Source organism: Mesorhizobium sp. 131-3-5, from assembly GCF_016756575.1.
GTDB classification, from domain to species: domain Bacteria; phylum Pseudomonadota; class Alphaproteobacteria; order Rhizobiales; family Rhizobiaceae; genus Mesorhizobium; species Mesorhizobium jarvisii.
The window spans coordinates 6,555,192-6,612,249 of the sequence record NZ_AP023254.1; the positions used below are offsets into that span (position 1 = coordinate 6,555,192).

The 57,058-nt window shown below is 63.5% G+C and carries 52 protein-coding genes, 1 tRNA gene and 1 riboswitch (2 of these 54 only partly in view); of the genes, 28 read left to right on the forward strand and 25 right to left on the reverse strand.

Translation table 11 applies throughout. The features are described from left to right. A protein-coding gene (locus JG747_RS32100; RefSeq protein ID WP_069090978.1) for an FGGY-family carbohydrate kinase crosses the window boundary here: on the forward strand, nt 1-470 show its final stretch. Its footprint begins 907 nt before the window's first position; the window shows 470 of its 1,377 coding nt (coding positions 908-1,377); its start codon lies beyond the left edge, outside the window; its stop codon occupies nt 468-470. On the opposite strand, the gene JG747_RS32105 is transcribed toward JG747_RS32100, so the two are convergent. The 3 genes from JG747_RS32105 to galE form a co-directional block, all read right to left on the reverse strand. Beyond that, a complete protein-coding gene (locus tag JG747_RS32105) occupies nt 471-2,297 on the reverse strand; it encodes an alanine racemase (protein WP_202360879.1) in 1,827 nt (608 codons plus the stop codon). A gap of 1 nt (nt 2,298) precedes the next feature. Continuing rightward, nucleotides 2,299-3,549 carry a D-amino acid dehydrogenase gene (locus JG747_RS32110; RefSeq protein ID WP_202360880.1) on the reverse strand — a complete coding sequence of 417 codons (1,251 nt, stop codon included), beginning with the start codon at nt 3,547-3,549 and terminating at the stop codon, nt 2,299-2,301. A 101-nt stretch (nt 3,550-3,650) separates the two neighbouring features. Beyond that, nucleotides 3,651-4,646 carry a UDP-glucose 4-epimerase GalE gene (galE, locus tag JG747_RS32115; protein WP_038644497.1) on the reverse strand — a complete coding sequence of 332 codons (996 nt, stop codon included), beginning with the start codon at nt 4,644-4,646 and terminating at the stop codon, nt 3,651-3,653. Between the two features lie 278 nt (nt 4,647-4,924). On the opposite strand from galE, the gene hemA reads away from it, so the two are divergent. Then, nucleotides 4,925-6,202: a 5-aminolevulinate synthase gene (hemA, locus tag JG747_RS32120; protein ID WP_019863175.1), complete on the forward strand. Its 1,278-nt coding sequence runs from the start codon at nt 4,925-4,927 to the stop codon at nt 6,200-6,202. A gap of 44 nt (nt 6,203-6,246) precedes the next feature. Here the strand turns inward: hemA and JG747_RS32125 are convergent, their stop codons facing one another. Beyond that, nucleotides 6,247-7,413 (reverse strand): pyridoxal phosphate-dependent aminotransferase, encoded by a 1,167-nt coding sequence (locus JG747_RS32125; RefSeq protein ID WP_202360881.1) that lies wholly within the window; start codon nt 7,411-7,413, stop codon nt 6,247-6,249. Between the two features lie 231 nt (nt 7,414-7,644). After that, nucleotides 7,645-8,064, reverse strand: coding sequence for a large conductance mechanosensitive channel protein MscL (mscL, locus tag JG747_RS32130; protein ID WP_027047745.1), 420 nt, complete (start codon nt 8,062-8,064; stop codon nt 7,645-7,647). 250 nt (nt 8,065-8,314) lie between these two features. Here mscL and JG747_RS32135 point away from each other — a divergent pair, with 250 nt between their 5' ends. Then, entirely contained in the window at nt 8,315-11,824 is a 3,510-nt protein-coding gene (locus JG747_RS32135; protein ID WP_202360882.1) for a PAS domain-containing hybrid sensor histidine kinase/response regulator, read from the forward strand. A gap of 33 nt (nt 11,825-11,857) precedes the next feature. On the opposite strand, the gene JG747_RS32140 is transcribed toward JG747_RS32135, so the two are convergent. Continuing rightward, nucleotides 11,858-12,493, reverse strand: coding sequence for a TetR family transcriptional regulator (locus JG747_RS32140; RefSeq protein ID WP_202360883.1), 636 nt, complete (start codon nt 12,491-12,493; stop codon nt 11,858-11,860). A gap of 92 nt (nt 12,494-12,585) precedes the next feature. On the opposite strand from JG747_RS32140, the gene JG747_RS32145 reads away from it, so the two are divergent. Together JG747_RS32145 and JG747_RS32150 are read left to right on the forward strand one after the other, a co-directional pair. Continuing rightward, nucleotides 12,586-13,242, forward strand: coding sequence for an O-methyltransferase (locus tag JG747_RS32145; protein ID WP_202360884.1), 657 nt, complete (start codon nt 12,586-12,588; stop codon nt 13,240-13,242). A gap of 143 nt (nt 13,243-13,385) precedes the next feature. Beyond that, nucleotides 13,386-14,663, forward strand: a complete 1,278-nt coding sequence (locus JG747_RS32150; RefSeq protein ID WP_244748309.1) for an MDR family MFS transporter — start codon at nt 13,386-13,388, stop codon at nt 14,661-14,663. A 42-nt stretch (nt 14,664-14,705) separates the two neighbouring features. Here the strand turns inward: JG747_RS32150 and JG747_RS32155 are convergent, their stop codons facing one another. Then, nucleotides 14,706-15,614: a LysR family transcriptional regulator gene (locus JG747_RS32155; protein WP_064984680.1), complete on the reverse strand. Its 909-nt coding sequence runs from the start codon at nt 15,612-15,614 to the stop codon at nt 14,706-14,708. A gap of 134 nt (nt 15,615-15,748) precedes the next feature. Here JG747_RS32155 and JG747_RS32160 point away from each other — a divergent pair, with 134 nt between their 5' ends. Further along, a complete protein-coding gene (locus JG747_RS32160) occupies nt 15,749-17,257 on the forward strand; it encodes an MFS transporter (protein ID WP_202360885.1) in 1,509 nt (502 codons plus the stop codon). Nucleotides 17,258-17,274: 17 nt separating this feature from the next. Here JG747_RS32160 and JG747_RS32165 read toward each other — a convergent pair whose 3' ends face one another. Continuing rightward, nucleotides 17,275-17,934, reverse strand: a complete 660-nt coding sequence (locus JG747_RS32165; RefSeq protein ID WP_019863166.1) for a response regulator transcription factor — start codon at nt 17,932-17,934, stop codon at nt 17,275-17,277. A 182-nt stretch (nt 17,935-18,116) separates the two neighbouring features. Continuing rightward, the gene (locus tag JG747_RS32170; protein ID WP_027047742.1) at nt 18,117-18,551 is read right to left on the reverse strand and encodes a hypothetical protein; all 435 of its coding nucleotides are present in this window, start codon (nt 18,549-18,551) and stop codon (nt 18,117-18,119) included. A 107-nt stretch (nt 18,552-18,658) separates the two neighbouring features. On the opposite strand from JG747_RS32170, the gene JG747_RS32175 reads away from it, so the two are divergent. Together JG747_RS32175 and JG747_RS32180 are read left to right on the forward strand one after the other, a co-directional pair. Next, entirely contained in the window at nt 18,659-19,009 is a 351-nt protein-coding gene (locus tag JG747_RS32175) for a DUF952 domain-containing protein (protein ID WP_202360886.1), read from the forward strand. Then, entirely contained in the window at nt 19,006-20,085 is a 1,080-nt protein-coding gene (locus tag JG747_RS32180) for a quinone-dependent dihydroorotate dehydrogenase (RefSeq protein ID WP_038644482.1), read from the forward strand. Before JG747_RS32175 ends, JG747_RS32180 begins: the two co-directional genes overlap by 4 nt. Here JG747_RS32180 and JG747_RS32185 read toward each other — a convergent pair. Next, on the reverse strand, nt 20,078-21,418 hold the full coding sequence (locus JG747_RS32185; protein ID WP_202360887.1) for an MATE family efflux transporter: 1,341 nt from the start codon (nt 21,416-21,418) through the stop codon (nt 20,078-20,080). The genes JG747_RS32180 and JG747_RS32185 overlap by 8 nt on opposite strands. 133 nt (nt 21,419-21,551) lie before the next feature. Between JG747_RS32185 and JG747_RS32190 the strand changes: the two genes are divergently transcribed. Beyond that, nucleotides 21,552-22,454: a histone deacetylase family protein gene (locus JG747_RS32190; RefSeq protein ID WP_202360888.1), complete on the forward strand. Its 903-nt coding sequence runs from the start codon at nt 21,552-21,554 to the stop codon at nt 22,452-22,454. A gap of 13 nt (nt 22,455-22,467) precedes the next feature. Here JG747_RS32190 and JG747_RS32195 read toward each other — a convergent pair whose 3' ends face one another. Then, nucleotides 22,468-22,731 (reverse strand): DUF6460 domain-containing protein, encoded by a 264-nt coding sequence (locus tag JG747_RS32195; RefSeq protein ID WP_027047739.1) that lies wholly within the window; start codon nt 22,729-22,731, stop codon nt 22,468-22,470. Between the two features lie 436 nt (nt 22,732-23,167). Here JG747_RS32195 and JG747_RS32200 point away from each other — a divergent pair, with 436 nt between their 5' ends. The 9 genes from JG747_RS32200 (at nt 23,168) to JG747_RS32240 (ending at nt 32,141) form a co-directional block, all read left to right on the forward strand. Next, nucleotides 23,168-23,785 carry an outer membrane protein gene (locus JG747_RS32200; RefSeq protein WP_202360889.1) on the forward strand — a complete coding sequence of 206 codons (618 nt, stop codon included), beginning with the start codon at nt 23,168-23,170 and terminating at the stop codon, nt 23,783-23,785. Nucleotides 23,786-23,961: 176 nt separating this feature from the next. Continuing rightward, on the forward strand, nt 23,962-24,348 hold the full coding sequence (locus JG747_RS32205) for a hypothetical protein (protein ID WP_202360890.1): 387 nt from the start codon (nt 23,962-23,964) through the stop codon (nt 24,346-24,348). Between the two features lie 49 nt (nt 24,349-24,397). Continuing rightward, nucleotides 24,398-25,072: a response regulator transcription factor gene (locus JG747_RS32210; RefSeq protein WP_202360891.1), complete on the forward strand. Its 675-nt coding sequence runs from the start codon at nt 24,398-24,400 to the stop codon at nt 25,070-25,072. Further along, nucleotides 25,069-26,499: a sensor histidine kinase gene (locus JG747_RS32215; protein ID WP_202360892.1), complete on the forward strand. Its 1,431-nt coding sequence runs from the start codon at nt 25,069-25,071 to the stop codon at nt 26,497-26,499. Before JG747_RS32210 ends, JG747_RS32215 begins: the two co-directional genes overlap by 4 nt. A gap of 110 nt (nt 26,500-26,609) precedes the next feature. Further along, nucleotides 26,610-27,635, forward strand: coding sequence for a glycosyltransferase family 2 protein (locus JG747_RS32220; RefSeq protein WP_019863154.1), 1,026 nt, complete (start codon nt 26,610-26,612; stop codon nt 27,633-27,635). 151 nt (nt 27,636-27,786) lie between these two features. Beyond that, nucleotides 27,787-29,280 (forward strand): hypothetical protein, encoded by a 1,494-nt coding sequence (locus JG747_RS32225; RefSeq protein ID WP_064984671.1) that lies wholly within the window; start codon nt 27,787-27,789, stop codon nt 29,278-29,280. A 214-nt stretch (nt 29,281-29,494) separates the two neighbouring features. After that, complete coding sequence (locus JG747_RS32230) at nt 29,495-31,381, forward strand: acyltransferase family protein (RefSeq protein ID WP_202360893.1); 1,887 nt, start codon at nt 29,495-29,497, stop codon at nt 31,379-31,381. A gap of 97 nt (nt 31,382-31,478) precedes the next feature. Beyond that, nucleotides 31,479-31,552, forward strand: a tRNA-Gly gene (locus JG747_RS32235). A 139-nt stretch (nt 31,553-31,691) separates the two neighbouring features. Continuing rightward, nucleotides 31,692-32,141: a hypothetical protein gene (locus JG747_RS32240; protein ID WP_202360894.1), complete on the forward strand. Its 450-nt coding sequence runs from the start codon at nt 31,692-31,694 to the stop codon at nt 32,139-32,141. An 84-nt stretch (nt 32,142-32,225) separates the two neighbouring features. Here JG747_RS32240 and JG747_RS32245 read toward each other — a convergent pair whose 3' ends face one another. Next, nucleotides 32,226-33,215 carry a LysR family transcriptional regulator gene (locus JG747_RS32245; RefSeq protein ID WP_038652073.1) on the reverse strand — a complete coding sequence of 330 codons (990 nt, stop codon included), beginning with the start codon at nt 33,213-33,215 and terminating at the stop codon, nt 32,226-32,228. 312 nt (nt 33,216-33,527) lie between these two features. On the opposite strand from JG747_RS32245, the gene chvE reads away from it, so the two are divergent. From chvE to araD1, 4 genes are all read left to right on the forward strand, one after another. Continuing rightward, on the forward strand, nt 33,528-34,598 hold the full coding sequence (gene chvE / locus JG747_RS32250; protein WP_010913404.1) for a multiple monosaccharide ABC transporter substrate-binding protein: 1,071 nt from the start codon (nt 33,528-33,530) through the stop codon (nt 34,596-34,598). Between the two features lie 161 nt (nt 34,599-34,759). Then, nucleotides 34,760-36,292 carry a multiple monosaccharide ABC transporter ATP-binding protein gene (gene mmsA / locus JG747_RS32255; RefSeq protein WP_202360895.1) on the forward strand — a complete coding sequence of 511 codons (1,533 nt, stop codon included), beginning with the start codon at nt 34,760-34,762 and terminating at the stop codon, nt 36,290-36,292. Then, nucleotides 36,289-37,575 (forward strand): multiple monosaccharide ABC transporter permease, encoded by a 1,287-nt coding sequence (mmsB, locus tag JG747_RS32260; protein ID WP_019863148.1) that lies wholly within the window; start codon nt 36,289-36,291, stop codon nt 37,573-37,575. Before mmsA ends, mmsB begins: the two co-directional genes overlap by 4 nt. A gap of 290 nt (nt 37,576-37,865) precedes the next feature. After that, a complete protein-coding gene (gene araD1 / locus JG747_RS32265) occupies nt 37,866-38,861 on the forward strand; it encodes an AraD1 family protein (RefSeq protein WP_202360896.1) in 996 nt (331 codons plus the stop codon). Nucleotides 38,862-39,039: 178 nt separating this feature from the next. Here araD1 and JG747_RS32270 read toward each other — a convergent pair whose 3' ends face one another. Both JG747_RS32270 and JG747_RS32275 read right to left on the reverse strand, forming a co-directional pair. Further along, the gene (locus tag JG747_RS32270) at nt 39,040-39,813 is read right to left on the reverse strand and encodes an ABC transporter substrate-binding protein (RefSeq protein ID WP_069090963.1); all 774 of its coding nucleotides are present in this window, start codon (nt 39,811-39,813) and stop codon (nt 39,040-39,042) included. 101 nt (nt 39,814-39,914) lie between these two features. After that, nucleotides 39,915-41,009 (reverse strand): 2'-deoxycytidine 5'-triphosphate deaminase, encoded by a 1,095-nt coding sequence (locus tag JG747_RS32275; RefSeq protein WP_064984665.1) that lies wholly within the window; start codon nt 41,007-41,009, stop codon nt 39,915-39,917. Nucleotides 41,010-41,147: 138 nt separating this feature from the next. Further along, nucleotides 41,148-41,225: riboswitch (SAM riboswitch) on the forward strand. Nucleotides 41,226-41,280: 55 nt separating this feature from the next. Here JG747_RS32275 and JG747_RS32280 point away from each other — a divergent pair. After that, nucleotides 41,281-42,471 carry an O-succinylhomoserine sulfhydrylase gene (locus tag JG747_RS32280; protein ID WP_019863144.1) on the forward strand — a complete coding sequence of 397 codons (1,191 nt, stop codon included), beginning with the start codon at nt 41,281-41,283 and terminating at the stop codon, nt 42,469-42,471. A gap of 32 nt (nt 42,472-42,503) precedes the next feature. Here JG747_RS32280 and JG747_RS32285 read toward each other — a convergent pair whose 3' ends face one another. Further along, nucleotides 42,504-43,655, reverse strand: a complete 1,152-nt coding sequence (locus JG747_RS32285; protein ID WP_202360897.1) for a ceramide glucosyltransferase — start codon at nt 43,653-43,655, stop codon at nt 42,504-42,506. A gap of 279 nt (nt 43,656-43,934) precedes the next feature. On the opposite strand from JG747_RS32285, the gene apaG reads away from it, so the two are divergent. Then, nucleotides 43,935-44,327 (forward strand): Co2+/Mg2+ efflux protein ApaG, encoded by a 393-nt coding sequence (gene apaG / locus JG747_RS32290; protein WP_019863142.1) that lies wholly within the window; start codon nt 43,935-43,937, stop codon nt 44,325-44,327. A gap of 37 nt (nt 44,328-44,364) precedes the next feature. Here apaG and JG747_RS32295 read toward each other — a convergent pair whose 3' ends face one another. The 3 genes from JG747_RS32295 to JG747_RS32305 all read right to left on the reverse strand — a co-directional run bounded on the left by JG747_RS32295 (nt 44,365) and on the right by JG747_RS32305 (nt 47,653). Continuing rightward, nucleotides 44,365-45,396 (reverse strand): Hsp33 family molecular chaperone, encoded by a 1,032-nt coding sequence (locus JG747_RS32295; protein ID WP_081296126.1) that lies wholly within the window; start codon nt 45,394-45,396, stop codon nt 44,365-44,367. A 129-nt stretch (nt 45,397-45,525) separates the two neighbouring features. Then, on the reverse strand, nt 45,526-46,437 hold the full coding sequence (gene argF / locus JG747_RS32300; protein WP_064984661.1) for an ornithine carbamoyltransferase: 912 nt from the start codon (nt 46,435-46,437) through the stop codon (nt 45,526-45,528). Between the two features lie 16 nt (nt 46,438-46,453). After that, on the reverse strand, nt 46,454-47,653 hold the full coding sequence (locus JG747_RS32305) for an aspartate aminotransferase family protein (RefSeq protein ID WP_019863139.1): 1,200 nt from the start codon (nt 47,651-47,653) through the stop codon (nt 46,454-46,456). Nucleotides 47,654-48,011: 358 nt separating this feature from the next. Here JG747_RS32305 and JG747_RS32310 point away from each other — a divergent pair, with 358 nt between their 5' ends. Beyond that, nucleotides 48,012-48,530, forward strand: a complete 519-nt coding sequence (locus JG747_RS32310; protein WP_019863137.1) for a GcrA family cell cycle regulator — start codon at nt 48,012-48,014, stop codon at nt 48,528-48,530. A gap of 102 nt (nt 48,531-48,632) precedes the next feature. Here JG747_RS32310 and JG747_RS32315 read toward each other — a convergent pair whose 3' ends face one another. The 3 genes from JG747_RS32315 to JG747_RS32325 all read right to left on the reverse strand — a co-directional run bounded on the left by JG747_RS32315 (nt 48,633) and on the right by JG747_RS32325 (nt 51,836). After that, nucleotides 48,633-49,640, reverse strand: a complete 1,008-nt coding sequence (locus JG747_RS32315) for a magnesium and cobalt transport protein CorA (protein WP_010913391.1) — start codon at nt 49,638-49,640, stop codon at nt 48,633-48,635. Between the two features lie 96 nt (nt 49,641-49,736). Next, complete coding sequence (gene phoU, locus JG747_RS32320; RefSeq protein WP_019863136.1) at nt 49,737-50,462, reverse strand: phosphate signaling complex protein PhoU; 726 nt, start codon at nt 50,460-50,462, stop codon at nt 49,737-49,739. Between the two features lie 105 nt (nt 50,463-50,567). Next, complete coding sequence (locus JG747_RS32325; RefSeq protein WP_019863135.1) at nt 50,568-51,836, reverse strand: ATP-binding protein; 1,269 nt, start codon at nt 51,834-51,836, stop codon at nt 50,568-50,570. Between the two features lie 113 nt (nt 51,837-51,949). Here JG747_RS32325 and ppk2 point away from each other — a divergent pair, with 113 nt between their 5' ends. Next, nucleotides 51,950-52,858, forward strand: a complete 909-nt coding sequence (gene ppk2, locus JG747_RS32330) for a polyphosphate kinase 2 (RefSeq protein WP_019863134.1) — start codon at nt 51,950-51,952, stop codon at nt 52,856-52,858. Nucleotides 52,859-52,916: 58 nt separating this feature from the next. Here the strand turns inward: ppk2 and JG747_RS32335 are convergent, their stop codons facing one another. From JG747_RS32335 to JG747_RS32345, 3 genes are all read right to left on the reverse strand, one after another. After that, complete coding sequence (locus JG747_RS32335) at nt 52,917-53,681, reverse strand: enoyl-CoA hydratase-related protein (RefSeq protein ID WP_019863133.1); 765 nt, start codon at nt 53,679-53,681, stop codon at nt 52,917-52,919. Continuing rightward, complete coding sequence (locus tag JG747_RS32340; RefSeq protein WP_019863132.1) at nt 53,678-54,316, reverse strand: acyl-homoserine-lactone synthase; 639 nt, start codon at nt 54,314-54,316, stop codon at nt 53,678-53,680. The genes JG747_RS32335 and JG747_RS32340 overlap by 4 nt, the downstream gene beginning before the upstream one ends. Nucleotides 54,317-54,414: 98 nt before the next feature. After that, entirely contained in the window at nt 54,415-55,146 is a 732-nt protein-coding gene (locus JG747_RS32345) for a helix-turn-helix transcriptional regulator (protein WP_019863131.1), read from the reverse strand. 299 nt (nt 55,147-55,445) lie between these two features. Between JG747_RS32345 and JG747_RS32350 the strand changes: the two genes are divergently transcribed. Continuing rightward, nucleotides 55,446-56,258 carry a transporter substrate-binding domain-containing protein gene (locus JG747_RS32350; RefSeq protein WP_276315163.1) on the forward strand — a complete coding sequence of 271 codons (813 nt, stop codon included), beginning with the start codon at nt 55,446-55,448 and terminating at the stop codon, nt 56,256-56,258. A 31-nt stretch (nt 56,259-56,289) separates the two neighbouring features. Here JG747_RS32350 and JG747_RS32355 read toward each other — a convergent pair whose 3' ends face one another. After that, on the reverse strand, nt 56,290-56,703 hold the full coding sequence (locus tag JG747_RS32355; RefSeq protein WP_202360898.1) for a tellurite resistance TerB family protein: 414 nt from the start codon (nt 56,701-56,703) through the stop codon (nt 56,290-56,292). 157 nt (nt 56,704-56,860) lie between these two features. Between JG747_RS32355 and JG747_RS32360 the strand changes: the two genes are divergently transcribed. Next, nucleotides 56,861-57,058, forward strand: partial view of a lysine--tRNA ligase gene (locus tag JG747_RS32360; RefSeq protein WP_202360899.1) — the 5' portion only. 1,449 nt of this gene lie beyond the right edge of the window; 198 of the gene's 1,647 nt are visible here — the first part of the coding sequence; its start codon is at nt 56,861-56,863; its stop codon lies beyond the right edge, outside the window.

A 57,058-nucleotide genomic window follows, 5' to 3' on the forward strand; every position in this document is an offset into this window, starting at 1 on the left:
TGCTGACTGAGGGCCGGCCGGAGACTTGGAGCGACAATGATGTCCGGGCCGTGCTCGCGCGAAGGACATTGCTGCTGCCGTCGACGCAACAGGGATCAGGGCCGTTCCCGCATCAGGCCGCGACATGGCTCAATGCCGACGGCATGAACAATGGCCAGCGCTTTGCCTCCATCTCGTTCTACCTGGCACTGATGACGGCGACCTGCCTCGACCTGATCGGCGCCGATGGCCCGACCACCATCGAAGGACCGTTTGCCCGCAATCGCCTGTTTGTCGGCATGCTGGCCGCAAGCACAGGCCGCGCCGTCGTCGCCTCTGAAGCGGCCACGGGAACCAGCATCGGCGCGGCACTGCTGGCGTCCGATCAGGTCACGGCGCATGGCAAGGGCGCGCGACTGGAACCGCCGACCGACCCGGCCTGGGCAGCCTATGTCAGGGCGTGGCGCGCGGCGGTCGAAGCACGGGGCTGATCACAGGATCCGCTTGCCGAAGGCCGACATGACGAAGTTCACGGTGTCGGCGCCGATCCTGGGCTCCATATGCTTGGTCAGGCCCGAAATATCCATCGACAGCAGGCCGCCGGAGAGCGCGATCGCCTCCATCGCCTGATGCGTCTCTCGCACCGTTAGCCCGCCGGAGCCAGCCGCCCAGCCGGCGAATTCAGTCGCTGTCGGCGAATAGCTGAGATGAAAGCCTTGCGTGCCCGACGTGGCGATGCGGATCGCCTCATGCATCAGGTCGCGCATGCCCATGGCGTCGATATCGGTCATGGTGAAGGCCGACACTCGCGAATCCTTCAGCACCCGCGCCTCGGCCGGGTCGGCATGGCGCAGGCCGACGATGACGACATTTTCCGGCGACAGCTGCGGCTGCAGCGCGCCGGCCTTGTGATCGAGGCCGAGGGTCCGGGCCAGCACAGAACCTTCCGGCAGGTCGATGCCCTCTTCGTCTTCCGGCATCAGCGCGGCGATGGAATCGATCCAGATCAGGCCGAAGGAGTGCGTCGCGCGCGCCGTCGCCGTCAGCGCCTTGTGGGCGATGCGGCGATCGGCGCCGGCACTCAGCCGGATCAACCCGGAGGGCGGCCGCTCGACATCGGTGAGTTCCACGACGTCGAAATTCATCGCCTCCAGCCGCGCGCCGGTCCCCTCGCGGGCAAGAACGCCGGCGGCTTCCTGTTCGGCCGAGATCGACACCATCTTGCGGCCGGAAAAGTCGGCGACGTCATGCATCTGGGCCTTTTCGACATATTCCGACGTCATCGCCAGCAGCATGGCGCCGTAGCTCATGCGGAAGGCGACGCGGTCGCCGACGGCGGGCGGCGGGTCGGCGTCCTGCACGTCGAGCAGCAGATGGTCGCTGGAGGCGCCGAGAACGCGAATCCCCTTGGCGATCGGCGTCAGCCCTTCGACCAGCACATCCTCGCGGCCGATATTGGCGATGGCGCGCAGCCTGTCGCCCTCGTCGGGAAAGACCGGCTGGTTGCCGAAAGCGTCGTAGCCGGACTCGCCGATCGGCCGCGACGGCTTCAGCTTGACCTCGATGATGTCGCTGGTCAGGCGGCAGGCGTCGGTCTCGAGTTCGGCCCATGGCACATCGCGGAAGGTTTCGACGCCGCCTTGCAGGATCGCCTCGCCGACCCGGAGATTGTTGATGCCGGCGGGCAGTTTGCCTTCGAGCAGCAGTGTCAGCGACGACGAGGCGCCGCCGGAGATCCAGTCGAGGCTTTTGCCGGACAGGCGTTCGGTCTTGTAGGCATGGGCGACGAGTTGGCCGAGATTCTCCGGCGTCGGCATGATGGCGCCGAAACAGCCGAGATTGGTGCCGATGCCGGCGACGCGCACGCCCTTGAACTCGAGGATCCGCTCGACCGTGGGGATCAGGTCGCTCGGCCAGATGCCTTCGCGGAGGTCGCCGAGATCGATCATCAGCATGATGTCGTGGACGCGGCCCATGCGCTCGGCGATGCGCGAGATCTCGCGGATGGTGGCGAGTTCCGACTGCAGGCTGATGTCGACGGTGCGCACCACCTCCTCGATGCGCGCCATGGGTGGACTGCGCAGCAGCATGATCGGCGCGTTGATGCCGCTGTCGCGCAGCCGGCGGATGTTTTCGAAACGCGATTCGGCAATGCCGGCGACGCCGCCGCGCAGCATGGCACGCGCCACTTGCGGCATGCCGCACATGCCCTTGGTGACACCGAACACCTTGATGCCGGACAGGGCGCAGCGGTCGACAATGGTGCGGGCGTTGCGCTCGATACGGCCAAGGTCGATGGCGACTTGCGGTCCCGACATCTTATCCCCCGTACACAAGCCCCTGCGGGTCGATCTCGGGCTTACGGCCGGCAACGAGGTCGGCCAGGAATTTTCCGGAGCCGCAGGCCATGGTCCAGCCGACATGGCCGTGGCCGGTGTCGAGATAGAGGTTTTGATAGCGTGCCTGGCCAATGACCGGCACGGAGCCCGGCATCATCGGCCTGAGGCCCGCCCAGAGCTCCGCCTTCTTCTCGTCGAAAGCGCCGGGAAAGAGGTCCTTTGCGGTCCTGAACATGGTGGCAAAGTCGCTGGGTTTGTGGGAGCGGTCGAAGCCGGTGAATTCAGCGGTCGAAGCCAGCCGCAACCGGTTGCCGAGCCTCGAATAGGCCATCAGCTGGTCCTCGTCGGCGCCGCCCATGGTCGGCCCCTTGCTCTCGTCTTCCAGCGGAATGGTCGCGGTATAGCCCTTCACCGGATAGACCGGCAGGTCGATGCCGTAGCGGCGGCCAAGCAGACCGCTTTCCGGCCCCATCGAGATGACGACGGCGTCACCGGTCACCGGTCCGGCCGAGGTCATCACCGCCCGCACCCGGTCGCCCTCCATGTCGAGACCCTCGACCGTCGTGCCGTAGAGGAATTTCACGCCGAGCTTTTCGGCGGCATGAGCGGCGAGCTTTTCCACGAACTTCCGGGAATCGCCGGTCTGGTCGATCGGCGAATAGACGCCGCCGGCGATCTTTTCCTTCACGCCGGCAAGGCCCGGCTCGAGCTCGACCAGCCGGTCGCGGCCGACGATCTCGATCGGCAGGCCGTGCTCGGCCAGATAGCGGTAATTGTCGGTGCCGGTGTCGAGGCTGTGCTGCGAGCGGAAGAAATAGAGGATGCCTTTCTTGCGCTCGTCATAGTGGATGCCGGTGTCGGCCGAGATGGCGTTGATGCAGTCGCGCGAATAGAGCGCGAGGCGCAGCTTGACCTGGCTGTTGGCGCGCAGGCGGGCCACCGTGCATTGGCGCAGGAAACGCAGGCTCCAGGCGAGGAAATAGGGATCGAAGCGCAGCCGCACCTTGATGCCGAGATCATGATTGTAGAGCCCGCGCAGAAACGTCTTCAGCGCCGCCGGCGAGGCCCAGGCGGTGGCGTCACCCGGCGAAACCAGGCCGGCATTGGATTGGCTGGTGCCCCGCGCCGGCGCGACATGGCGCTCGATCACGGTGACCTCGTGGCCGTCGGCGGCCAGGTAATAGGCTGCTGCCGTACCGACAACGCCGGCGCCGAGCACCGTTATCTTCATGCCATCCCCCAAAAGCTCTCGGCGGCGCGGCGCCTCGACGCCGCGTCGCGACTGCTTCCATAGCGCGTCGCCGCGCGCCTTGCGAGCCCTCGGGGCTTGGCTCAGCCGCGGGCGGAGTTCTTGCTGGTCAGGATGCGCTCCCAGGCGAGTGCGTCGGCAACGATCTGGTCGAGATCGTCGCGTTGCGGTGTCCAACCGAGTTCCGCCCGGGCAAGGTCCGAATTGGCGACCACCGCCGCGGCGTCGCCGGGACGCCGGTCGCCCATTTTCACCTCGAAATCGTGGCCAAAGGCGCGGCGCACGCTCTCAATGACCTCGAGCACCGAATAGCCATGGCTGTAGCCGCAATTGGCGATGAGGCTCTGTCCCCCGGCGCGCAGCCGCTGCAGCGCCAGGCGATGCGCGGCTGCCAGGTCGCTGACATGGATATAGTCACGCATGCAGGTGCCGTCGGGCGTCGGGTAATCGGTGCCGAACACCTGCATGAAAGGCCGCTTGCCGAGCGCGGTCTCGCAGGCGACCTTGATCAGATGCGTGGCGCCCGGCGTCGACTGGCCGGTGCGGCCCTTGGGATCGGCGCCGGCGACGTTGAAATAGCGCAGCGCGGTGTAGCGGATGTCGTGCGCGAGGCCGGCATCGCGCAACATCCATTCGCTCATCAGCTTGGACAGGCCATAGGGCGATTCCGGCGCCAGACGGGCATCCTCGCGCACCGGCTCCAGCCCGGCGCCGCCATAGACGGCGGCGGTCGAGGAAAAGATGAAATGCGGCACGCCCTCGCGCACCGCGGTTTCGATCAGCGTGCGCGTCTTTGAGGTGTTGTTCTCATAGTAGGCGAGCGGCTCGGCGACCGATTCGGGGACCACGATGGAACCGGCGAAATGGATGATCGCGTCGACATGATTGTCCCTGATGATCGAACCGACCAATTCCTTGTCGGCGACATCGCCGACGACCAGCTTTGCCTCCGGCGCCACCGCCCATTCGAAGCCGGTGGAAAGGCGGTCGAGCACGACCACGCTTTCGCCCGCATCCAGCAATTCCCAGACCATGTGGCTGCCGATATAGCCGGCACCGCCTGTCACCAAAACCGTCATCCGCATCCTCGCATCTCAAGATTTATCGGAAACTGTCTCAAACACCGCCTTACTGGAAAGCCTGCCGCATGGCCATTAGAACCCTTGGTAACCGGCGTTCACCAAATGTGGCATCGTGCTGAAACAAAAGTGATCCACAGTGCGTGTCGTGGAATGGGAATAGGCCACGATCCGCCATCGTTAGGAACATGTGCGGGGCGTGGCATTTTGACCAAAATGGCCCGGTGGACGACCAATAGGCCAATGATTATGATCCCGCGCAAAATTGGGAAGCCGACATGAACTACCAGCGGTTCTTCGAAGAAGCGATCGACCAGCTCCATGCCGAGCGTCGCTATCGTGTCTTCGCCGACCTCGAGCGCATCGCGGGCAAGTTTCCGCGCGCCATCTGGCGCTCCAACGGCCGCGCCGAGGAAATCACCGTCTGGTGCTCCAACGACTATCTCGGCATGGGCCAGCACGCGGACGTCATCGCCGCGTTCCAGAACGCGGCCGGCAAGATGGGCTCGGGCGCCGGCGGCACCCGCAACATTTCCGGCACCTCCAACCCGCTGGTCGAGCTCGAGCATGAGCTTGCCGACCTGCACGGCAAGGACGCGGCTCTGGTCTTCACCTCCGGCTTCGTCTCCAACGAAGCTTCGATCTCGACGATCGCGCGGCTTTTGCCCAATTGCCTGATCATTTCGGACGAGTTGAACCACGCCTCGATGATCGAAGGCGTGCGCCGCTCGGGCGCCGAGAAGAAGATCTTCCGCCACAATGACGTCGCGCATCTGGAAAGCCTGCTGCAGGCGGCGGGGCGCGAACGCGCCAAGCTGATCGTCTTCGAAAGCGTCTATTCGATGGACGGCGACATCGCGCCGATCCGGGAGATCGTCGAGCTCGCCGAGCGATACAACGCCATGACCTATATCGACGAGGTCCATGCTGTCGGCATGTACGGACCGCGCGGCGGCGGCATCACCGAGCGCGAAGGCCTGGCCGACCGCATCGACATCATCCAGGGCACCTTGGCCAAGGCGTTCGGCACGCTGGGCGGCTATATCACCGGCACCAGCGCGGTGATCGACGCGGTGCGCTCCTATGCGCCGGGCTTCATCTTCACCACGGCGCTGCCGCCGGCCATCGCCGCGGCCACCACCACCTCGATCCGGCATCTCAAGCGCTCGCAGGCCGAGCGCGATGCCCAGCAGCAGCAGGCATCCCGGACCAAGCAGGTGCTTGCTGCCGCCGGCCTGCCGGTGATGGACTCGCCAACCCATATCGTGCCGGTGCTGGTCGGCGACCCTGAGCTTTGCAAAATGGCCAGCGACCGCCTGCTCGGCGTGCACGGCATCTACATCCAGCCGATCAACTACCCGACCGTGCCGCGCGGCACCGAGCGGCTGCGCATCACGCCGACGCCGTTCCATTCCGATGCGCTGATCGCTGGACTGCAGGACGCGCTGGTCGAGACATGGGACGCGCTCGGCATTCCCTACGGCTCGGCAGGACGGCCCTCGGTCGCCAAAAGCGACCGGATCGTTCCGCTGCTGGTGCCCAAGTCAGGCGGCTGAAGCCCATTTGAAACGCTGTTCGACTGCCGGCCGACGCAAGTCGACTAGACAGTCCTCATCCATTTCGCCAGCCGGTGCGCGGCGTCCTCGACCTGGTCGAGGCGGCGATGGAAGCACAGCCTGAGGAAGGCTTCGCCGCCGGGGCCGAAGGCGGTGCCGGGCGCCAGGCCGACATTGGCCTTGTCGACGATGTCGAAGGCGGCGGCGCGGGAATCGGTGATGCCGTCGACGGCGAAGAACAGATAGAAGGCGCCCTGCGGCACGGTAAACCGAGCGCTGCCGGTGGCGCCGAGAATACCGCAGACCAGGTCGCGCGCTTTTCTCGCCCGCTCCACCTGTTCGGCGACGAAGCCATCGCCCTCGTCAAGAGCTGCGACCGCGCCGCGCTGCATGAACTGGGCAACGCCGGAATTCGAATACTGGATCAGGTTCTCGAACACCTGCTGCAGGCTCGGATGCGTCTTGATCCAGCCGACGCGCCAGCCGGTCATCGCCCAGTTCTTGGAAAAGGAGTTGACGAACAGGATGCGGTCTTCCTCCGTCGCGATGTCGAGGAAGGACGGCGCACGGCCATGGCCATAGTGGAACAGCGAATAGATCTCGTCGGCGATGATCCAGACGTTCTTGGCGCGCGCCAGGTCGAGGATCGCCTGCAAGGTCTCGTGATCGGCGGTCCAGCCGGTCGGGTTCGACGGCGTGTTGATGAACAGCGCCTTGGTGCGCGGCGTGATCGCCGCGGCGATCTTCTCGACGTCGCAGGACCAGCCATTGCCGGAATGATCGAGCGTGACGGGCACCGGAACGGCTCCCGACAGGGCGGCGGCGGCGTCGAAATTCGGCCAGGCCGGCGACAGATAGATCACCTCGTCGCCGGCGCCGGCGAGAGCGGTAAGGGACATCTGGATGGCATGCATGCCGGATCCGGTGACGATGAACTGCTCCTCCGGGAACGTCTTGCCGAAATGCCTGGCGTAGTATCGTGCCAGCCCCTGCCTGAGATCGGGGATGCCCCTCTGCCAGGTGTAGAACGTCTCGCCGCCGGCCAGCGCCTTCGACGCGGCATCGGTGATGAAGGCGGGTGTCGGCAGGTCGCCCTCGCCGGCCCATAACGGGATCAGGCCCTCGCGCAGGCGGCCGTAGTTGACGACGGCGACAATGCCGCTTTCCGGTGCGGCGCGGGCTTCGGCGCGAAAGCTATCGATCAGGCTCATGGACAAATCCGTTTTCCCTTAGAGTAGTTCACTGTTTCACGGAAACGGCAAACCGTTCTAACTCTTTGTTTTAACGCAATTCCCCAGGGAAAGCGCTACGCGGTTTCCCTAGGAAACCCGTTTCACACTTTTCCTGGAATTGCTCTAGGCTTGCCGCTCTTTACCAGATACGAAAACAGAAAACCCCAGCCGCGAACGACCGGGGTTTTGGTCCAGCAATGGTCGGCTGAATTATCGTTTGGCGAGCAGATCGCGGATTTCGGTGAGGAGCGCGACATCGGCGGGGGGTGGTGCGGCCGGGGCAGCCGGCTTCTCGCGCTCGAGCCGCCGGCGCAGATTGTTCACCCCCTTGACCATCAGGAAGATGACAAAGGCGATGATCAGGAAGTTCAGCGCCACGGTGATGAAGCTGCCATAGGCAAAGACAGCGCCTTGCTTGCGCGCATCTTCAAGGTTTGTCGCAGTCACGTTGTGCGACAGGCCAATGAAGTAGTTGTTGAAATCGACCCCTCCGAGCGCGCCAATGAAAGGCATGATGACATCATCGACCAGCGAAGTGACGATCTTGCCGAAGGCCGCGCCGATGATGACGCCGACGGCCAAGTCCATCACGTTACCCTTGGAAATGAATTCCTGGAATTCTTTCAGCATTCGACCCTCCTTGTCATGACCGGCCGCGCTGCCGTTCCGTCCTTGCGGCATCGACCCGGCGACAACATAACAAAAACCTCCGGTTGCAACATGGGCAAAAAGGAGAAAGCAACCGCTTTCTCCCTCCCCTGCGTCAACCTCGAGAAATCACGCGCTTCATGCGCCCAAAGCCGCAATGGACTCCGGCGCCAAGCTGTGATTGCGTTCGGATAAGCCGGATAAAAAGACGGCAAAGGAGGAAATTCCAGGCGTGCAAGGCTTGTTCATCGTCATCATCGCGATCGCCTATGTGACGTTGCTGTTCGCCATCGCCAGCCTGGGCGACCGCCGCTCGGCCATCTCCGGACCCGGTCGTGCGCGGCCGTTCATCTATGCGCTCAGCCTGGCGATCTATTGTACCTCGTGGACCTTCTTCGGCTCGGTCGGGCTCTCCTCCGAACGCGGCCTCGAATTCCTCGGTATCTATACCGGCCCGGTGCTGGTGTTCGTGTTCGGTTTTCCGCTGCTCAACCGCATCGTGCGGCTGGCCAAGACCGAGAAGATCACCTCGATCGCCGACTTCCTCGGCGCGCGCTACGGCAAAAGCTTCACCGTCGCGGCGATCGCCACGCTGATCGCCACCATCGGGGCGGTGCCCTATATCGCGCTGCAGCTGAAGGCGATTTCCGGTTCGGTCAGCCTGATGGTAGAGCACTATACGGGGTCGCCGCCCTCCTTCGATCCGTTCGTCAGCGACATATCGCTGGTCGTCGCCATGCTGCTGGCCTTGTTTGCCGTCTTGTTCGGCACCCGCCATGCCGACGCCACCGAACACCAGGACGGGCTGGTGCTGGCGGTGGCGGTCGAAACCGTCGTCAAGCTCGCCGCCTTCCTGGCGATCGGCCTGATGGTCACCTTCCTGATCTTCGGCGGCCCGGGCGACATGTTCACCAAGCTGGCGCAGAATGCTCAGGTGCGCCAGGCGATGGGCTACAACACCTCGCTCGCCACCTGGCTGGTGCTGACTTGTCTGAGCGGCTTTGCCATCGTCATGCTGCCGCGGCAGTTCTACGTCACCATTGTCGAGAACCGCGGCGAGGCCGAGTTGCGGACCGCGACCTGGGTGTTTCCGCTCTACCTCGTGGCGATCAACCTGTTCGTGCTGCCGATCGCCTTTGCCGGCCTGTCGCTGGTCGGCACCGGCACCAGCAGCGATCTCTATGTGCTGTCGCTGCCCCTGTTCAGCGGCCACGACGTGCTGGCCATGGCCGCCTTCATCGGTGGGCTGTCGGCGGCAACGGCCATGGTGATCGTCGAAAGCGTGGCGCTGTCGATCATGATCTCCAACGACCTCGTCATTCCGCTGTTCGTGCGCCGCCTGCTCAAGACCTCGACCTCCGAGACCGAGGACTGGTCGACGCTGATCCTCAATGTGCGGCGCGGGGCGATCTTCATCCTGTTGTTCATCGCCTTCCTCTACTATCGCGAAAGCACCAACTCAGCGCGGCTGTCGTCGATCGGCCTGATGTCCTTCGCGGCCATCGCGCAGTTCGCGCCGGCGCTGATCGGCGGGTTGATCTGGCGCGGCGCCAATGGCAGGGGTGCCGCACTCGGCATGGTCGCCGGCATCATCGTCTGGGGCTACACGCTGCTCCTGCCCTCGCTTGTCGCGCCCGACACCGACATCGTCGTGCACGGGCTCTTCGGCTTCGAGGCGCTGCGCCCGCAAGCCCTGTTCGGTACCGTGGCCGAGCCGCTGAACCACGGCGTGTTGTGGAGCCTGTCGATCAACACGCTGTTTTTTGTCCTTGGCTCGCTGTCGCGCGCGTCGGTGCCGCTGGAGCGCATCCAGGCGTCGATCTTCGTGCCACGCGACGCCGGTCCGATGCCGAGCCTGCGCCGCTTCCGCACCGCCATCACCGTCAACGACCTCAAGGACACGATCGCCCGCTACCTCGGCGTCGAGCGCACCGAGCGCTCTTTCCAGTCGTTCGAGAAGACCAACGGCACCTCGCTGCACGGCAAGGAGCAGGCGAGCATGGACGTCATCCGCTTCTCCGAGCAGCTGTTGGCCAGCGCCGTCGGCTCCTCCTCGGCGCGGCTGATCCTGTCGCTGCTGTTCCGGCGCCATGACCGTGAATCCAGGGATGCCTTCCGCCTGCTCGACGACGCCACCGAGGCGCTGCAGCACAACCGCGACCTCTTACAGATCGCGCTCGACCAGATGGAACAGGGCATCACCGTCTTCGACCGCGATTTCCGGCTGATCTGCTGGAACCGCCAATACCGGGTGCTGTTCGACCTGCCCGACGAGATGGGCCAGGTCGGCGTCTCGCTCGATCAGATCCTGCGCCATCTCGCCGAGCGCGGCGACATCCCCGCCGACCAGCGCGTGACGACGCTCAACCGGCTGACCAGTTTCGTCAGCCCCTGGCAGATGGAACTGAAGACCAGCGGCCGCATCCTGGAACTGCGCTCCAATCCGATGCCGGATGGCGGCATCGTCGCCACCTATGCCGACATTTCCGGGCGCGTCGAACAGGATCTGGCGCTAAAGCGCGCCAATGAATCGCTGGAGCAGCGCGTGAAAACCCGCACCATCGAGCTGACTAGCGTCAACGAGGAGTTGACCCGGGTCAACGAGGAACTGGCGCAGGCGCAGATGCTGGCCGAGGAGGCCAATCTCGGCAAGACGCGCTTCCTCGCCGCCGCCGGCCACGATATCCTGCAGCCGCTGAACGCCGCCCGGCTCTATTGCTCCTCGCTGATCGAGAAGGCCGGCAAGGGCCCAGCAGGCAAGGCGGCGGTCAACATCGAATCCTCGCTGGAATCGGTCGAGACGATTCTCGGCGCCGTGCTCGACATCTCGCGCCTCGATGCCGGCGCGATGAAGCCGGACGATACCGCCTTCAACCTCGACGGTTTGCTGCGCCAGATCGGCAATGATTTTCGGCCAATGGCCGCCGAGAAAAAGCTCGGCCTGACGATCATGCCGTCTTCGCTAACGGTGGTGACCGATCGCAATCTGCTGCGCCGCCTGATCCAGAATCTGGTCTCGAACGCCATCAAGTACACGCGCAGGGGCCGCATCCTGGTCGGCGTGCGGCGGCGCGGCGAACTGGCGGAGATCCAGGTGATCGATACCGGCATCGGCATTGCCGGCGAGAAGCTGAACACGGTCTTCCATGAATTCACCCGGCTCGATGAAGGGGCGCGCGAAGCCGAAGGTCTCGGCCTTGGGCTCTCCATTGTCGACCGCATCGCCCGGGTGCTTCGGCTGGAAATCCGCATCTTCTCCAATCCGGGCAAGGGCACGCGCTTTTCCGTCATCCTGCCCGTCGCGGCGGTGCAGGAGCCGCGACGCGAGGTCGAAACCAAGGCTCCCGCCCGTGCCGCGGCTTCGCTCGCCGGGCTGCATGTGCTCTGTATCGACAACGACGCCCGCATCCTCGAGGGCATGCGGCTGCTGCTCGAAGGCTGGGGATGCAAGGTCGATACCGTGTCCGGCTCCCGGGATCTGGAGAAGGCCGCAATACATCGCCCGGATATCGTGCTTGCCGACTACCATCTCGACGGCGAAACCGGCCTCGACATCATCGCCCGACTGCGGGCGATCCATGGCAACGATCTGGCCGCCGTGCTGGTCACCGCCGACCGGTCCAACGAGGTGCGGGCGGCGGCAGGCGGGTTCGATATTGCGGTGATCAACAAGCCGCTGAAACCGGCGGTGCTGCGCTCGATGATGGCCAGGGTGAGGCCGCTGGCATCTGCCGCTGAGTGACGCCAACGGGCCGGCCGGCCACGGCTGGCTATCTCAAGCCCTGTGCCCCAGGCTCCTGAGGTAGGCGCAGAACATATCGGCTATCGCATCGGAATAGGTCTCGATCTCCGCCGGCATTCGCGGACTTGCGGAAAATTCCCGTCCCGCCGCACTGAGCATCGTTATGACCAGGTCGCCGGCCAAGGCTCGGGTGGCATCCGGGGCCTCTGGTAGTGTCTCCTGCATGAATATCTCGACCGTTCGCTGCGCCGAAGCCCTCGCCGCTTGCGCCTCGGGCGCGTCCCGATAAAGCGGTGCCGCGTCGTCGAGCGCGCCACGCACTGCCGCTTCTTCACATTCCGAGCGGACAAAGGCATGAACCAGGACGCGCAACCGTTCGAGGGGAGGCTGCTCGACCTCCTGGAGAATACGGCACAGCAAGTCGGTCGTTTGCTGCCATTCGTCGCTCTGCAGCCGGAACAGAAGCGCCGCCTTGTTGGGGAAATACTGATAGAGCGAGCCAACGCTGACCCCTGCCTTTTCGGCCACGCGCGTGGTGGTGAAACGCTGCGCGCCTTCCTTCTCCAAAACCTGAACAGCAGCTTGCAAAATCGCCGCGACAAGGTCCGTGGCACGAGCCTGTTTGGGCTGTTTTCGTGAGGAAATCGAAGGGCTTGGGCGTCCGGTCATGTCGCGGCTCGGCAATGCGAATTGGAAACCTGAAGGATTATTCGTATTTTTCGGCACAACACAAGCACGCAGCCATTCGACCGGAGACTTTCATGACGACGCTGACCAATGCCCCGCTGGCCCCGCTGCTCGCCCGCCTGTTCGAAGAAGCCAATGCCGCGACCAGTCCGGCGGTGGCCGCACTCTCGCACGAGGAACGGGCGCGCCTGCTCAACAGCAAGACCGAATATCTCGATTTCTACGGACGGTTGAAGGACCTCTGGCTGGCGATCTCGCCGGAGACCGGCACGCTGCTCTACATGCTGGCGCGCAGCAGCGGGGCGCGCATCATCATCGAATTCGGCACCTCGTTCTGCATCTCGACGCTCTATCTTGCCGCGGCGCTGCGCGACAATGGCGGCGGTCGCCTGATCACCACCGAATTCGAGCCGTCCAAGGCGATGCGGGCCAAGGCCAATCTGGCCGAGGGCGGCCTCATCGACCTGGTTGAGATCCGCGAAGGCGACGCGCTTGAAACGCTGAGCGCCGACCTGCCCGAAACGATCGACCTCTTGCTGCTCGACGGCGCCAAGGCGATCTATCCGGAGATCCTCAGCCTGGCCGAGAGCCGCTTGCGGCCAGGCGCGCTGGTCATCGCCGACAATGCCGATTTCTCGCCTGAATATCTGGAACGGGTGCGCTCGCCGGCATCGGGCTACATGTCCACGCCGTTCGGCGAGGACGTCGAACTGTCGGTGCGGCTCGGCTGAAGCCGGCCCCATCGCCGTCTGGGATCCTACCACGCGGCTCAAACCTCCCTGTCGCTCCAGGGCGACCGTAGGCGTTCACGTCAATCAACGCGCAAACCCCCGGGCCGTCGACCAAAGTCAGGCCACCATGCGCAGGTGACGTCATGATCAACATGCTTCCTTCCTCCTGGCGCGCAGCCCCACGCCCAGCCCTGTTGGGGCTTCTGCTGTTCTTCTGCGCCGGTTTCGCCGATGGTGCGCTGATGCCTTTCTTTCCGCTCTGGGCGAGCAGCGAGGCGGGCATTCCCGTCGGCGCGATCGGCCTGCTGTTCGGCTGCTATGCAGGCGGCGAGCTGCTGGCGGCGCCGCTGATCGGCGGCATAGCCGACCGCGTCGGCCGGCGGCCGGTGCTGATTGCATCCTCGCTCGGCGTCGGCGCCGGCTTCCTGGCCCTGTTCTTTGTGCACGGCGTCGCCGTTACCGCGATCGTTCTGCTTGCGACCGGCATGTGCGAATCGGTGCTTCATCCAACGATCTTGACCGCGATCGCCGACGTGACCCCGCCATCCGCCCATCCGCGCTGGTTCAGCCTGGCGCGCGTGAGTTCAAGCGCCGGGCAGATTCTCGGGCCGGCCTGCGGCGCCCTGCTTGCGCTCGTATCGCTACGCAGCGTTTTCCTCGCCGGCGGTACGATACTTGTGCTGGGCGGGATCGTGATGTTCTTCGCCCTGAACGAGACGAGCGGCATCGGCCACGCCGCCGGCGACGATCGCCTCGACGGTGGGGACGATGAAGAGGAAGGGCTGTCGGCGCTGCTGCCGGCGTTCCGCGACGGCCGGCTGGCGAAGCTGCTGCTCTGGATCGTGGTGTTCGAGGTCGCCGGCAACTGGATCGAGGCGGTGGTCCCGCTCTATGCGCAGGATGCCGGGACGCTGACGCCATCTGGCGTCGGCGCGCTGTTCGCCTATGCCGCCGCGCTGACGGTCGGCCTGCAGATGCTGGTCATCCGCCTGGTCGAGGTACGATCCGCTCTCTGGTTGACGGTCGGTGCCGGCCTGGCGACGATCCTCGCCTTTGCACTGCTCGCCGCCTCGCCGGCGATGCTGACGCTGATTGGAGCCGTCAGCCTGTGCTCGATCGCGCAGATGCTGGTCGGGCCATTGGTGCCGACCGCCGTCAATGCGTTGGCGCCGCCCGCGCGACGCGCCTCCTACATGGCGGCCTCGTCGGTGGCGGTCGACCTCAAGGACTCGCTTGGGCCATCGATCGGCACGGCGCTCTACGCGCTGGCGCCACGCCTGCCCTGGATCGCCGGCATCCCGCTGGTGGCGATCGCATCGCTCGGCCTTGGCGCCGCGATAGGCCGTGCGCGGCGCCCTTCGCGGCCGACCGAGGATGATGCCACGCCGCAACTGGGCTCAGCCGTCGAAAACTATCGCTGAGATAGTCGTTCGACATCATCGCGCAGACACGGGTCGGAAACCTCAGACGGGGTTGTCGACCATCTGCGAACTGCGGAACCGGGGCCTCGCGCCGTTGGCCGCCGCGGACGGACGATGCTCGCGAAACGCCATGGCAAGGGTGCGCAACGCATCACGCGATTGAGCGTCCGAGAGCGTGGACAAAAGCATGATCTCCGACGCCGGCAACGGCGGCAGGCCGAATTTGCGGCTGACCTCGATGGTGCCGGGCGGAACCAGGCGAGACGAGAAGGCCCCGGCTGCGAGGCCGGCGGAAACGGCCTCGGCAACGGCGAAGGATCCGCAGCCGAGGAAAACCTGCGTCCACGGTATTCCAACCGCATCGAGCGTGCCGGTGATGACGTCGCGGATGCTGCAGGATGGGGCGGAGGCGGCCAGCCGCAGTGGCTCGCCGGCGCGGTAGACGAAATCCGGCGTGGCGTACCAGCCGAAATGTTCGGGCGCCAGCACCTCACCATCGCGGCGGTCGTCCTCGCGCCGGACGATCGCGGCATCGAGCTCGCCGCGATCGAACGCAGCAATCAACTCGCGTGTATCGTCGAGCCGCACCTCAATGGTCAAGGCCGGATCATGCGCATTGAGGCGTGCCAGCAAGGTCGGCACTTCGGCACCGCCGACATGGGTGGCAATGCCCAGCCGAAAATGGCGGCGAACAGCAGCGAGACTGGCGACGGCACGGTCGTGCGCGGCGAGCAGCTCGCGCGCCGGTTCGAGGAACACCGCACCACGCGCTGAAAGGCGCACCAGTCGCGGCGTCCGCTCGATCAGCTTCTGCCCCACCCGATCCTCCAACCGCTTCAGCTTGACGCTGATTGCGCCTTGCGTGCTGCCAAGCGCCTCGGCCGCGCGCGTAAAACTGCGCAACTCGGCGACGGCGACGAAAGCTTTCACCGCATCTACGTCCAGCGTCATATCAGTTATCTCGCTTTGTTGTCTCTGAAATAGCCAACCATGCAATTCTAAAATGATCAAGCCTGCCCTAGTCTGGCTTGGCGTGGCGGCCGTCATACCGGTTCGTCCTGCCCAAGAAGTCGAAAGGTTTGATCATGCCCACTGCCCTGACCCGTCGAGGCATCGTCGTTCTGTCCGCCGCATGCCTGGCGTGCCTGATGTTCGGGCTGGAGATTTCGAGCATTCCCACCATCCTGCCGACATTGGAGCAAGAGCTGCATGCCGACTTCAGGCAATTGCAATGGGTGATGAACGCTTACACGATCGCGGTCACCACCGTGCTGATGGCGGTCGGCACCATCGCGGACCGCTACGGACGCAAGCGCGTCTTCCTGGTCTCCATCGCCGCCTTCGGCCTGACGTCGCTGATCTGCGGCCTGGCGGACGATGTATCGACCTTGATCGTCGCCAGGTTCCTGCAGGGTTTGAGCGGCGGCGCGATGCTGATCTGCCAACTCGCGGTGCTGTCGCACGAATTCAGGGAAGGGCGCGAGCGCGCCGTCGCCTGGGGCTGGTGGGGCGTGATCTTCGGTGTCGGCCTCGGCTTCGGACCCATCATCGGCGGTGGCATCGTCGCGGTCTCGAACTGGGAATGGGTGTTCCTCATCCACGTGCCGGCAACGGCCGTGGCGTTCGTGCTGGCCTGGACCGGCGTCCACGAATCGAAGGATCCGGAGGCGGGCAAGCTCGACCTTGCGGGCATCGTGACGCTGTCGCCGTCGGTCTTCTGCCTGGTCTTCTACATCACGCAGGGACCGGATCTCGGCTTCGCCAGTCCGGCCGCGCTGACGATCCTCGGCCTCTCGATCGCGAGCTTCATCGCCTTCTTCATCGCCGAGCGGGTCAGCAAGCGGCCGATGTTCGACTTCTCGGTCTTCCGGATCCGGCCCTTTTCGGGCGCCATCGTCGGTTCGGCGGCGATGAACCTCTCCTATTGGCCGTTCATGATCTACCTGCCGATCTGGTTTCATGCCGGACTGGGCTATGACAGCGTCTCGACCGGTCTTGCCTTGCTTGCCTACACGCTGCCGACGCTCGTCATGCCGCCCCTGGCGGAGCGGCTTTCGCTGCGCTACCAGCCCGGCATCATCATTCCGGCCGGGCTTGCCCTCATCGGCGTCGGTTTCTTCCTGATGAAGTTCGGCAGCGCCGCCGCGCGGCCTGACTGGTTGACGATGTTGCCCGGCTGCCTGATCGCCGGAGCCGGTCTTGGCATCACCAACACGCCCGTCACCAACACCACGACGGGCTCCGTTTCGAGCGACCGGGCGGGCATGGCCTCGGGCATCGACATGAGCGCCCGCATGGTTTCGCTGGCGGTGAACATAGCGGTGATGGGCTTCATCCTGGCAAGCGGCGTGCTGGCGCATCTGAGCACAGCACTGCCCGACCTCGACCCCAGCCAGCTGCGTCACTTCGCCGACGGGATCGCTGCCGGAAATCCCAACCCCGGTCTTGCCGATTCCGTTGTCCACAATGCACTGCGCAACGGCTTTGGCTGGGTGATGCTCTATGGCGGCATCGGCGTCTGGATCATGGCCGCCATCAGCTTCGTGAGCTTCAACGCCCGACCTGTGCGGACGGAGGTTCAGTGTCCCGATTGAACGGGCGACGCAGACGCTCAGCTGTTGGTCTGCAACGGGTCGGTGCCGATCTTGGACAGAAGGATCACCGCCTGGGTGCGGCTGTCGACGCCGAGCTTCTGCAGGATGGCCGAGACATGCGCCTTGATGGTCGCCTCGGAAACGCCGAGCTCATAGGCGATCTGCTTGTTGAGCAAGCCTTCGGCCAGCATGCCGAGCACGCGGGTCTGCTGCGGCGTCAGCGCCTGCAGCCGCTTGATCAGGTCCGATATTTCGGGATCGCGCTCGACACCGAGATCGACGCCGACGGGCGCGGCGATGTCGCCGGCCAGCACCGATTGCACGGCGTTGCGGATCTCCTCCATGCTGGCCGATTTGGAGATGAAGCCGGATGCGCCGAGATCGAGCGCCCGCCTGATGGTCGCCGGATCGTCATGCGCCGAGACCACGATCAGCGGTACCGCAGGATGAATGCCGCGCAGCGAGACCAGGCCGGAGAGGCCGCTGGCGCCCGGCATCGACAAATCGAGCAGCACCAGATCGACATCCTCATTGGCCACGACCAATGCCTTGGCGCTTTCGAAATCGCCGGCCTCGTGGATGGCGGCGACATTGCCGATGCCGGCAAGCGCCTCGCGCAGCGCGCCGCGAAACAGCGGGTGATCGTCGGCGATGACGAAAGAATAGCCTGACGGCAAATGTTCCTCCCCGAATCCCGTCGATGATTTTTAAGCTTTTCGGGACCAGTCGGACGATTATGAGGGGCAGCGCGCTGTTTTCAAGCGGCAAAACCAGCGCGCCGCGTTTTCCCTACTTCGCAAGATCAAAGTGCTACAGCGTCCTTTGCGCGTCCAAAAGGACGCGCGGCGCTGCCGGAAGCTCAGGTCTTCTGCGAGTTGAGCTGGGCGCCGCCGCCATTGTCCTTGTCCATATCCTTGACGATGCCCATGAAGCCGCGCAGGAAGCGCTCCATATAGCTCATCGTCTTGTTGAAATCCTCCTCGCTCGGCAGTTTCGATTCGAGACGGGCGGAGAGCGAATTCTCGAGCTTGGTGACGCGCTCGTCCATTGCCTTCATCGAGGTCTGCAGGCGGTCGATTTCGTCCTGGAACGCGGCGCGTTCGTCGGCCGCCACCTTGCAGACGAGCTGACCCGAGCGTTCCTCGCAGATCGACATCGCACCGGTCTGCGTGTCCATGCGGACATAGCCGTTGGCGGATTTTTCCAGCCGGTAGCGGTCGGTCTCTTCCGAATAAGCAGATACCGCGACCAGTGAAACCAGCGCGGCGGGGATCAAGATGTGTTGCAGACGCATGTTGTCCTCCATGGCCAAGGCTTGAAATATCGCATGTTTGCGCCGGAAATGGCGAAGACCTTTGGCGTGGTCTTCCCCGCACGACTGGTTCGGACTATAGCGCAACCATGTCTCAGTTTATCTACAAGATAACCCCGCAAGCGCTTTGGCGCGAGGCCGAAGCCAGTGGCCGCTTCACCGGCGCGCCGATCGACGTCGCCGACGGCTTCATACATTTCTCCACGGCGGCGCACGTCCGGGAAACCGCGGCAAGGCATTTTTCCGGCCAGACAGACCTTCTGCTGGTCGCCGTCGACGAAGTCAGCCTGGGCGACGCCCTGAAATACGAGGTTTCACGCGGCGGCGCGCTGTTTCCGCATCTTTACGGTGTGCTGGAGCTGGATACCGTCAAATGGGTGCGGCCGCTGCCGCTCGGTGCCGACGGTACGCATCAATTCCCGCCTTTGGAGGGGCAATGAGCGTGCTCGACCGGCTCGGCCAGAAACTGCTGTTCACCTTCGATCCTGAAACCGCGCACGGCCTGTCGATCGCAGCGCTGCGCTGCGGCCTGCCGGCCGGCGTGCGGACGGTGCGCGACATCAGGCTGAAGGTCAGCCTTTGCGGCCTCGATTTCCCCAACCCGCTCGGCATGGCGGCCGGATACGACAAGAATGCCGAGGTGCCCGACGCACTGCTTGGCCTTGGCTTCGGCTTTGCCGAGGTCGGCACCGTCACGCCGCTGTCGCAGGCCGGCAATCCGAAGCCGCGCATCTTCCGGCTGACGGCGGATGAAGCCGTGATCAACCGGCTGGGCTTCAACAATGAAGGTCATGCGGCGGCTGAAAGACGCCTTGCCGCGCGCAAGGGACGTTCCGGCATTGTCGGCGTCAACATCGGCGCCAACAAGGACAGCGCCGATCGCATCGGCGACTATGAGCGCGGCGTCACCCGCTTTGCCCCCTATGCCAGCTACCTCACGGTCAACATCTCCTCGCCCAACACGCCCGGCCTGCGCAACATGCAAGCACGCGAGCAGCTCGGCGAACTCTTGTCGCGTGTCATGGCCGCGCGTGCGTCAGCCGCAGCCCAGCCGCCCATTTTCCTCAAGATCGCGCCGGATCTGGTCGAGGCCGAGCTGGAGGATATCGCCGCCGAGGTTATTGAAAAACGGATCGACGGCATCATCGTCTCCAACACCACCATTTCGCGGCCGCCGCTGCGCAGCGGCGACGTCGCACGCGAAACCGGCGGGCTTTCGGGAAAACCGCTGTTCGAACGCTCGACCACCGTGCTGGCGAAGATGCGCAAGCTGCTCGGGCCGGGCATCGCCATCATCGGGGTCGGCGGCGTCGATTCCGCCGAGACCACGCTGGAGAAAATCCGCGCCGGAGCCGATCTGGTGCAGCTCTACACCGGCATGATCTATGCCGGACCCGCGCTGCCGGGCCGTATCGTCGCCGGCATGGCACGCTTTTGCGAGGCGGAGCGGTTGAAGTCCATTGGCGAATTGCGCGACAGCCACCTCGATCGGTGGGCGTCCAAGCCGCTCAGCTGAACGCCGTCCGCACCCGCAGCCGCAAAATGGTCAGCAGGCTGAAACCGCGCGCCAGCAGGAAAACGTGCAGCGCCGCCCACAGGCCATGATTGCCGAAGGCAGGCGCCAGCGTCAGCAGCGCGACGGCAAAGACCAGGAACGACAGCAACATCATGTTGCGCATGTCGCGCGACCAGGTTGCGCCGATGAAGACGCCATCCATCTGGAACGCCAGCACGCCGCTCAGCGCGGTGAACGCCGCCCAGGGCAAATAGATGTCGGCCACGGAGCGCACCTCCTGCGAGGTTGTGACGATGGCGACCAGATTGGCGCCTGCCGACAGCAGCACCAGGGTCGCGGCGCCGGCCAGCCCTAACCCCCAGAACAGGGTCAGCCGCACCGCCTGCCGGAAGGGCTGTTCGGCGCGCGCGCCGACGGCGCGGCCCGCGAGCTGCTCGGCCGCGGTGGCAAATCCGTCGAGGAAATAGCCGGCGACAAGGAAGAAGTTCATCAACACCGCGTTGGCGGCCAACGTCACCGTGCCGAACTGCGCGCCCTGGCGGGTGAACAGTGCGAAGGCGGCAAGCAGCGAGAACGAGCGGATCATGATATCGCGGTTGAGCGACAGCATGCGCAGGAAGGCGGCCATGTCGAGCAGCCGATGGCGCGGCAAGGGCGAGGTCGCGCGGAAGCGGCGGACCACGATGGCGAGGCCCAGCAGCATGGCCAGGAATTCGCCCGTGACGGTCGCCCAGGCGACGCCGGCAACGCCCCAGCCAAGCTCCAGGCCAAGCAGGAAGCAGAGCGCGATGTTGACGCCGTTGAGCACCAGTTGCAGCACAAGGCCGAGCCCGCCCTCGCCACGCCCCAACACATAGCCGAGAATGGCGTAGTTGATCAGCGAGAACGGTGCGGCAAGCAGCCTGATCCTGATGTAGACGCCCATCGCCTCGCTGACGCGCGGTTCGGCGCCCATGAACCATTGGCCTGCGATGGCGATCAGCGGCGAAAGCGCCGCCAGCACGATGCCGGCAACGACCGCGATCAGCACGGCGCGCCAGAACACCGCCTGTTCCTCCAGCGCGTCGCCACGCCCGAAAGCCTGGGCAACGAGGCCGGTGGTGCCAGAACGCAGGAAATTGAAGCTGGTGAAGACGACGTCGAAAACGAGCGCGCCCGCCGCAAGGCCGCCGAGAAGAGCCGCGTCGCCGAACTGGCCGACAACAGCTGTGTCGACCAGGCCGAGCATCGGCGTGGTCGAATAGGCGAGCGTCATTGGCACCGCTATGGCGAGCACGGAACGGTTGGTGACGACAAAAGATCTGGCGTCGACTGGAGTTGCACCCTTGTCCAAGGGATTGCTGCCTTGCTGATTTGCGGCTTGATCGAAGAGCCGATGTGCCCCATTTTCCGGCCACCGCGCAATCATTCGTCCCGCGATGGCCAACCGAAATCCCGGTCTGGCGCGAAGCCGCCGGATTCTGTTCATGCCCCTGCAGATCGTCCACCACCCCGACTACGACGCCGGCTTTGCCACCAACCATCGCTTCCCGATGAGCAAGTACCCGCTGCTGATGGAGGCTTTGCGCGCACGCGGCCTGGCCAGGCCTGACGCGCTCAACACGGCTGAGCCGGCGCCTGCATCATGGTTGAAGCTTGCCCATACCGCCGACTATGTCGACCAGGTCATCAGCTCTTCGGTGCCGGAAAAAATCGAACGCGAGATCGGCTTTCCGGTCGGCCCCCGCGTTTCGCTGCGCGCGCAGCTTGCCACCGGCGGCACGATGCTGGCGGCGCGGCTCGCCTTGCGCCATGGCATCGCCTGCAACACCGCGGGCGGCAGCCATCATGCGCGGCGCGCGCAAGGCGCCGGCTTCTGCACCTTCAACGACGTTGCCGTCGCCTCGCTGGTGCTGCTCGGCGAGGGTGCCGCGCAAAACATCCTGGTCGTCGATCTCGACGTGCATCAGGGCGATGGCACCGCGGACATTCTGGGAGACGAGCCAGGCGTGTTCACCTTCTCCATGCATGGCGAGCGCAACTATCCCGTGCGCAAGATCGCCTCCGATCTCGACATCGCGCTTCCCGACGGCACGGGCGATGCCGGCTATCTCCGGAGGCTGGCCACGATCCTGCCGGAGCTGTCGGCCCGGGCGCGCTGGGACATCGTTTTCTACAATGCCGGCGTCGACGTCCACGCCGAGGACCGGCTTGGCAGGCTGGCGCTTTCCGATGACGGCCTGCGCGCCCGCGACGAGATGGTCATCGGCCATTTTCGTGCGCTCGGCATTCCGGTCTGCGGCGTCATCGGCGGCGGCTATTCCACTGATGTGCCGGCCCTTGCCGCTCGGCACGCCATCCTGTTCGAGGTTGCCTCGGCCTGCGCCTAGATTGCTCTAGAAGTCATTTCCGATAGTTGGCGATCCTGAGCAGGATGAAAGCCGGCACGACGATCGCCGCACCAAGCAGGATGTAGCCGAGGAAGCGGTCAATGGCGTGGAAGCCCAGGTTCCAGAGGTCGATGAAGAACTTCTGGATGCCGTAGAAGACATCCATCGGCGACCAGCCGAAGGCATTCATGACAAGGCCGACGAGGAACGACACCACCAGCAGCTTCAGGATCACCCTGAGCGGCGAGTCGCCGAGAAAGCGCGTCAGTGCGGACAAGGTCGTCTCCCGATTGAGATGCCCGGACTCACAGGCATGGCCCAGAGATACGTGCTTGGCGGCCATCCATCAAGCGCGGTTGTGCCCGGGGAAGCCTGGAACAGGTGATCGAGACGCCGCGCCTCAGACGGCTTGCAATTCTTAAATACAGGTAAACAAGATCAATTTAATTTTTTGAAAATAAAGCACAAAATCGTCATTTTTCGATTTCGCGCAATGTGCGTGCAATTTTCACTTGCGAGACAGTCGGCGTCTTTCAGGTGACTGGTTGCGCGGCGCTCCGCCCCCCTACCACAGCTGGCGAACGCCAGTCTCAGGACCGTGCAGCCACCCCTGAAAGACACCAAACCGGAGCCTGACCGCCCTAACGGCCAAGCTCCTCGGGAGTTAACCTGCGTGTCGATTGCTGGATGCGCGTTTGTGTTGGAGTAATGCTGTGTCCTCTCGAGTAAAGATCGTCCTGACGGCGGCTGGCCTCGCCTTTTGCCTTCTCGGGCCGGCGATGGCCGCCGACCTTTCACCCACCTACAACGACCCGCCCGCCTTCCAGTGGAGCGGCGCCTATGTCGGCGTCCATGGCGGCACGGCGTTCACCGGGATGCCAAACCCGTTTGCAGGCCGCAATGGCTTCAGCGGCGGCGTCCAGGCCGGCTACAACCAGCAGATGGGTCCCACGGTTCTCGGCGCCGAGATCGAAGGCTCCTATCTGGGCGGCGGCGAACACGACGTCCAGGGCGGCAAGATCAAGGAGAAATGGCGCGGTGCCGCCAAGGCCAAGGCTGGATTGAGCTTCGACCAGACACTGCTGTTTGGCACCGGCGGTGTGGCCCTGACCAAGTTCGACAAGGGCGACAACGTCAGCAGCACCGACGGATGGAAGGTCGGCTACCTCCTGGGCGCCGGCATCGAGCAGGGCTTCGCCGGCGGGCTGTCCGCCAAGGTCGAGTACGACTATGTCCGCACCCCCGGCGTCGAGACGACATCGGCTCTTGGCACGTCGAAGACGACGATCGGCAGTCATGAACTGAAGGCCGGCATCAACTACCGGTTCTAGTACGGGCGAACCGGATTGCACGATGCCGCTGGGCATCGCGCAATCCGGTGTCTCGATATCCACCGCACAGCGGCTTTTTCCGCAATGGCGCCCTTCCCACGCGTCGCTGCAATGTCGATGCAATCTTCGCGATCTAGGTCCGTGCGTGAATTTTCACCATGGGAATCTGTTCCGATATGTCCACGCATGGCGCCAGCCTCCTGACACAGGCCCCGAAGGTCTTCTTCATCGCAATCGCGCTCGCAGGCTGTGCCTCCGACATCATGAAGAACTATGTCGGGCAGCCGGTCGAATCGGTCGTCCTTGATTGTGGTCCGCCCACGGCGATCGTCGATCTTGGCCAGGGTGAGCGCGCCTATCAGTGGCGCAAGGTGTCGACGTCAGCGGTTTCCGGAACATCGAGCGGCGAGGTTCGCGAGACAAAGCACGGAACCGTCTATGAAGAGACCGAGACGCCCGGCTATATCGAGCGTCAGGAATGCTTCTACACATTCTATGCCCGCGCTTCCGGCGGCCGCTGGTTCATCACCAACTTCCGCCAGCCAAAGCTGGAATGCGAATGAATTGCCGCGGCCGCAGACCCGGACCGGCCGCGGATAAAGGAGACTATTCATGCGCGTCCTGTTGATCGAGGACGAACCGGAAATGGCCTCCGTGCTGAAGGCCGCGCTCGAGCGTGTGGACATCATCGTCGACCATGCCGCGACATTGGCCGATGCCGAGGCGATGGCCCGCCTGGGCTTTCACGACGCGGTGGTGCTGGACCGCCGGCTGCCGGATGGCGACGGTCTCAGCCTCATACCGCGCCTGCGTGCCTTGCATCTGGATGTGCCTGTCATCGCACTGACGGCGATGAGCGGGTTGGACGACCGGGTCGCCGGGCTCGATGCCGGCGCCGACGATTACATGGTCAAGCCCTTCGCCACGGTGGAACTCGTCGCACGGCTTCATGCCTTGCACCGGCGCTCGTTCACCTCGCGCGCCAACCAGACGATGGTCGGCCGCCTCACCTATGATTTCCGCCATCGCGAGGCGCTGATCGAGGACCAGGCGCTCGATCTGCCGCGGCGCGAGAGGCTGGTGCTTGAAACGCTGCTCCGCCGGCCGGGCCGGACCATCATGCGCAGCGCGCTGGAAGAGGCCGTCTACGCGTTCGACGACGAGATCGGCTCCAATGCGCTCGATGCGCATATTTCGCGGCTGCGCCGCAAGCTCGACGATGTCGCCGCCGGCATCGAGATCCGGGCGATCCGCAACCTCGGCTATCTCCTGCGGGCGGTCTCGTGAAGAAGGTCCGTACCGGCTCGCTGCAATGGATCCTGGTCCGGCGGCTGATCCTGCTGCAGGCGGCGACGCTGCTCATCTTCATCGTGCTTTGCGCGGCAGCCCTTTGGATCGCCAACCCGCGCCTGCTGATCGACAATGAGGCCGCCGTCGCGGCCGTCAAGGATGCGGTCGACCGGGACAAGGACGGCAGGCTGATCGTGCGTGAAACGGAAGAACTCACCGCGTTTCGCGAGAGCTTCCCCAATGTCTGGTACATCGTTCGCGACGGCAGCGGCGGGAGCATCCGTGCCGGCAACATACCCGACATCTACACCAAAGGCTTCGGCGAGCTGCTTGATGGGGCCGATCACGCCACGATCGGATTCTCCGACAAGGACATGCGGCCGGAAGCCTTTATCGAAAACGCGTCGACCAAGGCCGGCACGGTGCAGATCGTCGCCGCGACGCAGTCGTCGCGCCAACAGACAGACGGCCTCGAGATCAACATTTCGGCCACTGTCGAAGTCGCCCGCAATCCAGACGGCAGCAGGAATTGGGAGCGCGCCCTGCCGGCCCTCGCGCTCGTCATCGCGATCCTGCTTTTGCCCATAATCCTCGTCATGGGCGCGACGACGCTGGTGACGACGCCAGCCGTGGTGCGCCGTTCCTTCGCCGGCCTTGTCGAAACGGTCCGCCAGGCAGCGCGCATCGACATCGGCACCCGCGCCATGCAACTGCCGGTCAAGCAGGTGCCGCAGGAAATCGCGCCGCTCGTGCATGCCTTCAACGAGGCGCTTGCCCGCCTCGCCCACGGCTATGACCGCCACAACCGCTTCCTCACCGACGCGGCGCATGAACTGCGCACGCCGATCGCCATCCTGCGCACACGCGCTGAATTGCTGAAGCAGGAGCCACAGAGCGCCCGGCTGCTGCAAGATATCGAACGCCTGTCGCATCTTGCCCAGCAACTGCTCGACCATCAGTTGCTCGACCGCTCGTCGGACCAGCGCCAGATCGTCGATCTCGACGATCTCGTCAGCCGGGTGGCGGCCGACTTCGCACCGCTGGCCATCGAGGCTGGCTATGACCTTGCCTTCGAGCCGTCGCCAAACAAGGCCCGAGTAGAAATCAATGTCCTGCAGATCGACCGGGCGCTCGCCAACCTCGTGCGCAACGCGATCGAGCATGGCGGCGGCAGCGGCACGATCACGATCGCCATCGACGAGGCCGGTGGCATCGAGGTGCGCGACGAAGGGCCGGGCATTCCCGCGGAAGAGCGCGAGAACGTCTTCGAGCCCTTCTATCGCTTGCAGCCGCAGTCGCGCGGCGCGGGGCTGGGACTGAACCTCGCCCGGCAGATCGCGCTGCTGCATGACGGGACGATCCGCATCCTGACGGGCTCCTGGCGCGGCGCCCGCATCCGCATGGAGTTGCCGGCGCGTTCGTGACGTGCCGAGCCATCGTCTCGGCCGGCCGAAGCCCCCATGTCGATCCCTGGCTTATCTGTTTTCTAACCAATTGCCGCTATTGCCATTCCAAGAGCGGGAGCCAGGCTTTGGTGGGAACGGGAAAAATCGGCGCGCGCCGCGCGGTCACGCTTTCGGTCGTCGTGCCATGCTACAATGAGCGTGACGGCGTGGCCGAGCTTCACCGACGCGTCAGCGCCGTATGCCTTGAGCAAAGCCATTCCTACGAGATCGTGCTTGTCATCGACGGGGCGACCGACGGCACCCGCGAGGCCATTTTCGAACTGGCCGAAAAGGACGACCATGTCGTCGCCATCGACCTTGCCCGCAATTACGGCCACCAGATCGCCTTGAGCGCGGGGCTGGAATTCTGCCGCGGCGAGCGCATCCTCATTCTCGACGCCGATCTCCAGGATCCGCCCGAATTGCTCGGCGCGATGATGGCGAAGATGGATGAAGGCTTCGATGTCGTCTACGGCCAGAGGGTGAAGCGCGACGGTGAAGGCTGGTTCAAGCTGGCCTCCGCCTCGATGTTCTACCGCCTGCTCGGCCGGATGGTCGATGTCGAGATCGCACCGGACTCCGGAGACTTCCGGCTGATGAGCCGCCGGGCGCTCGACCATCTGAATGCGATGCCCGAACGCTACAGGTTCATTCGCGGCATGGTGAGCTGGATCGGGCTCAGGCAGGTCGCCTTCCCCTATGAGAGGCACCGCCGCTTTGCCGGCACCACCCACTATCCGCTGAAGAAGATGATCCTGCTGGCGGTCGACGCGATGACCAGCTTTTCGATCGTGCCTTTGCGGTTTGCCTCGATGCTGGGGATGATGTTCGGCCTGCTCGGCCTGGTCGTGCTCGGCTATACACTGCTTGAATGGTCCAGGGGCAACGTGGTGCCCGGCTGGACGAGCCTTGCCGCGATCATGCTGATCCTGGGCAGCGTCCAGCTTCTGGTGCTCGGCATTTTCGGCGAGTATCTCGGCCGCATGTACATGGAGACGAAGCGGCGGCCGCTCTACTTCGTTAACGAAATCGTTTCGCGCGACCAGCCGGCCAAGGACAGCGACCTGCCCGTCCATCGCCTGCAGGAGATGGCGAAAAGAGCCGCGCGTGGCTGAGGCGAAGGTCGAGCGGATGCAAGGGGAACGGCATGGGCAGGATGCGGTCGGCTCTTCCGTTTGACGTCTCGCGGATGCTGCGCTTTGGCGCCGTCATGTATGCAGGCCTCATCGCAATCGCGAAGGCGACACCGTCACCTGGAGCCGTGACATGAACCAGGCCGCTGCAATCGCGACGGCGACGCCATCGCTCGGGGACGCGCAACGCAGCAGGCTGATACTTTGCCTTCTCTGCGCCTGCCTGGTGGCCTATTGGCTTGCCACCTCTGCCAGCGCGATGCTTCAGGATCCCGACAGTTGGTGGCAAGTGAAGGTCGGGCTGGACTTTCTGGACAACCGGACGTTTCCCGTCGTCGACCCCTATTCCTATACGTTCGCCGGTCAGCCCTGGATCGCCAAGGAATGGCTGGGGCAGGTCTTTCTGGCCCTCGCCTACCGTGCCGGCGGCTGGAATGGCGTCGTCACACTGATCATCGCCACGGTCAGCTTGACGGTCTTCCTGATGGGATGGTTCCTCAGCGCATGGCTGAAGCCGACACTGGCGATAGCGCTGGCCTTCGCCGCGGCTTTGCTGATCGCCCCGATCTATACGGCTCGTCCACACGTCTTCACCTTGCCGATCATCGTCGTCTGGACGGCAATGCTGTTTCGCGCCGCGCAGGAAGAGAGAGCCCCGCCTTTGTGGCTGCTCGTGCTTGTGGTCTTGTGGGCCAACCTTCATGCCACGTTCACCCTTAGCTTCGTCATTGCTGCCTTTGCCGGGCTCGATCTCCTGGCGCGCTCGGGCTTGTCGAAACCCGCCCTCCTGGCAAAATGGGTTGCTTTCGGCCTGCTCTGTCCGCTGGTCAGCCTGATGCATCCCTATGGGATGAAAGCCATCCTGGCGACGTTCACGGTGGCCTATGGCAACGAGGCGGTGCCACTCATCCTGGAGTGGCGGGCGTTCAACGCGCAGGAGCAGGTCTTCCAGGAAGCGGTGATGCTGTTGGCGCTTTTCGGACTTTTAGTATCGAGGCTGCGGATCGGCTGGGCCAAGGCGGTGTTCATCGTCTTCGCCTTGCATGTCTATCTCGCCCATCTGCGGTTTGTATATCTGCCCTTCCTGCTGATCCCCCTGGTGATCGCGGTCGAGGTCGCCCGGCAATACCCCACAGTCTCGACCACGACCTGGCTGGCGGAAAAGCGTGACGGACTGGAAAAACTCTTCGCCAGCCAGTTTTACGCGATCTGCGGCGCAATCGCTGTCCTGCTGGTCGGTGCGGTCGTCATCCTCGGCAGTGCCTACCAGGTTGCGCCGAGCCCGAAGACGGCGGCCAGCGGCGCCCTCGCATACGCACGGGATCACCAGCTTTCCGGCAACGTGCTGAATTCCTATAATTTCGGCGGCACGCTGATTTTCCACGACATCAAGACCTATGTCGACGGCAGGACGGACCAGTTGTTCCTCGGCGGCTTCACGAAAGCCGAGGACGCGACGGGACACAGCGACGGAAAACCACTGCTCGAGGCCCAACTGAAGAAATACGCCATCGGCTGGGCACTCCTTACATCAGACGATACCCGCATCCCCTTCTTCGCGGAGTTGGGCTGGAAGCGAGCCTATGCGGACGACGACGCCGTGATCTACCTGCCCCCCGGCGCCTGACTTACAGCGTCCGGACGAAACCGGTTTCGTCAGCGTTCGAAGGTCTGGCGTCAGCCTTGACATGGATGTTGCAGTGCAGCAAACTTGTGTTGCAGAGCACAGTCCGTAAAGCCCACGAGCCACGATTTTTCGAACGACGGGGACATCGCCGCATGAGGAGCATGTCAGGTTCCGCCGCACGGCTGCCAAGGACCACGGCGTACGGACCCGCCGAATGAACTACAGGCGCGATATTGATGGCCTGCGGGCCGTTGCGGTGCTGCCCGTCGTGCTCTTCCATTTCGGCGTATCGGCCATTCCCGGCGGCTTCACCGGTGTCGATATCTTCTTCGTCATATCGGGCTATCTGATTAGCGGCAGCCTGCTCGACGATCTCGAGCGCGGCCAGTTCTCGATCGGCCGCTTTTACTGGCGCCGCGCGCGGCGCATCCTGCCGGCGCTGACCTTCGTTATCCTGCTCGCCAGTATCGCCGCCTGGTTCATCCTCCTGCCGTCTGATCTCCATGAGTACAGCCTCAGCGTGATCGCGGCCTCGACCTTCTGGTCCAACATCTATTTCTGGAAAACGACCAACTATTTCTCCATCGACGCGGAACTGCGGCCGCTTTTGCACACATGGTCGCTTTCGGTCGAGGAGCAGTATTATATCTTCGCGCCGGTCCTCGTATATCTGATCTACCGATACGCCTCGAAGCGCTGGCTGACGATATTGCTGCCGATTGCCATAGGCAGTTTTGCCCTGGCGGTCATGGCAACCACGCTGGCGCCGACCGCCGGCTTCTACCTCTTGCCGACGCGCATCTGGGAACTGGCGCTGGGCGCCATGCTCATGCTGAGAAAGCCGCCGGCGCTTGCCAGCCGTCCGCTGACTGAACTGATCGGGCTGGCCGGTTTTGGCCTGATCGCCTTCGGCTTCCTGACGATTTCGGAAAGCGATCCGTTTCCGGGCTACAATGCCCTGTTTCCCTGCATCGGAACGGCGCTGCTCATCTATGCTGGCCAGCCCCATGCGGACAGGCCGGTCCCTGTCGCCACGCAGGTGCTGCGGCTCACACCGCTGGTGTGGATCGGCCTTATCTCCTATTCGCTCTACCTCGTTCACTGGCCGATCAATTCGTTCGTCCATTATCTCTCGCTCAAGGCCATCGGCGTGCCGACGATCATGGCGATGATCGTGGCCAGCGTCGCGCTGGCGACGTTCTCGTGGAAATATGTCGAGCAGCCCTTCCGCCAGAAGCGGGCCTTCACTGCCCCCCTGCCCATCTTCGCGTTCTCGGCGACGGCGATCGCCCTGTTGTGCGTCGTCGGCTTGGCTGGTGCGCTGGGCAAGGGTTTTCCGCAGCGGTTCCCCGATTTCTCGACGGAACGGGTCCTGGTGGGTGACTGGCGCAACGGCGTCTGTTTCAACGAGGGCGGGAGCCGGATCGAGAACTGGAACCTCGCCGACTGCACGCGGACGCATGGCTTTGCCACCAATGTGCTGCTGTGGGGCGATTCCTTCGCCGCGCACTACGTGTCGGGGCTGGAGGCCAATGCACAGAGAATCCAGGCCAACGTCGTCCAGTACACCTATGCCGGCTGCCCGCCCAATCTGAGCTACTTCTCCTATGCTCGGCCGGCCTGCACGCGCTTCAACGAACGGGCGCTGTCGATCATCCGCGATGCCAACATCCAGGCGGTGATCCTGAGCGGCAGATGGACCGACTACCAGGCAAGGGGCTTTGACGGCCTGCAGAAGACGGTGGACCGGCTGCGCGACATGGGCGTCAAGGTCTACGTCATCGGCCAGTCTCCGGAGTTCATCGCCGACGTCCAGAAAATCGCGTTCTTCGCAAAACGGGAGCACGCCGCGAACACATCCTGGCCGATGGCCATGGATCCGGACATCAACAAGCAGGTGTTGCCATTCGTCAAAGGGGCAACTTTCATCGACCCGTTGGCCTATCTGTGCGACCCAGCAGGCTGCTCCTATGCCGACGCCGGCACCCGGCAGTTCCTCTACTTCGACTACGGTCATTTCTCGTCCGCCGGCGCGACGCTCGCCATCTCGAAATACTGGCCAAGCTTTGCCGCCAGCAACAAGGTCGCCAAGGCAAAATAGGAATCGCGGCCAGCGCCGAGGGAGGCGAAAGAGCGTTTGTTCGAGGAACCGCTTTGCGATTGCCCGAAGGCCGAACCTCATGGTAACGAGAGCACGCGCGGGTATGATGTAATGGTAGCCTGTCAGCTTCCCAAGCTGAACGCGCGGGTTCGATTCCCGCTACCCGCTCCAGCTTGCCGCCCCGGATTTTGCTGCTGATTTGATCGGTGCCGGAACCTGCCGAAATGGCTGAGCCGGCACGAATTGGTCACGCGTAACTATCCTTAGCCAATGCGCATCTGCTTCTTGAGAAAGCCGGGCGAGGTTGTCGATGTTTCGCGGCGCCACCTTACCCGCACAGCCGCGTGGCGACGACACCGGCCACGTCGCGGTGGCCGGCCTTTTCGTCAACGGTTCATCACAGCCAGACGCGGAGCCACACCCGCTCGCGCCAGCAACGCACATGACGGCGTCCATGGCGCCAGTAACGACGGCAAACCCGTCTCCAGCCGCGGCGCCGCCGCCTCTCTCCGTAATGGCGATCTCCGTAGTAGCGATGATGCCAACGACGGTGAGAGACCTTTTCCACTTCGAGGTCGTCATCGCCTTCGAAGACAGCCGGATCCGGCTTGTCCAGTTCATCGAGAATTCCCTTGCCCTGAGGAATACCGGCAACCGCGCGGCCGGGCCCGACTACACCCGCAAACGCTACGGCCCCCGCAACGCCCAGCATTCCAGTGAGAAACAACCGACGTTCCATCAAAACCTCCCGAGTTGTTGACATCGGCACCTCGTTCCCTCGCCCAAAACGGGCTCCAGCGAGCATGCCGATTTGGCTGAACGCGCGACTGCACTTCTTGTTCCATCACCCCACTTCGCGCAGGATGAAGTCGTGAAGCATCTTGGCGGCCGGCGACAGCGCGCGATTCCTGACCGTGATCAGGCTGTAGGGCCTGACCTCGATGTCGAATTCGGTCTGGACGACATCGATGGCGCCGGCGAGCCCGTCGGGGTTCTGGATGAATTTCGCCACCTGCACCGAGACCGGCGCGATGGCGTCGGACTGCGCGACCATGACCAGCGTCAGGAGCAGCGAACTGGTGTTGAGGATCCGGTCCGGCAGCGCGATGTTGCGGTTGAGGAAATTGCTCTCCATCGCCTGACGCAAAGGCGAGCCGCCCGACTGGAAGACCCAGTCATAGGCGGCAGTGTCTTCCAGCCGCACCACGCTGCCCCTGGTCAGCGGGTGGCCCCGACGCACGATCAGGCAGGCTTTCTCGACACCGATGACACGCGATTCGAACAGCCGCGGATTGAGATCGTCGGGGATGCGCGCAATGATGAAATCATGGCGTGAGGCGATCAGTTCGCGCGCCAGCACATTCGAGGTCTCGACCTGCATCGTGATCTCGATGCGTGGATAGATGCGGCGGATTTCGCGGATCGCCGGCACCGCCAGTTCGATCGCCGGCGCCGTCACGGCACCGAGAAACACGGAACCGCCCTTGCCCGCCTTGAGTTCGGAAATCTCGCGGTCGACCTCGCGCATCTCCAGCAGGATCGAACGCGCACGCCTGGCCAAGGCCTTGCCGTAGGGCGTCAGCGTGATGCCGCGCGGCAGCCTCTCGCACAGCTTGACCTCGAGCACCGCCTCCATCTCGGCAATCATGCGCGATGCCGCCGGCTGCGAAATGTTCATGACCTGCGCAGCCGCGCTCACCCGGCCATGATCGTCGAGCGCGACGATCATGCGCATATGACGCAGGCTGAGGCCGCTGCGCAGCAGGGTTTCGCCATCGCCCGGAGTCTCGTTGTAACTATTTGAACCCGCAGCCGGATTCCGTAACGCCGCCATGGTTTTTTCCTGCCTCCGCTCGCGGCCCGCCGGCATTTGCCAGCAACCCGTCACGCGTCATAACATATACCACTTGCGGTATAGCAACCATCAAAGATCGCATTTGACAGTTATGGCAAAAGGGCGGCAACGTCACCGTGTTCCGAGACGCAACGGTCGCCAACGATAAAATCGTATCGATTGAAATCAGCGGCTCGGGGCCATGGGAGGATACCGGAGATCGATATGACGGCAGCAGTGCCTTGGCGCTTCTGCACGATTGCGCGGCCCGCGACCCCCGGGGTGCTGCGTCCATCAACCAGGGAGAGTTACGTGAAAATCATCAAGACACTGGCCGCAGTCGCGGCGCTTGGCATCGCTGCCATGACCTATTCGGCGCACGCGGCCGACAAGGGTCTCGTCGGCGTGCTGATGCCGACCAAGACTTCGCAGCGCTGGATCAATGACGGCGACGCCGTCAAGTCCCAGCTCGAGGCACTCGGCTACACTGTCGACCTGCAGTATGCGCAGGACGACATCCCCAACCAGCTCAGCCAGCTGGAAAACGAAATCACCAAGGGCCCGAAGGCGCTGATCATCGCCTCGATCGACGGCACCACCCTGTCGGACGCGCTGCAGAAGGCCGCTGACGCGGGCGTCGTCGTCGTCGCCTATGACCGCCTGATCAAGAAGACCGCCAATGTCGACTATTACACCACCTTCGACAATTTCGGCGTCGGCGTGATCCAGGCGAATTCGCTGGTCAAGGGTCTCAAGGAGCGCTTCCCGAACACCAAGCCGTGGAACGTCGAACTGTTCGGCGGCTCGCCCGACGACAACAATGCCTTCTTCTTCTACAATGGTGCGATTTCCGTCCTGCAGCCGCTGATCGACGACGGCTCGATCAAGATCAAGTCCGGCCAGATGGGCATGGACAAGGTCGGCACGCTGCGCTGGCTCGCCGCCACCGCCCAGGCGCGCATGGACAACCTGCTGTCGGCCAACTACTCGGACGGCAGCCGCGTCGATGGCGTTCTGTCGCCCTATGACGGCCTGTCGCGCGGCATCACCGCCTCGCTGCGCGCCGTGGGCTACGGCACGGCCGCCCAGCCCTGGCCTGTTGTGACCGGTCAGGACGCCGAGACCGCCTCGGTCAAGCTGATCATCTCGGGCGAGCAGTATTCGACCGTGTTCAAGGACACCCGCGAACTGGCCAAGTCGACCGTCGAACTGGTCGACAAGGTGCTGTCGGGCGGCAAGCCTGACGGCCTCGACACCAAGACCTACAACAACGACGTCAAGGTCGTTCCCTCGATCCTGCTGACGCCGCATGAGGTCGACAAGTCGAACTACCAGAAGCTGGTCGTCGACTCCGGCTACATCAAGGCCGAAGACCTGAAGTAATCTCTGTTATTAAATCTGGGGTCCTGCGCGACGCAGGGCCCCTTTTCGTTCACAAGCGACCCCGGTATTGTTTCTGCCGGCCTAGAGCAATTCCAGGAAAAGTGCATAGCGCCTTCCCCTGGGAGTTGCGTAAAAACAAGAAAGTCTGGGAGCTTGCCCTTATGACCTCGACGATTTTGGAGATGCGCGACATCACCAAGACGTTTCCCGGCGTGAAGGCGCTGTCGAATGTCAACCTCAGCGTCGAGGAAGGCGAAATCCACGCCGTGGTCGGCGAGAACGGCGCCGGCAAGTCGACGCTGATGAAAGTGCTGTCGGGCGTCTATCCCGCGGGCACATATGACGGCCAGATCATCTTTCAAGACCAGGAATGCCAGTTCAAAGGCATCCATGACAGCGAACACAAGGGCATCGTCATCATCCACCAGGAGCTTGCGCTGGTGCCGATGCTGTCGATTGCCGAAAACATTTTCCTCGGCAACGAACACGCCAAATACGGCGTGATCGACTGGGATGCCAACGAGGCGCGCACCAGCGCGCTGTTGAAGAAGGTGGGCCTCAAGGAGGACCCCAAGACGCTGATCACCAATATCGGCGTCGGCAAGCAGCAGCTGGTCGAGATCGCCAAGGCGCTGAGCAAGGAAGTCAAGCTCCTGATCCTCGACGAGCCCACCGCATCGCTCAGCGAGAAGGACAGCCAGGCGCTGCTCGACCTTTTGCTCGAGTTCAAGCGGCAAGGCATGACCTCGATCCTGATCTCGCACAAACTCAACGAAGTGAACCGGGTCGCCGACAAGGTTACCGTCATCCGCGACGGGCGCACCATCGAGACGCTGGCCAAGAAGGATATCTCGGAAGACCGTATCATCACCTCGATGGTCGGCCGCTCGCTCGACGACCGCTATCCGCCGCGCGAACCAAAGATCGGCGAGGTCGTCTTCGAAGTGAAGAACTGGTCGGTCTATCACCCGATCCATGCCGAACGGCAGGTGATCAAGGGCATCGACATCAATGTGCGCAAGGGCGAGGTGGTCGGCATAGCCGGGCTGATGGGCGCCGGCCGCACCGAATTCGCCATGAGCCTGTTCGGCCGTTCCTATGGCCGCCGCATCACGGGCGAGGTGCTGCTCAAAGGCAAGCCGATCGATGTCTCATCCGTGAGCAAGGCGGTCGAACACGGCATCGCCTACGTGACCGAGGACCGCAAGACTTACGGTCTCAACCTGATCGACCATATCAAGCACAACATCACGCTTGCCAATCTCGGCGGCGTGTCGCGTCACAGCGTGATCGACGATCTGCGCGAACTCGCCGTTGCCAACGACTATCGCAAGAAGACCAATATCCGCGCTTCGAGCGTCTATCAGATGACGGGCAATCTTTCCGGCGGCAACCAGCAGAAGGTGGTGCTGTCGAAATGGCTGTTCGCCGACCCGGAATTGCTGATCCTCGACGAGCCGACACGCGGCATCGATGTCGGCGCCAAGTATGAAATCTACACGATCATCGCGCGTCTTGCCTCGGAGGGTAAGGCGATCGTGGTCATCTCGTCGGAAATGCCGGAATTGCTCGGCATCACCGACCGCATCTACGTCATGAACGAAGGCCGCATCGTCGGCGAAATGCCCGCGGCGGACGCAAGTCAGGAAAAAATAATGCGCGCCATCGTTCGGGGAGAAGGAAAAGCAGCATGAGCACCGACAGCGCCCCCGCCCCGCAGGGCAACATCGCCGAGGACCAGCGTCCACGCATTGCCGTCTCGGCGCTGACGACGAACCTGCGCGAATACGGTCTCATCATCGCGCTGATCGTCATCATGCTGTTCTTCCAGTTCACCACGTCGGGAACGCTGTTCAAGCCGGTCAACCTCAGCAATCTGGTGCAGCAGAACTCGTTCATCATCGTGATGGCGCTGGGCATGCTGCTGGTCATCGTTTCCGGCTATATCGACCTCAGCGTCGGCTCGGTCGCCGGTTTCATCGGCGCGCTGGCGGCAAACATGATGGTCATCTGGCAGCTCGGACCGCTCAGCAATCCGCTGGTGGTTTCAATCGTCTGCCTGGTCGTGGGCGGCCTGATCGGTGCGGCGCAAGGCTATTGGATCGCCTATCACCGGATACCGAGCTTCATCGTGACGCTGGCCGGCATGCTGATCTTCCGCGGCATCTGCCAGGCGCTGCTGGGCGGCGGCTCGTCGGTAGGCCCACTTCCGGACGGCTTCAAGGCGCTGAGCTCGGGCTTCATCCCGGACGTTATCGGCCCGCTGACGCTGATCCCGCCCACGGTGAACGCCGCCGGCAAGACCATCGTGGGCAGCGGCCTGACACTGCACATGACGACGATCGTGCTCGGCCTGATCGCCGTGGTGGCCTATGCCTATTTCGGGGTGAGGACACGACGCAAGCGCGAGCGCCACGGCTATGAAGCCGAGCCCTTCCCCCTGTTCGTCGTCAAGACGCTGGTCGCCAGCGCGCTGGCGCTGTTCCTGGTCTATGAGTTCGCCAGCTACAGGGGCCTGCCGGTGGTGCTGCTCGTCATGGGCGTGCTGATCTCGCTGTTCGTCTTCGTCACCAAGCGCATGACCATCGGCCGCCGCATCTACGCCATGGGCGGCAATCCCAAGGCGGCGCAGCTGTCGGGCATCAACACCGAGCGGCTGACGCTGCTGGTGTTCATCAATATGGGCGTGCTGTCGGCGCTGGGCGGCCTGATCATCGCGGCTCGCCTTGGCCAGGCAGTGCCGGCGGCCGGTCTGGGCTCAGAGCTCGACGTCATCGCCGCCGTCTTCATCGGCGGCGCCTCGGCGATGGGCGGCGTCGGCCAGGTCATCGGCGCCGTGGTCGGTGGCTTCATCATGGGCGTGATGAACAACGGCATGTCGATCATGGGTGTCAATGTCGACTGGCAGCAGGTCGTCAAAGGCCTGGTGCTGCTCGGCGCCGTGATCTTCGACGTCTACAACAAGAACAAGGCCTGACAGGGGCAGTTCCAGGAAAGCGCATCGCGGTTTTCCCACAGGAATTGCGCAGAAACAAAAATACCAGGAGCGGGCCGAACCGCTCCGGCGAGGCAACGAGGAAGGCATACGGGTCACATCGCGGCGCTGCCGGCAACCAGCCGGCGCGAAGAAGTTCCCTCAAGGAACCAGGCCCCGCGAGCGCAATCCGAACGGACAATTTCACCCGTGGCATGGGCGACGTCCCAGCCGCGCTTGGGAAGGTTTGCCGCAGCGGCAGCCATGCCAAGGCACATGAGAGAGGATTGATCATGCTGATCTCGCAGATTCTCGATGACGCCGAGACCATCCGCGTCGTTGCCCGCAATGGCGGCAAGACCCGGATCATCAACGGCGCCCGCAGCGTCTATTCGCTGGCGATGGAGGCAGCCCGCACCGGCGTCGGCCTAGCCACCCTGATCGAGCGCAAGGGGCTCGGCGAGACGGTCGATCTCGATGCCGCCTACAAGAAAGGGCGGCTGTTGTCGCCGATCAATCACCCCGATCCGGCGCATCTGCATCTCACCGGCACCGGCCTGACGCATCTCGGCTCGGCGGCGACGCGCGATTCCATGCACAAGAAGCTCAGCAGCGCCGATGGCGAGGAGCAGCTCACCGATTCCATGAAGATGTTCCGCATGGGTCTGGAGGGCGGCAAGCCCGCCAAGGGCCAGGTCGGCGTGCAGCCGGAATGGTTCTACAAGGGCAACGGCACGATGGCCGTGGCGCCGGGAGCCGCACTCCTGTCACCGGCCTTCGCCAAGGACGCCGGCGAGGAACCCGAAATCGCCGGCATCTATGTCATCGGCGATGACGGCGCGCCCTTCCGCGTCGGCTTCACGCTGTCGAACGAATTTTCCGACCACGTGACTGAGCGGGTAAACTATCTCTTTCTCGCCCATTCCAAGCTGCGCAATGCCTCGTTCGGACCTGAGATCCTGATCGGCGACCTGCCTTCCGACATCCGCGGCACCTCGCGCATCGTGCGCGATGGTAAGACGCTTTGGGAAAAGCCGTTCCTGTCGGGCGAGGCGAACATGTCGCACACCATCGCCAATCTCGAACACCATCACTTCAAATATTCGGCGTTCCGCCAGCCGGGCGACGTGCACGTGCATATGTTCGGCACCGCGACACTGTCCTTCGCCGACGGCGTCAAGACCGAGGCCGGCGATGTGTTCGAGATCGAAGCCGGTGATTTCGGCCTGCCACTGCGCAACCCGCTCGAGATCGAAAAGCCGGTGAAGGTGGCGGTGAAGGCGCTTTGAGATAGCGCCCCTTCCTTCTCCCCTTGTGGGAGAAGGTGGATCGGCGCGCAGCGCCGAGACGGATGAGGGGTGTTCCAGCGAAGTGAGGCGTTGGCGTTCCCTGGAACACCCCTCATCCGACCTCGCTTCGCGAGGCCACCTTCTCCCACAAGGGGAGAAGGAAGAGGCAGCTTCAGCCTCAATAGATATCGAAGTCGAAATACTTGGCCTGGATCTTCTTGTAGGTGCCGTCGGCGACGATCGCGTCGATGGCCGTGTTGAGCTTGTCGCGCAAGGCGGTGTCGTCCAGGCGCACGGCGATGCCGGCTTGCGTTTCCGTGCCCTTGACGTCGCCGACCAGCTTGCAGCAGCCGTCGCTTGCCTTCTTCAGCCAGTCCACCAGCACGAACTTGTCCGAGATCACGGCATCAAGCCGGCCGTTGGTCAGGTCGGTGATCGCTTCTTCCTGGGTTGGGTAGAGCTTTGCCTCGGCACCTGCCTTGCCATAGGTGTTCTGGGCATAGTCGGCCTGCGTGGTCGAAGCCTGAGCGCCGACCGTCTTGCCGGCCAGGGCCGCCGGGTCGGCCGACGTCAGATCGCTGTCCTTCGGCGCCACCAGCGCGAGCGGGGTGGTGTAGTATTTGTTGGTGAAGGCGACCTGCTTCTTGCGCTCTTCGGTGATGCTCATCGAGGCGATGATGGCGTCGAACTTCTTGGCCTGCAGGGCGGGGATGATGCCGTCCCAGTCCTGGGTGACGATCTCGCACTCGACCTTCATCTGAGCACACAGCGCATTGGCGATGTCGATGTCGAAACCGACAACCTTGCCGTCCGAGGTGATGGTGTTGAACGGCGGATAGGCGCCCTCGGTGCCGATCTTCAATTTCTCGGCAGCCTGCGCCGACAGAGAGCCGGCGGCCATCGCCAACAGGGCGGCGCCTGCCGCCGACAGTATCCATTTCGAGATCTGCATTTTCTTGTCCCCTTGAGCGCCGCCATCTCGACGGCCGACAAGCCAGCCAAGCATGATGTACCGGTGCAGGCAAGTATCTTGCCTGGCGGCAACACCGGGGTTCAGCGCGCAGCGCGGAAATGCTTGGAGAGCTTCAGGCCCTGTGCCTGGTAGTTGGAGCCGAGAGCGGTGCCGTAGAGGGCCTGCGGCCGCTTCAGCATGTGCTCGTAGACCAGCCGGCCGACGATCTGGCCATGGTCGAGGATGAACGGCACCTCGTGGCTGCGCACTTCAAGCACGGCCCGGCTGCCGGTGCCACCGGCCGCCGAATGGCCGAAGCCCGGATCGAAGAAGCCGGCATAATGGACGCGAAATTCGCCGACCAGCGGGTCGAAGGGCGTCATCTCGGCGGCGTAGAGCGGCGGCACATGCACCGCCTCCTGGCTGACGAGGATGTAGAATTCGTCTGGATCGAGCACCAGTTCGCCGGCGCCGCTCTTGTGGATCGGTTCCCAGAAATCGACGACATCCTGGGCGGCGCGCTTGTCGACATCGACGAGGCCGGTGTGATGCTTGCCGCGATAGCCGACCAGCCCATCACCGTTGCCCTTGAGATCGATCGACAGCGCGATGCCGCCGCCCGAAATATTCGGCGGCTCGGTGGCGACCAGCATCTGCGCGCGGTGCAATTCATGCAATTCGGTCTCCGAGAGCAGCGCGTTGCCGGTGCGGAAGCGGATTTGCGACAGGCGCGAACCGGTGCGCACGACGATCGGAAAGGTGCGCGGGCTGACTTCCAGATAGAGCGGACCGTTGTAGCCGGCGGCGATCTTGTCGAACTCGTGGCCACGGTCGGTCATGACACGGGTGAAAATGTCGAGCCGCCCGGTCGAACTCTTCGGATTGGCCGAGGCCGAAATGTCCGCCGGCAATGCCAGGCTTTCAAGCAAGGGCACGATATAGACGCAGCCGGTCTCCAGCACCGCGCCCTCGGCAAGATTGATTTCGTGCAGTTGCAGCCGGTCGAGCTTTTCCGAAACCCTGTGGTTGGGACCCGGCAGGAACGAGGCCCGCACCCGCCAGGCCTTGTCGCCGAGCCGCAGATCAAGGCTCGCCGGCTGGATCTGGTCGGCGTCGAGCGCGCGCGGCGACTTCAGCGCGCCGGACTGGAACAGCGCCGAGATGTCCTGATCGGGAAGAATGCCTGTCTGCCGCAAGGCTCCGCTCCTAGGCCAGACGAATTTCCTGCCAACAGGTTCTCGCCGGAAAACATGGAACATTCTTGCGGAACCTGCCTGGTACAAACCTCTTAATGAAGCCGGCAATTGACGCAAGCGTGGTACGGGTCTAAAGGGTCGTTATCCCGTGGTGATTTGGCCGGTCGGCTTGCAGCCACGTTAAACAAGTCGCTAAAGGACCGTTGGCCGCGAGGCCGTATGGACCGGTTGCGACTTTCGCGGCCGGTTTTTTTGTGTCTGGAACAAAGCGATGAGCAACAAGAAGCGCAACTGGAAGCCTCAGACAGCCCTCGTGCATAGCGGAACCCTGCGTTCCGGCTTCGGCGAGACCTCCGAGGCAATGTACCTGACCCAGGGCTATGTCTATCAAACGGCGCAAGCCGCCGAAGCCCGTTTTAAGGGCGAGGAACCCGGTTTCATCTATTCGCGCTACGCCAATCCGACCGTCGACATGTTCGAAAAGCGCATGTGCGCGCTGGAAGGCGCGGAAGACGCACGCGCCACGGCATCGGGCATGGCGGCCGTGACAGCGGCGCTTCTGTGCAGCGTCAAGGCCGGGGACCATATCGTGGCGGCGCGCGCGCTGTTCGGCTCCTGCCGCTGGGTGGTCGAGACGCTGGCACCGCGCTACGGCATCGAGGCGACGCTGGTCGACGGCACCGATATCGCCAACTGGGAAAAGGCGGTCAGGCCCAACACCAAGCTGTTCTTCCTGGAAAGCCCGACCAACCCGACGCTGGAAGTGGTCGACATCGCCGCTGTGGCTGCGCTCGCCAACTCGATCGGCGCGCGGCTTGTCGTCGACAATGTCTTTGCCACGCCACTGCAGCAGAAGCCGTTGCAGCTCGGCGCGCATATCGTCGTCTATTCGGCAACCAAGCACATCGACGGCCAGGGCCGCTGTCTCGGCGGCGTGATCCTGTCGGACAAGAAGTGGATCGACGAGAATTTGCATGATTATTTCCGCCACACCGGCCCCAGCCTGTCGCCCTTCAACGCCTGGACGCTGCTGAAGGGCCTGGAGACGCTGCCGCTGCGCGTGCGCCAGCAGACGGAGAGCGCCGGCAAGATCGCAGATTTCCTCGCCGAGCAGCCGCAGATCGCCCGCGTCATCTATCCCGGCCGCGCCGACCATCCGCAGGCCGCGATCGTCAAGAAGCAGATGTCGGGCGGCTCGACGCTGATCTGCCTCGACGTCAAGGGCGGCAAGCAGGCGGCCTTCGCCCTGCAGAACGCGCTCGACATCGTGCTGATCTCCAACAATCTCGGCGACGCCAAGAGCCTGATCACCCATCCGGCGACGACCACGCACAAGAACTTGAGCGACGAGGCGCGCGCCGAACTCGGCATCGGGCCAGGAACGCTCAGGCTGTCGGTCGGCCTGGAGGATACCGATGACCTTCTGGAAGACATCGCGCAGGCTCTCAAGGCCGCTAAATAGAGGGTCGTCGAGGTAGGTCGTCCGCGCCGCGATCAGGCGCGCGACGACGCCTCTTCCAGTTCGGCCGCCTTGGTGCCGATGGTCATCGCATTGCCGCGCCAGTCGACGGCGCCGCCGAGCCAGCCGCGCCCCCACATGGTTGGAAGCAGCAAGTCCCGCGCAATCATCGCCGCGACCGTGCGCGGCGAAAGGTGCCAGCCCTTGGACCAGGCCAGGGCGCATTCCGGGAGATAAAAGGCCGCCAGCACGGCGATGGCCGTCAGCGGCAGGCTGAAGCCGGCGCTTGCCGCCGCAACCAGCGCAAGCGCCAGCGGCACCACCGCGCCGGTCAGGATTTCCGGCGCGAAGAACCGTGGGAAGGTGACGCGGCGCAAGCGCGCCCAGCGGGCCTGGCGCGACCAGATCGTGCCAAGCGTGCGTCGGCCAAGCGGCTGCTCGAAGGGTGCCGCGACGAGATTGACGCGCAGGCCAAGCCCACTGACCAGCTTGGTCGCGGCGGCGTCTTCGGCGATTTCGGCGGCCAGCGCGCGGATGCCGCCATTGGCATCCAGCATCGGCTTGTTCCACAACATGCTCTTGCCCTGGGCAAAGCCAAGGCCGAGCGCCTCGCCGGCATATTGCCAGCGCGCCTGCAGCGTGTTGAGGAAGGCGCATTCGACCTCGGCCCAGAAGCCCTCCGGCCGCGAACCGATCGGTGTCGAGCAGACAAGGCCGGTGTCCGGCCGCCACGCCGCCATCAGATGCTGGACGTAGTCTCTCGGCATCAGCACGTTGGAGTCGGCCAGGACAACCCAATTGTGCCGCGCGGCTTCCCAGCCCTTGACGCAATTGTTGAGCTTGGGATTGGCGCTGACGCGGTCGTCGCCGATCAACAGCCGGGCCGGCACTTTTGGAAAGCGGCCAATGGCGGCACGGATCAGCCTGACCACTGGGTCGTCTCCATGAGCGACGCAGAAGATCAGCTCGTAGCGGGGCCAGTCTAGCGAGAAGGCGCGCTCCAGCGTCTCCTGCGTGAACGGCTCGACGCCGCGCGAGGGTATGACAATCGATACCGGCGGCGATTTGCCGGCCGGCGGTGCGATCGTCGTGCGCCGTCTCAGCTGTGAGGCGGCGAGAAGGATACTTGCAGTGTTTGAAAGGATAAGAGCAGTCGAAAGCGAGGCGGCTATGAGAGCGAGTTCCATCGAGATCTGGTCACTCCAGAAGAGACGGCCCGCATCGTGGCCGTTTTCAACAGTTCGACAGAGCGCCGAGTCGCCCGGTTCGTGCACACCACCATTGTCATGTGTCACTTAAATGACATTCTTTGCCGGCACCTGCGTTTCAAGACGAGGCGCGACAAGACGCGCACGTTGACCTGCTCGCCGGGAGCGCCGAAAGGTTCTGTTGGTTTGAGCATGATCTTTTCCGAAAACCGGTTCCCACTTTTCGGGATCATGCTCTAGATTGTTTTGGAGCCGCTTATGTACCGCGCCGTCACGCGCAAAATCGAAGTGCAGGTCAGGCCGTTCTATCTCGAGGACCGCTCCGATCCTTCCGAGAACCGCTATGTCTGGGGCTATCAGATAACGATCGACAACCAGTCGGACGAATTCGTGCAGCTTCTGTCGCGCTATTGGCACATCACCGACGGTGCCGGCCGAGTCGAGGAAGTGCGCGGCCCGGGCGTCGTCGGCGACCAGCCCGAACTCAATCCCGGCGACAGCTATCAATACACGTCCGGCTGCCCGCTCTCGACGCCCTCAGGCATCATGGTCGGGCACTATACGATGCGCAACAAGCGCGGCGAGACCTTCGACATCGCCATCCCGGCGTTCTCGCTGGATCTGCCGGGGACGCGGCGGACGGTGAATTAGCGTCCTTCTCCCCGTTCCACGGGGAGAAGGAATGGCTTTACTGTGCGGCAAATTCCGCCGGATCGAAGTCGTACTGTGTCGAGCAGAATTCGCAGGCGACGTGGATGCCGCCATCCTCGGTGCTGTCCTCGATCTCCTGCGCGGAGAAGCCCTCGAGGATGCCGCGGATCTTGTCGCGCGAGCATGAGCACTGGTCGGCCACGGGAACGCCGCCGAAGACGCGTACGCCATGCTCGTGGAACAGGCGATAAAGCAGCCGTTCGGCACCGATCGTCGGGTCGATCAACTCGGTCGGCTCGATCGTGCCGAGCAGCGCCAGCAATTCCTGCCAGGAATTGTCCGTGGGATCATGGATCTCCTCGCGTGGATCGCCGTCGCCGCCGTGCAGGTCCGGAACGCGCATGCGCTCGGGCGATTGCGGCAGGAACTGCGCCAGGATGCCGCCGGCGCGCCACTGCTCGCGCGCCCCGCCGACGCCTGGCGTCAACAGCTTGGCGACCGAGAGCCTGATATCCGTCGGGATCTGCTCCGACTGGCGGAAATAGGTGCGCGCCGCGTCTTCCAGGGTTTCGCCATCGAGCTGGACGATGCCCTGATAGCGCTGCGTATGGGCGCCCTGGTCGATGGTCAGTGCCAGCACGCCGCCGCCGAGCAGCGTCTGCTGGGACGTTTCGCCTGCGGCGACCAGCGCCTCGAGCCTATCGGCATCGAAGCGCGCATAGGCGCGCAGCGCCGACGGCGTGGTGAAATCCGCCACCAGCATGTCGACCGGCCCATCGGTGCGGGTCTGCAGGATGAACTTGCCCTCGAATTTGAGCGAGGTGCCGAGCAGCACCGTCAGTACACAGGCTTCCGCCAGCAGGCGGGCGACCGGCTCGGGATAATCGTGGCGGCTGAGAATGGCGTCGAGCATCGGCCCGAGCTGCACGGTACGGCCGCGCACGTCGAGCGGGCCGACCTCAAAGGGCACGACATGATCGTCGCCGGCATAGCCGAACTCGCCGAGTTTGGGGTGATGTTCAGTCACTTGATGCGTTTCCAACATGACAAAGCTCCAGGGCGCGGCCATGCCGCCCCCTGGGGTGCATGCGTCCAAACGCGCTTGATTTGCGTGATGCGGCGCAGATAGGCATCGCGCCCCCGCAGATCAAGCGCTCTGACCTTTCAAACTCCAAGCCACCTCAAGCCCCAAGACACTTCAAGCCCCAAGACACCAGGCAAGCACCGCCTTCTGGGCGTGGAGCCGGTTCTCGGCCTCGTCGAAGACCACCGAATGGGGTCCGTCGATAACCTCGTCGGTCACTTCCTCACCGCGATGCGCCGGCAGACAGTGCATGAACAGCGCATCCGGCTTGGCATGCGCCATCAGCTTGGCATTGACCTGGTAGGGCGAGAACACGTTATGGCCGCGGGCGCGATGCTCCTGGCCCATCGACACCCAGCAATCGGTGACGACACAGTCGGCCTGCTCGACGGCTTCCTCGGGCGAGCGGGTGAAGTGGAGCTTCCCGCCATGGGCCTTGGACCAGTCGATATGCTTCTGCGCCGGCTCGCTGCCTTCCGGCACGGCAACGTTGAGGTTGAAGCGGAACCGCGCCGAGGCTTCGAGCAGCGAATGCAGCACATTGTTGCCGTCGCCGGTCCAGGCGATGGTCTTGCCGGCCACCGGACCGCGATGCTCCTCGAAGGTCATGATGTCGGCCATCAGCTGGCACGGATGGGTGTCATCCGTCAGCCCGTTGATCACCGGAACCGTGGCGTTCTCGGTCAGCTCCAGCAGCCGCTCATGCGAGGTGGTGCGGATCATGATCGCGTCGACATAGCGCGACAACACCTTGGCGGTGTCGGCGATGGTCTCGGAGCGGCCAAGCTGCATTTCGGTGCCGGTCAGCATGATGGTCTCGCCGCCGAGCTGGCGCATGCCGACATCGAAGGAGACGCGCGTGCGCGTCGACGGCTTGTCGAAGATCATCGCCAGCACCTTGCCTTCGAGCGGCCGGGTGCGCTCGCCGGCCTTGAGGCGCGCCTTTCGCACCACCGCGTCGTCGAGCATGACGCGCAGGTCGCCCTCGGAAACGGTGGAAAGATCGGTGAAATGGCGAACTGACATCAGCAATTTTCCGGAATTACTTCGCGGCGGCCACGGCGATGGCATCCGCCAGGCCTTTGGCACCGGCGCGGATGCGGTTGAGCGCTTCGTGGATCTCGGCGTCCGTGACGGTGAGCGGCGGCAGCAGGCGAATGACGTTGTCGCCGGCCGGAACCGCCAGCAAATGCTGGTCGCGCAGTGCCATGTTCACCTTGTTGTTGGGCATGGCGCATTTGAGGCCAAGCATGAGGCCGGTGCCGCGGATGTCTTCGATGACATCGGGAAACTCGTCGGCGATCGCCGCCAGACCTTGCTTCATCAGCAATGCCTTGCGCTGGACGTCTTCGAGGAAGCCGTCTTCGAGCACGACGTCGAGCACGGCATTGCCGACGGCCATGGCCAACGGATTGCCGCCAAATGTGGTGCCGTGCACGCCAGCCGTCATGCCGACAGCTGCTTCGTCGGTTGCAAGGCAAGCGCCCATCGGGAAGCCGCCGCCAATGCCTTTGGCGATCGCCATGATGTCGGGCGCAACACCTGACCATTCATGCGCGAACAGCTTTCCGGTGCGGCCAATGCCGCACTGGACCTCGTCATAGATCAACAACAGGCCGTGCTGGTCGCAAAGCTGCCGCAGCCGCTTCAGGGACTGCGTCGGGACCGGGCGGATGCCGCCCTCGCCCTGCACCGGTTCGATCAGGATCGCGGCGGTTTCCGGCGTGATCGCCTTCTCGGCGGCATCGATGTCGTCGAAGCCGACCTGGTCGAAGCCTTCGACCTTGGGGCCGAAGCCTTCAAGGTATTTGTACTGGCCGCCGGCCGCGATGGTCGCCAGCGTGCGGCCATGGAAGGCGCCTTCGAAGGTGATGACGCGGAAGCGCTCGGGATGCCCCTTGACGAAATGGTAGCGCCGCGCCGTCTTGATCGCGCATTCCAGCGCCTCGGCGCCGGAGTTGGTGAAGAACACCTTGTCGGCGAATGTGGCATCGGCCAGGCGCTCGCCAAGCCGGCTCTGCCCGGGAATCTCGTAGAGATTGGAGACGTGCCACAGCTTCGCCGCCTGCTCGGTCAGCGCCGCGACCAGATGCGGATGGCTGTGGCCGAGCGAATTGACCGCGATGCCGCCGGCGAAATCGAGATATCGCTCGCCCTTGTCGGTAACCAGCCAGGTGCCTTCCCCGTGGTCGAAAGCCAGGGGAGCGCGAGCAAAGGTCTCGTAAAGCGCCGAACCGCTCATTATATGCGTCTCCGGTACCGGAAAATCAAAAAAGCCGCCAAAGCGGCGGCCTTGTGCGGCTTATCGTGTTTTTCGGCCATGAAGTCAACGAAAACGTCGCGTAGTGGCACGCGGCAAGCCCCCTGACGAGACGCCGGCTCACAAGCGACCGGGCAAGTTGGGGAAAACCGAAAAAACCGATTCGTGTTGCACTTGGGACTCTTGTCACCGAGTCTGCGCATAAGGTAATTGTAGTCGAGAAATAACTAGATTTCGTGCGGCGGACCTAATCACCAGGTATATGTGGTGTCTGCCCCAGCAGTGGTGCTGGGTCGGGAAAGGATTCTGATTGCCGCACGCTTAGCAGGAGCGCGGTCTCATGAACTGGACTGACGAGCGGGTCGAACTTCTCAGAAAATTGTGGTCGGAGGGTCTGAGCGCAAGCCAGATTGCTGCCCAGCTTGGAGGGGTGAGCCGAAATGCCGTCATCGGCAAGGTGCACCGTCTGAAGCTGTCGGGCCGCGGCCGCGCAACGGCGACGCCGGCACGCCAGAAGAAGACGACACAGGGCTCGACCGTTCAGAAATCGGTGGCGCGCGCCGCGAGCACGGCTCGCCACGTCACGACATCGATCGGCGCGACCGCCCTTCAGACGCAATTCGACGCCGAGCCGGTGGCGCGGCACTATATCCGCCCGGTCGAGAATGTCGTGGTACCGATCTCACGGCATCTGCAGCTCGTCGAGCTGACCGAGCGGACCTGCAAATGGCCGAACGGCGATCCGCTGTCGGAGGACTTCAACTTCTGCGGCAACGAGGCCGCCGAAACGGGGCCCTACTGCAAATATCATGCTCGCGTGGCGTTCCAGCCGGCGGCGGAGCGGCGGCGGAATCGATAGGTAGGGAATAGGCAGTGGGGATTGGGCAGTAGGACAATACTGCCTGTATGCCTTGGGCGGCGCTCGCGAGGCGCTTCTTAGCCTGCTGCCTACTGCCTACCCTCACAGCCAGCCATTCTTGCGAAACCGCCAGTAAAGAAACGCGCAGATCGTCGCGATGGTGGCCAGCACGATCGGGTAGCCATACTCCATCTTCAGTTCCGGCATGTCGGTGAAGTTCATGCCATAGATGCCGGCGAATGCCGTCGGCACCGCCAGTATGGCCGCCCATGAGGCGAGTTTCTTGGAAATCGCGGTTTCCTGGCTCTGACCGACCAGCAGGCTCGCCTCGAAGGCGAAGGCCAGCACCTCGCGCAGGCTGTCGATCTTTTCCTGGACGGTGCGGATGTGGTCGGTCACGTCGCGAAACAGCGGGTGCATGGCTGAATGGATCTGCGGCAGGTCGGCGCTGGTCAGGCGGCGGCAGACCTCCACCAGCGGAAGTGCCGCATTGCGCAGGCGCAGCAGATCGCGGCGCAGCATGTAGAGTCGCTCGATATCAGGACCGGTCATCGGCTTCAAAAGCACCCGGTCCTCGATCACCTCGACCTCGTCCTCTATCTGCTCGAGCACCGGCATGTAGTTGTCGACGATGAAATCGAGAATGGCGTAGAGGACGAAATCCTCGCCCTTGGCCAGCGAATGCGGACAGCTTTCCCAGTGCTGACGCACGGCGGCGTAGGAGGTCGACGGGCCGTGCCTGACGCTGACGATGTAGCCCGAGCCGACGAACAGATGCGTCTCGCCGAAAGTCACCCGTCCTTCGATCAATTGCGCGGTGCGGGCGACGATGAACAGCGCATCGCCATATTGCTCGATCTTCGGCCGCTGGTGCGGATGCTCGGCATCCTCGATCGCCAGCTCGTGCAGATGGAACTGCGCCTGGACACGCAACAAAAGCTCGCGATCCGGTTCGAGCAGCCCGATCCAGACGACATGTCCCGATTTCTTGGCCCATTCGCCGGCTTCCTCGATCGGAATGTCGGCGATGCGCCGCCCGGCCGTGTAGACACTGGAGGCGATGATGCCTGATGTCGGCGCCGCGGGCTTGAACTCTCGGACATATTCCATCGCGGCCTCCTGAAGCAGGCCCCTTATAAAGGCCTGAGAAGCTTAACGCCGGGATAGTTTAGCGCAATATGATCTGGCGTTCGAGAGGATGAACGTTCATTTCGCCGGAAGCGGCGCCGAAAGGCTGATCTTGTCGGTCTTGTCGCCTTTCGGCCGCTCGGCCGGCATCTGGTCGCCGGTGACGATGTAATAGATGGTCTCGGCGATGTTGGTGGCATGATCGCCGATGCGCTCGATGTTCTTGGCGCAGAACAGAAGATGCGTGCAGGGCGTGATGTTGCGCGGATCTTCCATCATGTAGGTCAGCAATTCGCGAAACAGCGACGTGTACATGGCATCGATCTGATCGTCACGGTCGCGCACGAAGCTGATCTTGTCGACTGAGCGCGATGCGTAGACGTCGAGAACTTCCTTGAGCTGGGTCAGCGCCAAATTGGCCAGGGCCTCCAGGCCGCGAAACAGGCTGGTCGGCTGGCGGCCGTCGGTGACGGCGACCACCCGCTTGGCCACGTTCTTGCCGAGGTCGCCGACCCGTTCGAGGTCGGCCGAAATGCGGATGGCGCCGACGATCTCGCGCAGGTCCGTCGCCATCGGCTGGCGCTTGGCGATGATGATGATCGCCTTGTCGTCGATCTCGCGCTGCCCCTCATCCAGGACTGCATCGTCGTTGATGACCTTCTGGGCCAGCCCCGGATCGGCATTGACGAGAGCGGCGACGGCCTGTTCGACCATGCGCTCGGCATGACCGCCCATCGCCGCAATGCGCTTCGACAGATATTTCAGCTCCTCGTCAAAGGCGCTCATTATGTGCACGGACTGCATGGATGAAATGTCTTCCCACGGGTTCTTGAGTCGTTTCCTCGAATCCCCGCTGATACGCTAGCCGGATGACAGAAAAAAGAAACGGTTCCAGGGGAAACTAGGGCACTATCCGTGCGTCGGCAAATGAACCGAGAAGGCGGCGCCCTTACCGACCTCGGATTTGATCGTCAGCCTGGCATTGTGGCGCGTCAGGATGTGCTTGACGATGGACAGGCCAAGGCCGGTGCCTTTCTGGGTCCGGCTGGTCTCGACATCGATGCGATAGAAGCGCTCGGTGATGCGCGGAATGTGCTCCTCGGGAATGCCGGGACCGAAATCCCGGATGGTGACGTCGATGCCGGGTTCGGAACCGTCATCAGCGTGCGCGATCGACACCACCACACGGCCGCCGGACTGGCCGTATTTGCAGGCGTTTTCCAGAAGATTCTCGAAAACCTGGAACAACTCGTCGCGATCGCCCGGCACATTGAGGGGTCCCTTGGCGAAATCGCGCTCGATGACGACGCTGTTTTCGTGGGCAAGCGGGGCCAGCGAATCGATGACACTGTCGACGGTCTGGCGCAGGTCGACCTCTGTTCCGGGCTTCAGATAGGGCTTCATCTCCAGCCGGGACAGCGACAGCAGGTCATCGATCAGGCGTGCCATGCGGCCGGTCTGGTTCTGCATGATCTGCAGGAACTGCTCGCGCGCCGCCGGGTCGTTGCGGGCCGGTCCGCGCAATGTTTCGATGAAACCAGCGATCGAGGCGAGCGGGGTGCGCAATTCGTGGCTGGCATTGGCGATGAAATCGGCGCGCATGCGGTCGATCCTGCGCGTTTCGCTCTGGTCCTTGAACACCAGCACATAGAGGTCGGTGCCGTGCCCGACCGACGACGCGCTGACCCGGTAGGCCCGTTCGACCGGCAGCTTTTCGGTATAGTCGACGACATCGGAGGCGATCGTGCCCGACAGCACGCTGTCGAGCAGGGTCTGCATTTCCGGCGCCCGGAATTTCAGCGGCAGCGACAGGCCCGGTGCGATGCCGCCAAAAGCGGCAAAGGCGGCGGCGTTGGCATGGACGATGGCGGCCGAGCGGTCGAAGATGATCAGCGGATCGGCGACGGCGGCCGCCAGATATTCGCCCGACAGGCGCTGCAGGCCGATCGCCTCGATCGCGGTGGCATTCTCGCCGGAATGGCGCAGGCCGGTGGCCGGCAACAGCGCGGCAGCCAGCAGCAGAAGCAGGGCCGGCACCAGCACGTAGGCAGAGATCCCCGCGAAGGCAAAAGCGACTAGGATACCGATAACGCCAGCGACGAGCAGCCAGCGACTGTTCCACAGCCGGATGGCCATGGCTTGCGCCACACTTGCCTGCTCTGCGCTTTGCTCAGCCATCCCCGGGTCCTATAGCCCTCTCGGGCGCTGTCCGGCCGTATGGCAACTTCCTGCTAGACCGGCATGGAGGCTCCCAATAGCATGAGTCCGTAAGCTGGAAAGGGTTCGTCTCGATGAAAAAGGCCAAGGAAAATCCCGCAACGCCGACGTCAGGTCCGCTGAAGATCAGGATCGGGGGCAAGGAGCGGGAGTTCGACATCGAGAATCCCGAGCTCCCGGACTGGGTCGAGGACCACAAGCTGACCGCGGGCGGCTACCCCTACGACAAGAAGATGAACAGCGACGACTATAACGAGACGCTCGAGAAATTGCAGATCGAGCTGGTGAAGGCGCAGGCATGGCTGCAGGCGACCGGCAAGCGGGTGATGGCGCTGTTCGAGGGCCGCGACGCCGCCGGCAAGGGCGGCACGATCTTCGTGGTGCACCAGTATCTCAACCCGCGCACGGCGCGCAACGTGGCGCTGACCAAGCCGACCCCGCCCGAGCTGGGACAATGGTACTACCAGCGTTATGTCGACCATTTCCCGACGTCGGGCGAATTCGTCACCTTCGACCGCTCCTGGTACAACCGCGCCGGCGTCGAGCCGGTGATGGGCTTCTGCACGCCCGAACAGCACGAAAAGTTTCTCGACGAGACGCCGCATTTCGAACGGATGATCGTCAACGACGACATCCATTTCTTCAAATTCTGGCTGAACATCGGTCGGGAAACGCAGCTCGAGCGTTTTCACGATCGCCGCTACAGCCCGCTGAAGAGCTGGAAGTTCTCGCCGATCGATGTCGCCGGCATCACCAAATGGGACGATTACACCAAGGCGCGCGACACCATGTTCGAGCGCACCCACAAGGCGTTCGCGCCATGGATCATCGTGCGGGCCAATGACAAGCGCCGCGCGCGGCTGGCGGTGATGCGGCGCATCCTGTTGTCGGTACCCTATGAGGGGCGTGATCTCGATATCATCGGCAAGGAAGACAAGAAGATCATCGGCGAAGGGCCGTCATTCCTCGGCAAGGAAGGCTAGGCCTTCTCGCGCCGCGCGGCCACCAGGCAGCGCGGCGCGTGGTTCTTGACGTGGTGGCTCAGGCCGCGAGCCGGGCGATCCGCTGCAGGCGCCGCAGCGTGGTGTCGTCCTGCAACGCCTGCTGGAACAGCGATATCTCCTGGTCGATGCGGTCGCACAGCGCGCCGGTATTGCCCTTGAGCAGGCCGCGGGTCTGCAGCAGGGCGGCGACCGGCTTCTTGGCGAGCTGCCTGGCGCGGCCGAGTGTCGCCTCCTCCACGCCGTCATGCACGATCTCGGCGACGAGGCCGAGTGCCCTGGCGTCCTCGGCGTGGAGCGTGTCGCCGAGGCAGAAGAAGCGGAAGGCGCCGGCATAGCCGAGCTTCTGCGGCGCCAGGATGCTGGTCGCCGCATCCGGCACAAGGCCGAAATCGACGAACGGCACCCTGAACGTGCTTTCATTCGAGGCGATCACCATGTCGCAGTGGAACAGGATGGTGCAGCCGACACCGACGGCATCGCCGTCGACGCAAGCGAGGATGGGCTTGGGGAATGTCGCCAGCGTGCGGAACATGTCGGTGACGGCGGCGATCAGCTTCTGGTGCTTGGTGGCGTCGAGGAATTCTGAAAAGTCGCCGCCGAGGCAGAAGCAGCCTGCCAGGCCACGCAGCACGACAACACGGACCTCGTCATTGTCGGCGGCTTCATGGAACGTCCTGGCAAGGCTTTCATAGGCCCTCCTGTCCAGCACCGGCCGGCCATCATTCGACGACACAGTGACGATCAGCGTGTGGTTGCGCAGTTCCGGTTGCGGGTGCGGGTTCATGGCGGTCTCCGACCTCATGACGCCCTCCTTTGGCCGAACATGTCGGGATATCCCCGGGCCAGGACGGGAGCGTGGTGGTTGCGGCGCGAACGCACAACGTCCAGCGTGTGCTCATTGAAGGAGAGCAGGGTCGCCACGACCTGCTGATTGCCGTAGGTGCGCTGATAGCCCAGCGGCGTCGCCAGGAAATGCAGCTGCAAGGCGCGCAGCACCCACATCGGCTCGAACTCGATGATCACCTTGTCGACACCGCGCTTCAGCCCCCACTCGACGAAGCCGGCGATCAATTCGGTACCAACGGTCGAGACGCCGCGACGGCCATCGCGAAAGCCGGGAGCCACCGCATAGCGGGTCAATTCCCAGATGTCGGGGCCCGATGGCGGCGTTCCTTCGGAAAGGTCGGTCAAGACCTCGGTCAGCAGATGGGGCCGCGTGGTCGGCAACATCCGCTGATAGCCCGCGACTTCGTTGCCTCTGATGACGATCTGATGCACCGCCTCGTCATGGTCGAACTGGTCGACCTCGAATCCGTCCGGGCGCCGCAGGTCCTCCCACCCCATTTCCTCGACAAATATCTGGTAGCGCAGGCGATGGACGGCCTCCCAAAGGTCGGGACGTTCCATCAATTCTTGAGTTGTAAGACAAAAAAGCATGCCGTCGTCTCCTGGGTTTAAGAGGAAGATACGGCCGTGCTTCAACGAGAAAATTGCGTGATCACGTAGGCAAGAAATTCCAGGTCGGCACGGCCGACCTAGCTAATGTAGCCGCGCCTTATCGCTTCGGCGACCGCCTGGACCCGGTTGACGGCACCGAGTTTGCTTTTGGCGTTAAGAAGATGTTTCTCCGACGTGTGTTCGGAGATGCCGAGGATTTGCGAAATCTCCCATTCCGACTTGCCGACGGCGGCCCATTGCAGGCATTCGCGCTCGCGCGGGGTCAGTTCGATATGGTCGATGGTACTGGTCGCCATGGTGTGGATTTGCATGGCGCGGCCGACGGCATAGGTCGAGACCAGCGACACAAGGCCGAACTCGGCACCCGACAGCTGCACGGCCTCGCCACCCAGCGACACCATGACGATCTGGCCATCGAGTGTGATCAGCGGGAAGGCCAGCCCGTCGCGCAACTTGAAGGCGCCGGCATCGCCCATCACCTCATCGCTGCTCTTGTCGAAGCTAATGCCCTGGGCGGCTTCGCGCCACTGGAACGGCGCCTGCAGCTGCTTCATGTGGCTGACCACGGGATCGTGGTCGACATAGTTGCGCGCCACGTAGCGCTCCAGCCATTCGACGGGCCAGTCGCAAAGCAGCACATGTTGCTTCTGCTGCCCGCTCGGCGTGCCTGGCTGCGGAACGGTTCCCGCCATCAGCGCGGTCAGACCGAAATCCGATGTAATGCCCAGCAATTTCTCGCAAACCGCCGCCGCCGTTCCGGCGTGTTGCAGTTGGTCTATGTATTCCAGCGTACGATCAAATTGACCCATCGCAACATCAACCCCATGTTGCCTCATGCATTGAGATCAATGGTCCATGCGTTGTCTGCATTTCGCCACCGACCACGGATTGCAACACGCACATTCTCGGTTGTGGTTCTCGACCCTAATTCCCCAACCAGGGCAGCCACCGCTGTTTGCAAACGTGCTAAAGCATAGCCTGAAATTGGCGCGTTGAAATCAAAAACCATTGTGCCTGTACCATTTTCGTACCAAAACCGGTGCGAACACGAGTGCGGCGGAGTTCTATCGTGGCGTTCCAATGGAGGTTCCTGGTCCTGGCGTCGCTGCTGATCGCCGCCCTGCCACTGGCTCCTGGGGCGCGCGCGGCCGAACCGCAGGTACCAGTGTTGTGGGACGCCAAGGAACGGTTGCCGAAGCCCGACCTTTCGGCACTGCCACGGCTGCGATTCCTGACGACCACGGATTTTCCGCCCTTCAATTTCCTCGATGGCGCGGGAAAGCTGTCCGGTTTCCATATCGACCTGGCGCGCGCCATCTGCGCCGAACTCGGCATTGCCGACAAATGCCAGATCCAGGCATTGCCCTGGGGTGAGCTTGAAGGGGCGCTCGAGAAAGGCGAAGGCGAAGCGATCATCGCCGGCATCGCTGCGACGCCGCAATCGCGCCAGACATACGCCTTCTCGCGCTCCTACCTCCAGTTTCCGGCGCGCTTCATCACGCCGAAGAACAAGGCGTTTGCCGAACCGGTCTTCGACAAGCTGCGCAGCAAGCGCGTCGGCGTTCTCGCCGGCTCGGCGCATGAGCGCATGCTGCGCGACTATTTCAACACGGTCCAAATCGTCTCCTTCGACGGACCGGAAGCCCTCTACGGCGATCTCAAGGCGGGCAAGATCGATGCCGCCTTCGGTGACGGCATGCGTTTCGCATTCTGGCTGGGCGGCTCGGATGCAGGCGGGTGCTGCCGCTTTGCCGGCGGTCCCTATCTGGCGCCCGAATATCTGGGCACGGGCATGGCTATCGCCACAAGGGCGGACAATCCGGCGCTGGCCGCCGCGATCGATTACGCGCTGCAGGAGATCTCGATGAAAGGCACCTTCGCCGAATTCTACCTGCGCTATTTTCCGGTCAGTTTTTTCTGATCCGGTCCCGGTCAGCTTTTTCTAGTGATGCTCAGGTCAGCGTGCGCAGCCGCGCCTTAGCCGCGCGGCCGATGGCGGCGACGGTCAGCGTGTCGAGATCGAGCTTGCGGCGGATCAACTGCAGCAGGCGCACTTCCTCCATGCGCATTTCGAGATCGACGGCGGCCACTTCGAAGGCGGCGGCATACGCGGTGTCGCGCAGGCGCTCTGGCAGGGCTTCGGCAATTTGGGCCAGGACACCCTCGAGGCCATCCTTTTCATGCAGCAGCTTCTGGCAAGCCTGGGCGACGGGAACCAGGCGGTCCTGCTTGAAATCCTCGAACACCGGCCATGAGCGGACAACGTCGCCGATCCGGGCCAGTTCGACATCGGTCATGTCGCGGTCGGAGGCCGAGGTGATGACCATCAGGTAGATCAGGGCTTCATGCGGGGTCGGCGACGGCATTCTTTACTCCTTGAACGGGTTTCGAAGGTAGGAACGGGGGTCGAAGGTCGCAAGGAAAAAGCGCCCAACGCGTTGACGCTCCGGCCATGCGCGCCTAGAGGACCGGTTGAAAATCGACACTGCGACCATACCGGCGAACAATTTGGAAAACACGACCATGGCGGGATCAAATATAATCGATCTCAACCCCGAACTGCTGGCGGCAGCGGCCGAGAGCAAGGCATGGCCGTTCGAGGAAGCCAAGAAGATCATCGAGCGCTACAAAGGCAGCGACTTTCCCGAAACGATCCTGTTCGAGACCGGCTATGGCCCATCGGGCCTTCCGCATATCGGCACGTTCGGCGAGGTGGCGCGC

Bases quoted from the DNA above. Each gene is read 5' to 3' on its own strand.
- argF (WP_064984661.1), bottom strand. From the start codon at position 46,437: ATGTCAGTTCGCCATTTCACCGATCTTTCCACCGTTTCCGAGGGCGAC.
- JG747_RS32145 (WP_202360884.1), top strand. From the start codon at position 12,586: ATGACGACGCTGACCAATGCCCCGCTGGCCCCGCTGCTCGCCCGCCTG.
- mmsB (WP_019863148.1), top strand. From the start codon at position 36,289: ATGAGCACCGACAGCGCCCCCGCCCCGCAGGGCAACATCGCCGAGGAC.
- JG747_RS32110 (WP_202360880.1), bottom strand. From the start codon at position 3,549: ATGAAGATAACGGTGCTCGGCGCCGGCGTTGTCGGTACGGCAGCAGCC.
- JG747_RS32325 (WP_019863135.1), bottom strand. From the start codon at position 51,836: ATGGCTGAGCAAAGCGCAGAGCAGGCAAGTGTGGCGCAAGCCATGGCC.
- JG747_RS32240 (WP_202360894.1), top strand. From the start codon at position 31,692: ATGTTTCGCGGCGCCACCTTACCCGCACAGCCGCGTGGCGACGACACC.
- JG747_RS32295 (WP_081296126.1), bottom strand. From the start codon at position 45,396: ATGGCCGCGCCCTGGAGCTTTGTCATGTTGGAAACGCATCAAGTGACT.
- JG747_RS32225 (WP_064984671.1), top strand. From the start codon at position 27,787: ATGAACCAGGCCGCTGCAATCGCGACGGCGACGCCATCGCTCGGGGAC.
- JG747_RS32150 (WP_244748309.1), top strand. From the start codon at position 13,386: ATGATCAACATGCTTCCTTCCTCCTGGCGCGCAGCCCCACGCCCAGCC.
- JG747_RS32180 (WP_038644482.1), top strand. From the start codon at position 19,006: ATGAGCGTGCTCGACCGGCTCGGCCAGAAACTGCTGTTCACCTTCGAT.
- galE (WP_038644497.1), bottom strand. From the start codon at position 4,646: ATGACGGTTTTGGTGACAGGCGGTGCCGGCTATATCGGCAGCCACATG.
- JG747_RS32155 (WP_064984680.1), bottom strand. From the start codon at position 15,614: ATGACGCTGGACGTAGATGCGGTGAAAGCTTTCGTCGCCGTCGCCGAG.
- araD1 (WP_202360896.1), top strand. From the start codon at position 37,866: ATGCTGATCTCGCAGATTCTCGATGACGCCGAGACCATCCGCGTCGTT.
- JG747_RS32105 (WP_202360879.1), bottom strand. From the start codon at position 2,297: ATGTCGGGACCGCAAGTCGCCATCGACCTTGGCCGTATCGAGCGCAAC.
- phoU (WP_019863136.1), bottom strand. From the start codon at position 50,462: ATGCAGTCCGTGCACATAATGAGCGCCTTTGACGAGGAGCTGAAATAT.
- JG747_RS32355 (WP_202360898.1), bottom strand. From the start codon at position 56,703: ATGCCGTCGCCGACCCCGCATGAAGCCCTGATCTACCTGATGGTCATC.
- mscL (WP_027047745.1), bottom strand. From the start codon at position 8,064: ATGCTGAAAGAATTCCAGGAATTCATTTCCAAGGGTAACGTGATGGAC.
- ppk2 (WP_019863134.1), top strand. From the start codon at position 51,950: ATGAAAAAGGCCAAGGAAAATCCCGCAACGCCGACGTCAGGTCCGCTG.
- apaG (WP_019863142.1), top strand. From the start codon at position 43,935: ATGTACCGCGCCGTCACGCGCAAAATCGAAGTGCAGGTCAGGCCGTTC.
- mmsA (WP_202360895.1), top strand. From the start codon at position 34,760: ATGACCTCGACGATTTTGGAGATGCGCGACATCACCAAGACGTTTCCC.
- JG747_RS32285 (WP_202360897.1), bottom strand. From the start codon at position 43,655: ATGGAACTCGCTCTCATAGCCGCCTCGCTTTCGACTGCTCTTATCCTT.
- JG747_RS32140 (WP_202360883.1), bottom strand. From the start codon at position 12,493: ATGACCGGACGCCCAAGCCCTTCGATTTCCTCACGAAAACAGCCCAAA.
- JG747_RS32270 (WP_069090963.1), bottom strand. From the start codon at position 39,813: ATGCAGATCTCGAAATGGATACTGTCGGCGGCAGGCGCCGCCCTGTTG.
- JG747_RS32305 (WP_019863139.1), bottom strand. From the start codon at position 47,653: ATGAGCGGTTCGGCGCTTTACGAGACCTTTGCTCGCGCTCCCCTGGCT.
- JG747_RS32345 (WP_019863131.1), bottom strand. From the start codon at position 55,146: ATGGGTCAATTTGATCGTACGCTGGAATACATAGACCAACTGCAACAC.
- JG747_RS32175 (WP_202360886.1), top strand. From the start codon at position 18,659: ATGTCTCAGTTTATCTACAAGATAACCCCGCAAGCGCTTTGGCGCGAG.
- JG747_RS32205 (WP_202360890.1), top strand. From the start codon at position 23,962: ATGTCCACGCATGGCGCCAGCCTCCTGACACAGGCCCCGAAGGTCTTC.
- JG747_RS32125 (WP_202360881.1), bottom strand. From the start codon at position 7,413: ATGAGCCTGATCGATAGCTTTCGCGCCGAAGCCCGCGCCGCACCGGAA.
- JG747_RS32230 (WP_202360893.1), top strand. From the start codon at position 29,495: ATGAACTACAGGCGCGATATTGATGGCCTGCGGGCCGTTGCGGTGCTG.
- JG747_RS32310 (WP_019863137.1), top strand. From the start codon at position 48,012: ATGAACTGGACTGACGAGCGGGTCGAACTTCTCAGAAAATTGTGGTCG.
- JG747_RS32170 (WP_027047742.1), bottom strand. From the start codon at position 18,551: ATGCGTCTGCAACACATCTTGATCCCCGCCGCGCTGGTTTCACTGGTC.
- JG747_RS32315 (WP_010913391.1), bottom strand. From the start codon at position 49,640: ATGGAATATGTCCGAGAGTTCAAGCCCGCGGCGCCGACATCAGGCATC.
- JG747_RS32245 (WP_038652073.1), bottom strand. From the start codon at position 33,215: ATGGCGGCGTTACGGAATCCGGCTGCGGGTTCAAATAGTTACAACGAG.
- JG747_RS32210 (WP_202360891.1), top strand. From the start codon at position 24,398: ATGCGCGTCCTGTTGATCGAGGACGAACCGGAAATGGCCTCCGTGCTG.
- JG747_RS32190 (WP_202360888.1), top strand. From the start codon at position 21,552: ATGCCCCTGCAGATCGTCCACCACCCCGACTACGACGCCGGCTTTGCC.
- JG747_RS32335 (WP_019863133.1), bottom strand. From the start codon at position 53,681: ATGAGGTCGGAGACCGCCATGAACCCGCACCCGCAACCGGAACTGCGC.
- JG747_RS32280 (WP_019863144.1), top strand. From the start codon at position 41,281: ATGAGCAACAAGAAGCGCAACTGGAAGCCTCAGACAGCCCTCGTGCAT.
- hemA (WP_019863175.1), top strand. From the start codon at position 4,925: ATGAACTACCAGCGGTTCTTCGAAGAAGCGATCGACCAGCTCCATGCC.
- JG747_RS32340 (WP_019863132.1), bottom strand. From the start codon at position 54,316: ATGCTTTTTTGTCTTACAACTCAAGAATTGATGGAACGTCCCGACCTT.
- JG747_RS32160 (WP_202360885.1), top strand. From the start codon at position 15,749: ATGCCCACTGCCCTGACCCGTCGAGGCATCGTCGTTCTGTCCGCCGCA.